The sequence below is a fragment of the Bradyrhizobium sp. Ken51 genome, from assembly GCF_055807435.1.
Genome location: NZ_JBVVPB010000038.1, coordinates 1 through 51,858 on the forward strand (window position 1 = coordinate 1; position 51,858 = coordinate 51,858).

Consider the following 51,858-nt stretch of genomic DNA (forward strand, 5'->3'; position numbering starts at 1 on the left):
AACGCTGCCGCGTCCACCGCAAGCCCGGCTCGCGAACGTGACGACCACAAGATCGCCCCTCAAGGATGAGCCGGGATAGGCGACACATACGCCATTTCCGAATTTCGGTAAAGTGGAATATTTTTGCGCGCGCGGATTGACAGAGGGGCGACACAGGCGCGGTCGCGTAGCTCGCCCGCTAGGGACTCACCCCGTCGGGGTGCCCTGCTTCCACTGGCCGCCGGCGATCTTTGCGGCGGCGATCACGGCTTGGGTCCGGCTTTCGACGCCGAGCTTCTGCAGGATCGCCGAGACATGCGCCTTGATGGTGGCCTCGGAGACGCCGAGCTCGTAGGCGATCTGCTTGTTGAGCAATCCCTCCGACAGCATCATCAGAACCCGGACCTGCTGCGGCGTCAGCGTCACCAGCCGGTCGCGCAGGCGCGTCATGTCGGGGTCCGCGACCGCCGACAGATCAGTGTCGGCGGGAACCCAGACCTCGCCCTCCATCACCTTGAGGATGGCGTCGCGCAGGGTCTCGACGCCGAAGCGCTTCGGAATGAAACCGGAAGCGCCGAAATCCAGCGAACGGCGAATCGTGGCGCTGTCGTCGGAGGCGGAGACGATCACCACCGGGATCGCCGGATATTGCGCGCGCAGATAGATCAGGCCTGAAAAGCCGGAGATCCCGGGCATCGAGAGGTCGAGCAGGATCAGGTCGACGTCGGAGGTCTGTTCCAAAAGCTTGGTCAGATCCTCGAACGATCCAGCCTCGTCGATCCTGGCCGAGCTCAGGACGCCCGCCACCGCCTGCCGCAGCGCGTCGCGGAACAGCGGGTGGTCATCGGCAATGACGAGATGGGTCGAGGGAGCGTTCATCGTTCTCTTGCTGGCAATCGCACCGGGCCAGTAAGCCGGCGCAGGCCCTTGGGTCAATTCTTTCCCGACCAGCCGTGGCATGCAAGTGGACATTATCCCTTTGCTGCAACGGGGTTAATCCACAGGCCGGCACTATGTTGCCGAATGGAACGCCCGCGGCGTCAGGCGAGCGTCAGTGCGAAAGGCCGAAAGTCGTATTGGGGCGGGTTTCACGCCAATGTTACCTTGGGGGTAAGGCTTGGGTTGATCCGGCATGGCCGGGCATCCAGGGCGCGAGGAAACGATTTTTCGGGGAGCGACTCAACATGTCGACAATGGCTGTGTCTCAAGCAGGCGCGGGAGGGATGACGAAGGACGAACGGTTCGTCATTCTCGCCTCCTCGCTCGGTACCGTTTTCGAGTGGTACGATTTCTATCTCTACGGTTCGCTGGCCGGCATCATCGGCGCGCAGTTCTTCTCGGCCTATCCGCCGGCAACCCGCGACATCTTCGCGCTGCTGGCCTTCGCCGCGGGCTTCCTGGTGCGCCCGTTCGGCGCGATCGTGTTCGGCCGTGTCGGCGACATCGTCGGTCGCAAATACACCTTCCTCGTCACCATCCTGATCATGGGTCTGTCGACCTTCATTGTCGGCCTGCTGCCCAACGCTGCGACCATCGGCATCGCGGCCCCGATCATCCTGATCGCGCTGCGTCTCGCCCAGGGCCTGGCGCTCGGCGGTGAGTATGGCGGTGCGGCGACCTACGTCGCGGAGCATGCCCCGAACGGCAAGCGCGGCTACTACACCTCCTTCATCCAGACCACGGCGACGCTCGGCCTGTTCCTGTCGCTGCTGGTGATCCTGTTCACGCGCTCCGCGCTCGGCGAACCCGACTTCGCAGCCTGGGGCTGGCGCATTCCGTTCCTGGTCTCGGTGCTGCTGCTCGGCGTCTCGGTCTGGATCCGGCTTCGCCTCAACGAATCCCCGATCTTCCAGAAGATGAAGGACGAGGGGAAGAGCTCGAAGGCCCCGCTGACGGAAGCCTTCGGCAACTGGCAGAACGGCAAGCTCGTGCTGCTGGCGCTGCTTGGCGGCGTGATGGGCCAGGGCGTGGTCTGGTACACCGGCCAGTTCTACGCGCTGTTCTTCCTGCAATCGATCCTCAAGGTCGACGGCTACACCGCCAACCTGCTGATCGCCTGGTCGCTCCTGCTCGGGACCGGCTTCTTCATCGTGTTCGGCATGCTGTCCGACAAGATCGGCCGCAAGCCGATCATCCTCGGCGGCTGTCTGATCGCGGCGCTGACCTTCTTCCCGATCTTCAAGATGATCACCACCAACGCCAACCCGGCGCTGGAAAAGGCGATCGAGTCGGTCAAGGTCGACGTGGTGGCGGATCCCGCGGGTTGCGGCGACCTGTTCAACCCGGTCGGCACCCGCGTCTTCACGTCGCCTTGCGACACCGCGCGTGCCTACCTGTCGCAGTCGTCGGTCAAGTACTCGACCACGCCGGGTGCGGCGGGCTCCGGCGTGAAGGTGGTGGTCAACGGCAAGGAAGTTCCCTACGCCAACGCCAAGGACGGCAATCCGGCGCTCCTCGCCGCCGCGCAGGCGGCCGGCTATCCGAAGCCCGGCGATGCAGGCATCGTGAAGATGGCGCATCCGTTCGACATCTTCCGTCCGCAGGTCGCTGCGGTTGTCGGGCTGCTATTCGTCCTGGTGCTCTTCGTCACCATGGTCTACGGCCCGATCGCCGCGATGCTGGTCGAACTGTTCCCGACCCGCATCCGCTACACCTCGATGTCGCTGCCCTACCACATCGGTAACGGCTGGTTCGGCGGCCTGCTGCCGGCGACCGCCTTCGCCATCGTGGCCTCGACCGGCGATATCTATGCGGGCCTCTGGTATCCGGTCATCTTCGCATCGATTACCGTCGTGATCGGCTTGTTCTTCCTGCCGGAGACCAAGGACGTCGATATCAAGTCGAACTGATCGACGGCAGATCCGGATCAACACCAACCGGCCGCGGTCTCCGCGGCCGGTTTTGTTTTATCCACCCCGCTCGAAAACGCCCTACTGATTGCCGCCGACGAATTGCAGCACGATTTCGCGCCGGTGCGGGCGCTTGCGGTGCTCGATCAGGTAGATCGCCTGCCAGGTGCCGAGCGCGAGTTTGCCGCTCAGGACCGGCACATGAAGCGAAGTCTGGGTCAGCATGGTCTTGACGTGCGCCGGCATGTCGTCGGGTCCCTCGGCATCATGCGTCCAGCCGGCGTTCTCCGGTGCGAGCCGGGACAGCGCCGTGGTGAGATCCACGAGCACGGAAGGATCGGCGTTCTCCTGAATCGTCAGCGATGCCGAGGTGTGACGAACGAACAACGTCAACGCGCCGTCTCGCGCGCCTGCCTCGGCGACGAACTTCGCAGCTTCGCCGGAGAGATCGGTGAAGCCGCGGCCCGGCGTCTGCACGGTCAGCAGCGACGATGCGATCGTGGTGGCCTGCACTGACGATGGCGCCGAGCGCGTGATGGATTTGCCTGACGTCATGAAAGTCTCGCCTGATCGAAAGCTGCCGTAGGGTGGGCAAAGCGAAGCGTGCCCACCATTCGCCCTGTATAGTTGGAAGATTGGTGGGCACGGCGCGTCGCGCCTTTGCCCACCCTACCGCATCTCGCCATGCGCTAAATCTTCCCCGACACGTCCTTCTGCACGCGGTTCGCCATGTCGATCAGCCGACGCCAGGCCTTTTCCAGGAACGACATCACGCGATCGACGTCCTGGTCGCTCGGCAGCGGGATCTCGATCCTGCGATCACCCTCGGCGGCCTTTGGTTCTCGTGCTTGCGGCTCCGCCTTCTTGAGCGGATCGGTTTTCGGCAGCGCCTCGTCGATCTTGCCTGACACGGTCGGCCCCGCCGCAAGTCGTCCCTTCAGCGTCTCGACTTCGGCCTGGAGCCTGCCGATCTCGGCGTCGAGCGCGGTACGTTCATCGGGCACCGCGTAGCAGGCCCAGCCGGCGCCGCTCCGGGTGCAGGTCGACACCGTGCCGGTGCGGCTGTCGAGCCGCAGCACGCCCTCGGGGATGGGGGTCATGCTGTAGCGGCCGTTTTCGCTGTCAGGCGCGGATTGCGCGGCGAGGCCGCCGGCGCTGACCGCCAGCGCCGCGGCGAACGCCGCCGCGGCAAGCCATGATGCTGTGGATGATGCTGTAGACGAATTCGCTGGTCTCATCGCGTTCTCCGCCACGACGCGCCGGTAGGACTTCCAAACATGGCGCTCATAAAGGTGGCATTTCTCGCAAATTCTACACCCCGGCGAGGCGATCCGCCGCCCAAAACGCGCCTTTGACATGAACGATCGCGGCACCCCCTTTGATCCCGGCAGCCGGGTGAAATGGCGACTGCATCCGCCGATCAAGCGGAGACCTGCTGCGGTGCGGCGTCACGCTGTGTGCAGCGCTGCCGCTCGCGTCGATATTTTCAAATAAATCAGATACATAACGGGAATGGACGCAATCGTGACTTGGCTTGACTTGATTATGGGCCATCAGTATGGTCCGCGCGGCTTTTGAGGGTGGCGGGCGCAATTTCCATTCAGCCGCGGCGTTTCGGGTCTTCGTTGCATGACACAGGGCACGGGACACGGCGAGAATGGAGATCGCGATAGATCGCCCGAGGAAGCTGCGCTTTCCGAACGGCTCGGAAATCTTGATCAGCGGTTGTCCGAATTTCGCGGCCGCCACATCAAGACCGAGCAACCCGCAGGTGACGGTGAAGACAGAGCGGCCAGAGCCTCGGCGATGGCGCTTGGTTTCCGGTTATCCTCCGAGTTGGTCGCCGGGGTCGTTGTCGGAGCGGGGATTGGCTGGGGTTTCGACCGCTTGCTGTCGACGTCGCCTTTCGGATTTATCGTGTTCCTGCTGCTGGGCTTCGTCGCCGGCGTGGTGAATGTGGTGAGAACGGCAGGCGCGGGTCAGAACAGGCGCGGTGGTTCTTAAGCGATCCACTCCAGGAGAGGAATGATCGTGCCGGCTCGCGCCGGTACGGGCCGGGCCCGACCGGCAGACCGAGACCCGCCGGCATCGCCCGGCAGACCAAGAGATGCCGCGCTGATGAAAATCGATCCGATCCACCAGTTCAACATCGAGCCTCTCTTCACCCTGGGCCATATCGGCAACCACACGATCGCCTTCACCAATTCGTCGCTCTACATGCTGGTGGCGGTCGCGATCATCTCGATCCTGATGCTCGCCAGCGGCACGCAGTTGGTTCCCGGACGCCTGCAGTCGGTCGCCGAGATTTCCTACGAGTTCGTGGCCTCGACGATCCGCTCGACGGCCGGCGCGGAAGGCATGAAGTTCTTCCCGCTGATCTTCTCGCTGTTCATGTTCATCTGCGTTTCGAACCTGGTCGGCATCATCCCCTACACCTTCACGATCTCGAGCCATCTGATCGTCACCGCGGCGCTCGCGCTGCTGGTCTTCTTCACGGTGCTGATCTACGGCGTTGCCAAGAACGGCATGAAATTCTTCTCGATCTTCGTGCCCCACGGCGTCCCCGGCTACATCCTGCCGCTGGTGATGTTCATCGAGATTCTGTCGTTCTTCCTGCGGCCGGTCTCCCACAGCGTTCGTCTGTTCGCCAACATGCTGGCCGGCCACATCGCGCTGAAGGTGTTCGCGGGTTTCGTCGCCATGCTCGGCTTCTCGCTCGGCGCCCTCGGCTGGGTCGGCGGCGTGCTGCCGCTGGCGCTCACGGTCGCGCTGTACGCTCTCGAGATTCTGGTCGCGTTCCTGCAAGCCTATGTGTTTGCGATCCTGACCTGCATCTACCTCAACGACGCCATTCATCCGGGACACTGAGCGGTCCGGGGAATTTCCACCCAAAACCCAATCTTTCTTCCAAGGAGTCTAAAATGGATCCGGCAGCAGCAAAACTTATCGGCGCGGGCATCGCATGCATCGGCATGGGCGGCGCGGGCGTCGGCGTCGGCGTGATCTTCGGCAACTACCTCGCCGCAGCCGTTCGCAACCCCTCGGCCGCTCAGGGCCAGTTCGGCAATCTGATCTTCGGCTTCGCCGTGACCGAAGCGCTCGGCATTTTCTCGCTGCTGATCGCGCTGCTGCTGCTGTTCGTTCCGCTCTGAGAACGATTTTTCGCGCCGCTTCGACCGAAGCGACGCGCATGGCTGCAACAGGAGTAATCCATGGCTGAAAGTCATGGCGGGGCGAAAAGTCCGGCGGCGGGCGCCCACACCGGGTCCGAAGGCGGTCACGGTGGCGGTTTTCCGCCGTTCGAGAGCGGCACCTATGCTTCGCAGCTGGTGTCGCTCGCGATCTTCTTCGTCGCGCTTTACGTGATCGTGTCCAAGCTCGCTTTGCCGCGCGTCGGCGGGGCGATCGAGGCGCGCCAGAACAAGATCGAGGGCGACCTCGCCGAAGCGCAGAAGCTGAAGGACCAGTCCGAAGCGGCGCTGAAGGCCTATGAAAGCGAGCTTGCTTCGGCACGCTCGCGTGCGCAGGCCATCGGCAACGAATCCCGCGACAAGGCGAATGCGCAGGCGGACGCCGAGCGCAAGGCGCTGGAAGAGCAACTGGCGGCCAAGCTCGCCGAGGCGGAGAAGACCATCGCCTCGACCCGTGCGACCGCCATGAGCAACGTCCGCGGCATCGCGGCCGATGCGGCAGGCACCATCGTGCAGCAGCTCACCGGCGTGGTTCCGGACGCGGCATTGGTCAATGCCGCCGTTGATGCGTCCTTGAAGGGTTAATCGATATGTTCTTCGATCCTGAAACCTGGGTCGCCATCGCCTTCGTGATCCTGATGGTCGTGTTCGGCTATCTCGGGGTCTTCAAGAAGGCCATGACTGCGCTCGACCATCGCGCCGATCGCATCAAGGCCGAGCTCGACGATGCGACGCGCCTCAAGCAGGAAGCCGCCAAGGTGCTCGCCGACTACAAGGCGCGCACCGCCTCGGCCGAACGCGAGGCCGCCGACATCATCGCCAACGCGAAGAGCGAAGCCGAACGCATCGCAATCGAGGCCAAGGCCAAGGTGGAAGATTTCGTCGCTCGCCGCACCAAGACCGCGGAGGGCAAGATCGCGCTCGCCGAGGCCCAAGCGGTCGCCGATGTTCGCGCCGCAGCCGCCGAAGCCGCCGTCCAGGCCGCCTCCACGATCCTGTCGCAGTCAGTCAGGGGCCAGGTCGCCGACGATCTGCTCGCCAAGGGCATCACCGAGGTTCGGCAGAAGCTGAACTGAGGGGTCTCGCCTTCACCCATCAAAAAGCCGGCGCGATCAGCGCCGGCTTTTTTGTTTGAAAGTTTGCTTTCTCGTCGTCATGGCCGGGCTTGTCCCGGCCATCCACGTTCTATTCAGGCGGAGCGAAGGACGTGGATGCCCGGGACAAGCCCGGGCATGACGGTCACTTGCAAATCATTCGCCTACTTCTTCTTCGCCCGCGACTTCGGCTCGGGTGACAGCGCCTGCGGATCGAAGCCGACATAGAAGATGTAGCTATCGGCGTCCTTGGCCGACGGCATCGGATAGACCAGATCCTCGGCCACGAAGGTGAACGGCACGCTGCCGCCCTCCGACATTCCGACCGTGGTCCGGTAGGCCTTGGAAGCGATCACCTTCTCGCCGACGCCGCCCTGCACCACGGCGACGCGCAGGGGCACCTCGACGGTCGCAGGCGCGCCGGCGGGGCCGGCAATGACGCGGCCCTGGATGCCGATCCGGGCCGTGATATCGCCGCCATTGCGGGCGCATTCGCGCGCCATCTTGGTGATGGTGGCCTGGAAGCGGATCTCATTGCCGACGGCCGGCTTGCCGGTGGCACCGACCGCATAGGTGGAGGCTCCGGCACGCACCGTGACCTGCGGGCAATCAAGATCGTCGTCAGCCGCCGGCTGGCCTGGTGCAGGCGCCGGCTTGGGTTGGGCCGGCTCGTCCGACTTGCCGCCGAACAGGCCCTTGAATCGATCGGTCAGCGACTGCGCCGCGACCGGCGAGACGGAGACGAGCGCAACTGACAACGCCAGCGCGGCCGCTGCCCCCCGCCGCAACGCATTCCGCGATGACCGAAGCTCCTGCACCATCAACACCCATACTCCATGACGACATCACGGCCGATCACCGGCCGGGTTGCGCCGTTATATCGTCAAAACCGGCGAACCCAAGGCAGGCACACAGGAGACTTTGGTCACATGAATGAACGGGCTCAGCCGCGGAAATCCTCGTGCAGCAGGCCGAAGAGCAAATGGTCCTGCCAGACCCCGTTGATGCAGAGATAGCGGCGCGCCAGGCCCTCGCGGGAGAAACCGCACTTCTCCAGCACCCGGATCGACGGCGCATTGGTCGGGATGCAGGCGGCCTCGACCCGGTGCAGATTGAGCTCGCCGAACAGCGTCGGCAGCAGCACCCGCAGCGCGGCCGTCATGTAGCCGCGCTGGGCGTGAGGCTTCCCGACCCAATAGCCGATGGTGCCCGCCTGGACGATGCCGCGACGGACATTGGCGAGCGTGATGCCGCCGACCATGGCGCCGTCGAGCTCCCGGAAGATCAGAAAGGGATAGGACCGATCCGCGGCGATGTCCTCGGAATAGCGGCGCAGGCGACGGCGGAAGCCGGAGCGGGTGAGATCGTCCGACGGCCAGATCGGCTCCCAGGGCGTCAGGTAATCGCGGCTGGACTCGCGCAGATGGGCCCACTGCAGGAAGTCCGACATCTGCGGCGCGCGTAGCAACAGGCCATTGCCGCGCGGCGCGAGAGCGGCGGGTCCACTGGATGGCAGGCGAAAGAGGGCCATGGTGATGCTTCCCGGGGCGGTTCAACCCGTGCGCGGCTCCTAATGCAGCCGCGCCTTGGCGCGTGCCCGGGTCAATCCTTCCGCAAAAGACACCGCCGTGTCCAGACCCCTGCCACTGCCCAATGCGACAACCGCAGGGCGGCTGCGCGAAAGCAGCGCACGCGCCGCATCACGGGTCGATTCGACGCTGACGGCGTCGATCCGGGCCACCAGCTCCTCGGCCGTCTGGGGCCGGCCATAGGCCAGCACGTGGCGGGCGAGCTGCTCGGCGCGGGACGAGCAGCTCTCCAGCGCCATCAGCAGCCCCGCCTTCATCTGCGCCTTGGCCCGCGCGATCTCGACCTCGGTCAGGGTCTCGACCGAATCGTTCATGATGTCGACCACGACCTCCATCATCTCGGGCGCATCGGCCGGATCGGTGCCGGTGTAGAGGCCGAAGAAGCCGGTGTCGGTATAGGGGGCGTGGAACGAGTAGATCGAGTAACAGAGGCCGCGCTTCTCGCGCACCTCCTGGAACAGCCGCGACGACATCCCGCCGCCGAGGATGTTGGTGAAGACCTGGAGCGAGAACAGCGACAGATCGGTCTGCGGCACGCCCTCCAGCGCCAGGGTCAGATGCGCCTGCTCGAGCTCGCGATGCACCACCTTGGTGCCGCCCTTGCCGAACTGCGCGGGTTGCGGCTTGGGACCCGCTGTCCCCTCAAAACTGGCAAAGCGCTGCTCGACCTCGGCGACCACCTGCTTGTGATCGACCGCCCCGGCTGCCGCCACCACCATGTCGGGCCCGCGGTAATGCGTCGACAGATAGTCGCGCAGCGAGTCGCGGCTGAAGGCACGCAAGGTCTTCGCAGTTCCCAGCAGCGAGCGGCCCATCGGCTGGTCGGGATAGCAGAGCTCGTTGAGATGCTCGAACACGACGTCGTCAGGCGTGTCCTGCGCCGCGCCGATCTCCTGCACGATGACGTTCTTCTCACGCTCGAGCTCGTCGGGCTCGAAGGCCGGGTTGGCCAGGATGTCGGCGAGCACGTCGAGCGCGAGCGGCACGTCGGCCTTCAGCACCCGCGCATAATAGGACGTGGTCTCGGTCGAGGTGCCGGCATTGAGGTCGCCGCCGACCGCCTCGATCTCCTCGACGATCTCGCGCGAGGAGCGCTTCGTCGTGCCCTTGAACGCCATATGTTCCAGGAGATGCGAGATCCCGTGCTCGTTGGGCTTCTCGTCGCGCCCGCCGACGCCGGCCCAGACGCCGAGCGCCGCGGTCTCGAGATGGGGCATCTTGTCGGTGACGACAGTCAGGCCGGACGCAAGCTTGGAAATCTCGACGCTCATCCGGCAACTCCCTGTTTCGCGGCGCGGCTGACCGACAGCACGAACCGCTCGACCTCGGCCTGGTCGTTCTTCATCACCTTCATGTGTTCGGATTTGGTCATCAGACCATCGAGCCAGGCCGGCAGTTGCGGCCGCTGGCCGCAGGCCGCTTCGACCGCATCAGGGAATTTGGCCGGATGGGCAGTGGACAGCACGATGCTGGGAACCGTCCTGTCCGTGGTGTCGCGGTCGGCGACCGCAAGCGCGACCGCGGTGTGGGGGTCGACCAGCTCGCCCGCCTCGCGCCAGGCGGCGCGGATCGCAGCCGCAGTCTCGGTCTCGTCGGCCCGGCCTGCGTCGAATCCCTCGCGGATCGCGGCCAGCGTCGCATCGGGCAGCACGAAGCGCCCCGACTGCTTCAGCGAATCCATCAGACGGCGCACGCCGGCGGCATCGCGCCCGCCAGCCTCGAACAGCAGCCGCTCGAAATTCGAGGAGATCTGGATGTCCATCGACGGCGACGCCGTTGCGTGGACCTCGCGCACCTCGTAGATCCCGGTCTTCAGCGTGCGCGCCAGGATGTCGTTGACGTTGGCGGCGATGCCCAGGGTCCGCACCGGAAGACCCATGCGCTTGGCGACATAGCCGGCAAAGATGTCGCCGAAATTGCCGGTCGGCACGACGAAGTCCACCGCGCGCGCGGGTGCGCCGGCGGCAACGGCGGAGGTGAAATAGTAGACCACTTGGGCGACGATGCGCGCCCAATTGATGGAATTGACGCCGGACAGCGACGTCGCATCGCGGAAGCGGTGGTTGTTGAACATCGCCTTCACGATGGCCTGGCAATCGTCGAAATTGCCCTCGACGGCGAGCGCATGGACGTTGGCCGCGCCCGTCGTCGTCATCATCCGCCGCTGCACCTCGGAGATGCGGCCATGCGGGAACAGCACGATGAGATCGACATTTTCGAGCCCTGCGAACGCGTCGACCGCAGCACCGCCGGTGTCGCCCGAGGTCGCGACCACGATGGTGGTGCGCTGGCCGCGCTTGGCGAGAACGTGGTCCATCAGCCGCGAGATCAGCTGCATCGCCACGTCCTTGAAGGCGAGCGTCGGACCGTGGAACAGCTCCAGCACGAACTGATGCGGCGCCATCTGGCGCAGCGGCACCACCGCCGGATGGCGGAAGGTGGCGTAGGCCTCGTTCGCCATGCGGCCGAGCTCGGCGTCCGAGATCTCGCCGGCGACGAAGGGGCGGATCACCTCGACCGCGACCTCCCAATAGGGGCGACCGAAGAAGCCGGCGATGGCGTCAGTCGAGAGTTGCGGCCAGATGGCCGGCACATACAGGCCGCCGTCGCGGGCGAGCCCGGTCAGCATCACGTCGCAGAAGCCGAGTTCGGGGGCCTCGCCCCGGGTCGAGATATAACGAGTCAAACTGCCCTCCAAAGGCCGGCCGAGCCTGAGCTCGATCCGCAAGCCTTTGATTTTACGAAATTACTTGTTAACAGCCAGAAGCTTTGAGCCACCATAAAGTGTTTTGCGGCATCGGGAAACCGCTTCGCAACTGGGGCCATTGAACGAAAAGCACTGCCAACGAAATGCGCTGCCAACGAAAAGGGCTGCGGCAATGCCGCAGCCCTCTCTTGGAAGGTCTGTCGTTGTGTGCAGACCGGTTTTGCCTGTTGGGGTCACCGACCCGCAAAAACTGTTCGCGCAAGCTTTCATCGCCTGTCACGCGATCGTCAAGGTCAAAACTGGATGCGCGAGAAAATGTTCCTATTTTTCCCGACACGTTTCGGCGCTAGCAAACGTTCTTGAGCAGTCTCGCATCACGCATTGCCATTAATTCCCGAACGGCCGGACAGTTCGGGAACGAACGACGGCTCGGCCCATTGTGTCGGCGGATGGTGTCGGCACTTTCCATGCATTGCCCGGCTGCGCCGAGACCGGTCCGCCCGCCGGACCGGCAGCATCCTGGAGCAGCCGGTTCGGCGCCCCGGGGCGTCAGTTCATCCCGATTTCCACCGCGATCCGGATCAGGTCGGAATGGTTCTTGGCACCGAGCTTCTGCTTGAGCAGGGAAGTGGTGTTGGCGACGGTCTTGTAGGAGATACCGAGCGCCTCGGCGACCTCGACGATCTTGTCGCCTCGCCCCAGCAGGCGGAGAATCTCGAGCTCCCGCGGCGTCATCTGCGAGGCGGGATTGGCCTTGATCGCCGCGCCGGAAAACGTCACGGCTTCGGCGAGCTGCGGTGAGATGAAATTGTCGCCCGCAACGACCTTGCGCACCGCCTTGAGCAGGATGCGGGGATCGTCGCCCTTGGAGACGTAGCCTTGCGCCCCGAGCTCGACCGCCCGCACTACGAAGGCCGGATCGTCGTTCATGCTGAACATGATGATCTTGGCGTCGGGATCGTCCTTGCGAATGCGTCGCATTAGTTCAAAGCCAGAGACGTCGGGCAGGCTGATGTCGATCACTGTGACGTCGGGCCGCTTGCTGACATAGGCGCGATGCCCGGATTTGGCGTCGGTCGCCTCGTCGATCCGAATCGAATGGTCGGAGGCGAACAGGGTGCGGCAACCCGACAGCACCACGGGGTGGTCGTCGACAATCAGGACGCGGGTCGCCGGCTTGGCAGTATCTTGCATCGCAGTTCTCTAGTTTTTCGACTCATAAACCGACGGGAACAAATGGAAAGAGCAAATCGGACCGATGCGCGTTAGAATTGACCTAATGTGGCAACGCTTCTCGTTCAGGACCCAACTGTTTCTGCCGCTCGGCATCAGCTTCCTCGCCGCGCTGATCATGGGCGGCGTGCTGCTCCAAACCTTCGCGACCGACCAATTGGCGGACGAGAACGAGCCGGGGCGGCGTTTGATCCAGACCGTTGCCGCCGCGCTCAACAACACCCTGCGCACCTCGAACAATCCGCGGCAGACGCTCGACGCCTTTGTCCATTCTCTGGACACTTCCTCCGATATCCAATTCCGTGCCGTGGAGACGGGTCCCGCGTCCTCAGCGAGGGGCAGCCTGCGCAAGCCGCATGGCGTACCGCAATGGTTTGTCGACCTGCTCACCGTTCCGGTCATGGACGCGACAGCGCCGGTGACGATCGACGGCCAGCGTGTCGGCGATCTCGTCTTCCTGCCGGACCTGTCGGCCGATCTGTTCGAGAAGTGGATCGGCTTTCTCGCGCTGACCATCCTCGTTGCCGCGCTGATGGTGCTCACCGGTACCATTGCCTATGTTTTCGCGGGATCGGCCCTGCGCCCGCTGCAAGATCTCGGCGAAGGGCTCACGCGGATGCGGCGCGGCGACTACGCAACGCCGATCCCGGTCGGAGGACCGCCGGAAATCCGGCAAAGCTGCGAGGAGGCCAACGCGCTGGCCGAAACGCTGGCGCAGTTGAGCCAGGACAATCGCGACCTGCTGCACCGCCTAGTGTCGCTCCAGGACGACGAGCGGCGCGATCTCGCGCGCGAACTGCACGACGAACTCGGTCCGCTGCTGTTCAGCATCCGCGCCGGCACGATCGCATTGGCCGACGCCTCGCCCCCGGCGGGAAATCCCGGCAGTTCGGCGCAGGATGTGTTGCAATCGGTCGAGGCGCTCCAGCAGACCAACCGCCGCATCCTCGACCGGTTGCGACCGCTCTACATCGAGGAATTGGGCCTGGAGACCAGTGTGCAGACGCTGCTCCGGAATTTTCGCAAGCAGGCGCCGTCCATCAACCTGACGGACACCGTTGATCCGGATCTCAACGGGATCAACGGGCCGCTGGCTCAGACCGTCTATCGCGTGATTCAGGAGGCGCTGACCAACGTGTTGCGCCACGCCAGCGCCAGCAATGCCCATGTGCAGGCGACCTTCGCCAGCGAGACGGTCGTCATCGAGGTTTCCGACGACGGCGGCGGCTTTCCCGAAGGCAATGTGTTCGGCCGCGGCCTGACCGGCATGCATGAGCGCGTGCGCGCACTCAGCGGATCGCTGTCACTGCTGCGCGTGGACGATAGAACCTCTGTGCGCTGCCGCCTTCCCGCCGCACCGGCACGCGAGGCGCTCATCGACGATTAGCACGCACAGCCAAGCTGCGCGTTCTGTCGCGCCGGCTCGCACAGCGTGGTGCGGATCTTGCCGTCCAGGCTGAAGCAAAACGAGGCGCGGATGCGCAGCGCGCCGCCGACGGAATATTCGAGATCGACGCCGTGGGGCGCAGGATGGATTTCCTCCAGCCCGAAACCTGCCGACGAGAAAGCGCTGAGCCGCGGCTGCCAATATTCTTCGAGCTCACTCCGGCCGTGATAGCGCTGCGCGCCGTTGCACGTGCATTCGACCTGGGCGTCGTCCGCATAGAGATCGAGGAGCGTCGCAAGGTCGCCCTTCCTGCAGGCATCGACCCAGTCGACGACAATTCCCATCTGGTCGAAATCGCTCACGCTGCAATCCTGTCTGCCGCGGAAAAACGATGGCGGCTTAGGACCACACTCGTGAATGTGCGCTGAATGGTAAACCCCGGGCGATACCGGGTTCCCTGGAGGGATCTAAGTAGCTCAGCCCCGCCGCCGCCCTCTTGCCCACACGGCGAAGGCGATGAGCACGGCGCCTGCAAGCGTGAACCAGGTGATGGCGTATTGCAGGTGATCGTCCTTGAGATGCACGTCGAGCGGCCCCGGCCGCGGAATGCCGTTCTCGGGCGCCGGCTGCTCGAGGTCGACATAGAACGGCGCAACCGCGCCCCAGCCCAGCGCGCTCGCGATCGCCACGTGATCGCGCACGAACCACAGCCGCTTGTCGCGGTTCTCCGCCGGGGTCAGCCAGCCAGGGGCTTCGGGGAAGCGCAGATAGCCGGTGAACGAGACCTCCTGCCCCGTGACGAGCTTCTTGACCGCGCGATCCTCGACGCTGCGATCCTGCATGGTGTTTTCGACGAAGCCCGCATCGATCACCACCGTCTCGCCGCTCGGCAGCCGTGCCGGCAGGAACGCCCAGGTGCCGGGCCCTGACGCGTCCTTGCGCACGGCGGATCCGGGGGAATAGACCATCGCGTCGGGCAATGGCGCATAGGTCGCGGTAAAGCTGACACGGCGGAATTCATCGCGCGCGGGGCTTAGCGCGGCCCATCGTGCCGGCGGCGGCAGAGCGACCGGTGCCTCCGCGAGACGCTCGGTGAGTGCGGCGATCAGCTCGTGCTTGGCGAGGCGGCGCTGCAATTGCCAGACACCGAGCACGACACAGACCGCGGTCAGGAATAGCGTGAACAGCGCGAAGCCGGCCACGCGGGGCTTGCGCGCGGTCTCGTTCATTTCGCGCGGTCGACCAGCCGGCCCGGCGCCGCCTTGTGGTGGAATTGCAGCGCGATCAGCAGCGACTTCATGGCGCGCAACGGCAGCAGGGTGGTTGCGAGAATCAACGGCAGCCACAACACCGCGTGCAGCCAGTACGGCGGCTGGTACTTGACCTCGACGACGAGCGCGCAGCCGACCACGATCGCGCCGGCCAGCATGATGATGAAGATCGCCGGGCCGTCACCGGAATCGATGAAGGCGTAGTCGAGGCCGCAACGGTCGCAGGACGGCGCAAGCGTCAGGAAGCCCGCATAGAGCTTGCCCTGGCCGCAGCGCGGGCATTTGCAGGCAAGCCCGCGCAGCGCGCTCTGCAGGACGGTGGCTTGCGACTCGGACGTGTCGTCGGCTTTGTTCATGATGACAGGGTCTATCACAGTTTCTGCCGAAACCCCTGCGCGCAAAAAAGCAAAAGGGCGGCCCCGGGGCCGCCCTTTCTCGATCCGAAGTCAGCCCGCTCAGTGCGCGCCGTGGGCCATGGTCTCGGCGCCGTGTCCCCAGACATAGATGCAGAGGAACAGGAACAGCCAGACCACGTCGACGAAGTGCCAGTACCAGGCGGCGAACTCGAAGCCGAGATGCTGGGTCGGCGTGAAGTGGCCGGCATAGGCGCGGAACAGGCATACCAGCAGGAAGATGGTGCCGACCAGCACATGGAAGCCGTGGAAGCCGGTCGCCATGAAGAAGGTCGCGCCGTAGACGTTGCCGCCGAAGGAGAATGCCGCGTGGCTGTACTCATAGGCCTGCACGCAGGTGAAGAGCGCGCCGAGCACGACGGTCAGGATCAGGCCATACTTCAGGCCCTGGCGATCGTTCTCGAGCAGCGCATGGTGGGCCCAGGTCACCGTGGTGCCGGAGGTGAGCAGGATCAGCGTGTTCAGGAGCGGCAGATGCCAGGGATCGAAGGTCTCGATGCCGTGCGGCGGCCAGGTGCCCGGCACGGCGCAGGCGCCGGCCGCGGTCCCGAGACCACAGCCGAACACCGCATCGCGGGTGGCGTGGACGGCGTCGGCGGGGAATAGCGCTGCGTTGAAATAGGCCCAGAACCAGGCGACGAAGAACATCACCTCGGAGGCGATGAACAGGATCATGCCGTAGCGGTGATGCAGCTGCACGACGCGGGTGTGGTCGCCCTTGTACTGGGCTTCCCTGATCACGTCGGCCCACCAGCTCGCCATGGTGTAGAGCACACCGACGGTGCCGACACCGAAGATGATCGGCGCGGCCGAGAACATGTGGTGCATCCAGGTGATCGCGCCGACCGCCATGATGAAGGCCGAGATGGAGCCGACGACGGGCCATGGCGAGGGATCGACCAGGTGGTAGTCGTGATGTTTGGTGTGCGCCGTTGCCATATGCGGTCTCGCTCCTCAATCCCGTGCCTGTCCGGCACTTATCCCCTTGTTTCCACCCCCCCGGACGTGAGCCCGGCGGTCAGAGATTTCCCTTGCGTTTGTCGTTCTCACCAGATGCCAGCGGCTTCACCACCGGATCCTTCACCGGATAGAACGTGTAGGACAGCGTGATGGTGTTCAGCCCGTCGTTCTCGTGGTCGTCGGCGATCGACGGATCGACGTAGAACACGACCGGCATCTCGCGCTTCTCGCCGGGCGCCATGGTCTGCTCGGTGAAGCAGAAGCAGTTGATCTTCTGGAAATAGGATCCGACCGTCAGCGGCGCGACATTGTAGGCGGCCTGGCCGGCGGTGGTCCGCGCGGCCTGGTTGGTCACCGTATAAAAGACGGTCACGACCTGGCCGATATTGACCTCGATCTCGCTCTGCTCGGGCTCGAACTTCCAGGGCAGGCCGGGCGCGACGTTGGAATCGAAGCGCACCGCGATCTTCCGTGCGATCGGGCCGCTGGCCGGCGCCGAGGTCGCGACCTGGGTCGTGCCGTTGAAGCCGGTGGCGCGGCAGAACCAGTTGTAGAACGGCACCGCCGCGTAGGAGGCGCCGACCATCAGCGCGACCACGCCGCCGCAGATCGAGGCGACCACCACGTCGCGGCCAAGCCCCTTGGAAGGCCTATGCGCCTTGGTGGCCGTCCGGCTCTGATCCTGCGATATGGTCGGCTTCTGATCCATGTTTCCTACATCGGCCGGACGAGCACGGCCGGCCCCTTGACCATGGTCACGGCGAAGAACAGCACCACGAGCACGCCGAGCGCGAGTGCGATCGCGACCGAGCGCTGACGACGGCTCTTCTTCTGCGCCTCGGTGAGGACGATTCCATCTATCTCGGGTTTGTCGGCCATCCCTGTGATCATGCGCCCCCTACCATCGGCGCAAGCGCCCGGAACACCACCTCGGCCAGCAAGGTCGCAAACAGCGCGAACAGATAAAGGATGGAGAACGCAAACAGCTTGCGGGTCGCCCGCAGCGATTGGCTGCGCTCGCGGCGGACATAGACGTTGACGGCGAACGCCAGCATGCCAGCGCCGAGGATCAGCGAGACGATGCCGTAGATGGCGTCGAAATAGCCGAGCGCCCAGGGCGCAGCTGCGACCGCGATCAGCACGATGGTGTAGAGCAGGATCTGAAGCCGCGTCGCGTCGGGACCGGCGACGTTGGGCAGCATCGGAATGCCGGCGCGGGCGTAATCGTCGGAGCGGAACAGCGCCAGCGCCCAGAAGTGCGGCGGCGTCCAGAAGAAGATGATGGCGAACAGCAGCAGCGGCTCAACGTCGACCGTGCCTGTGACCGCGGCCCAGGCCACCACCGGCGGCAGCGCGCCGGCGGCACCGCCGATCACGATATTCTGCGCGGTCCAGCGCTTCAGGCCGATCGTGTAGATCACGACGTAGAAGAAGATGGTGAAGGCGAGCAGCGCGCCCGCGATCCAGTTGACGAGGATGCCGAGCGTCATCACCGAGAAGAAGGCGAGCGTCATGCCGAAGGTCATCGCCTCGGGGCGGGTGATGCGCCCGCGCGGAATCGGCCGGTTCGCCGTGCGCGACATCTTGGCGTCGATGTCGCCTTCCAGCGCCATGTTGAGCGCGCCGGACGCGCCGGCGCCGACGGCGATGCAGAGCAGCGAGGTGATGGCCAGCACCGGGTGGAAATGCCCGGGCGCCAACGCCATTCCGACCAGCGCGGTGAAGATCACCAGCGACATCACCCGCGGCTTCAGGAGCGCGATGTAATCGCCAACCTCCGCTTCGGAGATACGGGGATTAATGTCGATGGCGTTGTGGTCGAGGACGGACACTAGACTGACTCGCTTCGTTGTCGAGCCGCGGCGCCCGTCACGGGCGCCGCGAGCATTGGCTTACTGCACGCGGGGCAGCACTTCGAACTGGTGGAACGGCGGGGGCGAGGGCAACGTCCATTCCAGCGTGGTCGCACCTGCACCCCACGGATTGTCGCCGGCCGGCACCTTCTTCGCGAAGGCGTCGATCACGCAGTAGAGGAAGATCAGCACGCCGAAGCCGGAGATGTAGGAGCCGACCGACGAGACCAAATTCCAGCCCGCGAACGCGTCGGGATAATCGACATAGCGGCGCGGCATGCCCGACAAGCCGAGGAAGTGCTGCGGGAAGAACACCAGGTTCACGCCGATGAAGGTGACCCAGAAGTGCGCCTTGGCAAGCCCTTCATTGTACATGTAGCCCGACATCTTGGGGAACCAGTAGTACCAGCCGGCGAAGATTCCGAACACCGCACCGAGCGACAGCACGTAGTGGAAGTGCGCGACGACGTAGTAGGTCTCCTGGAGCACGCGGTCGACGCCGGCATTCGCCAGCACCACACCGGTGACGCCGCCGACGGTGAACAGGAAGATGAATCCCACCGCCCAGATCATCGGCGCGCGGAACTCGATCGAGCCGCCCCACATCGTGGCGATCCATGAGAATATCTTCACGCCGGTCGGGACCGCGATGACCATCGTGGCGGCGACGAAATAGGCCTGGGTCGCCGACGACATGCCGACCGTGTACATATGGTGCGCCCAGACCACGAAGCCGATGCCGCCGATCGCGACCATGGCGTAGGCCATGCCGAGATAGCCGAACACGGGCTTGCGCGAGAAGGTCGAGACGATCTGGCTGACCATGCCGAAGGCGGGCAGGATCAGGATGTACACTTCAGGGTGACCGAAGAACCAGAACAGATGCTGGAACAGCACGGGATCGCCGCCGCCTTCCGGATTGAAGAACGTCGTGCCGAAATTGCGGTCGGTGAGCAGCATCGTGATCGCACCGGCGAGCACCGGCAGCGACAACAGCAGCAGGAACACCGTCACCAGGATCGACCACACGAACAGCGGCATCTTGTGCAGGGTCATGCCCGGCGCGCGCATGTTGAAGATGGTGGTGATGAAGTTGATGGCGCCGAGGATCGACGAGGCGCCCGCCAGATGCAGCGACAGGATCGCGAAGTCGACGGCCGGGCCCGGGTGGCCCGAGCTCGACAGCGGCACGTACATGGTCCAGCCGGCACCGACACCGTTGGCGCCCGGCTCGCCCTCGACGAAGGTCGACATCAGCAGCAGCGCGAAGGAGGCCGGCAGCAGCCAGAACGAGATGTTATTCATGCGCGGGAACGCCATGTCGGGCGCGCCGATCATCAGCGGCACGAACCAGTTGCCGAAGCCGCCGATCATCGCGGGCATGACCATGAAGAAGATCATGATCAGGCCGTGGGAGGTCACGAACACATTGTAGGTGTGCGTCTCGTGGAAGATCTGCACGCCCGGATACATCAGCTCGGCACGGATCGCGATCGACATCGCGGCGCCGATGACGCCGGCGATGACCGCGAAGATCAGGTACATCGTGCCGATGTCCTTGTGGTTGGTCGAATAGACGTAGCGCCGCCATCCGGTCGGATGGGCATGCTCGTCATGTCCGTGGTCTTGCGCGTGATCGCCGTGTGTCGCTGCGCTCGTTGCCATTTTCTAATCCTGCCTTGCGTCCCGATCGGACCTCTGGAGGTCCCGCCTTATGTCGCTTTCAGTTTCCTCGAACCCTTCGCCCGGCGCTCACTGCGTCGGGCCGGCCGTGGAGGCGTAGGTGCTGGTGCCGCCGCTCGCGTATTTCTTCTTCGCCGTCTCGACCCAGGAGGCGAACTCCTGATCGTTCACCACGCGGATGGCGATCGGCATGAAGGCGTGGTCCTTGCCGCACAATTCCGAGCACTGGCCGTAGAACATCCCGGTCGTGGTGGCCTTGAACCAGGTCTCGTTCAGGCGGCCCGGAATGGCGTCGATCTTGACGCCAAAGGCCGGCAGCGCAAAGGCATGAATCACGTCGGCGCCGGTCACCTGAACCCGGACCACCTTGTTGACGGGCACCACCATCTCGTTGTCGACGCCGAGCAGGCGGGGCTGCTTGTCCTGGGCCATCAGCGAGTCGAACTCGAACTTGCCGTTATCCGGGTAGGCGTAGGACCAGTACCACTGCTTGCCGGTGGCCTTGATGGTCAGATCCGCCTTCGGCACGTCGAGCTCGAGGAACAGGAGGCGGAACGACGGCACCGAGATTCCGACCAGAATCAGCACCGGAACCAGCGTCCACGCCACCTCGATCAGCGTGTTGTGCGTGGTCCGCGACGGCACCGGGTTGGCCCTCGCGTTGAACTTGACGACCACGATCACGAGCAGCGCCAGAACGAACAGCGTGATCAGCGTGATCAGCACGAACAGGAAATTGTGGAACCAGACGATGTTGTCCATCACCGGGGAAGCGGACTGCTGAAGCGTCCACTCCCACGCAGCCGGTTGCCCGAGCTCGGCAAATGCCGCACCGCCCGTCGCCAGCGTCAGACCCGCCACGGCCAATCCCAGCAAGTGCCGGCCCACCGGGCCCATCGACATCTTCATGCCGTTCGCGCTCCCCTAACGAAATCACCCCAAGTGCATTCCCCTATTTTCGGGAACGCTTTATTCGATCCCCCCGTCTGACAAACCGCCGCGCAAGAATACCTCTAAGAGGAATTGGGGCCAGATCGCTAGAACGCCGAAATCAAGCCTCTCAAACCATAATTCTTGATCTATCGCAATGCAGTCTTGAGCCTCGCCTGTCAGCCATCACCCGCAAGATATTTCCTAGTAACATCAAACAAAAATACCGTTTTCCCGGGATGCTGCGCCTTGACAGCGGAATTGCCCGCGGTAGGCACTGGCGGACAGCCGCACCGGAACCTGATTCGTGCGGGCGACGGCGACCGTGGCGGCGTGGAATTTGCTTGCGAATCGCCTTCAAGACGCCGTCATTCCCGTATCAGTCCGCCGGGTGCGAGCGACCCAGGCGAGCAGAGGGACCGACCCGATGGGGTTTTCGAGATCCATGGCAAGGCGGGCTAGAAGCCAGGCTGGCGGCCTCACGATGCTGGCTGCCCTGCTGGCGGCCCTCGTCGTCCTAGCGCTTCCGGGCCTCGCCCATGCGCAGGGCGCGGTGCGCTCCGTCCATGGCGACTGGCAGATCCGCTGCGACACCCCGCCGGGCGCCCAGTCCGAGCAATGTGCCCTGATCCAGAGCGTGGTGGCCGAAGACCGCTCCAACGCCGGCCTGACCGTGATCGTTCTCAAGACTGCCGACCAGAAGAGCCGCCTGATGCGGGTCGTCGCCCCCCTCGGCGTTCTCCTGCCCTCCGGGCTCGGCCTCAAGCTCGACAACCAGGATGTCGGCCGTGCCGGCTTTGTCCGCTGCCTGCCCAATGGCTGCGTCGCCGAGGTCGTCATGGATGACAAGCTGCTCGGCCAGCTCCGCACCGCCAAGACCGCGACCTTCATCATCTTCGAGACCCCGGAAGAAGGCATCGGCTTCCCGCTCAGCCTGAACGGGCTCGGCGAGGGATATGACAAGCTGCCGTAGGCTATTCCCGGTTTAATAAATCTCAAGGCACGCAGTGCTGTCATCGCTCTCGAAAGATTCAATCGTCCGCGCGTGCCGGCGAAGCAGAGCCGCAATCGTCGCGGTCGTTTGATTGCCAGCCCGAAGCCAAATCACTTTGGGTGGAGAGCCCAACAGGGCCGCCAGCTCGGCAAAATCGACGTCCTGAGTCACAATCGCGAAGCCATTTGCCTTCGCAAATTCCCAAAGCGCACGGTCCGCAGCTTCGGATAGTCCGTGAGACCTGACGTGACTGGAGTCTGGAAACAGGTCGGCGATCATCGGGCAAAGCATGAAACTGAGGTTCTGATCGAACAGCAGCCTCATATCGGTGCGGTTACCAATCGCCTCTCGCGGTCGGCGGCATAGGCCAGGCAAGCGCGGATATCGTCCTCGGTCAGTTCGGGGAAGTCGTCGAGGATTTGGGCGTGGGTCTGGCCAGCGGCCAGCCAGCCGAGCACATCTGCCACAGCGATCCGCATGTGGCGGATGCAGGGCCGCCCGCCACGCTTGCCAGGTTCAATCGAGATGATGTCTCGGTAATTCATGGAGCTAGCATAGCATCGATCGGCTTCCGCGTCAGGGCTCCTTGCTCCCAGCCCTTCCCTATCGTTTCCGTAATGTGACGGCCAAGCCCCTCGCGGAACCGCCGGGAAACCATTATCTTGCCTCACATCCCCCGATAATGGACGGACGCATGACCAACCCTGCCACAACCTCCCTGCTCGACCGCGCCAATCTCGATCGCGACCGGGTTCGCAACGAACTCGCGCGCGGGCTTGCCGGTGCCGACGACGGCGAATTGTTCCTGGAATACAGCCAGACCGAAGCGCTGATGTTCGACAATGGGCGGCTGAAGCAGGCGACCTACGACACCTCACAGGGCTTTGGCCTGCGCGCCGTCAAGGACGACGCGGTCGGCTACGCGCATTCCTCCGACGTGTCGCTGCCGGCGCTGATTCGCGCCGCGGACGCGGTCGCGGCCGTGCGCGGCGGTTATTCCGGCAGCTTCGCGGCGCCTCCGCCGCATACCAATGTACGGCTCTACGCCGACGACAATCCGCTCGATGCCCCCGGCTTCGAGACCAAGGTCAAACTGCTCGCCGAGATCGACGCCCATCTGCGCGACAAGGATCCGCGGGTGCGGCAGGTCAGCGTCAGTCTGGGCGCGACCTGGCAGGTGGTCGAGATCCTGCGGCCCGACGGCGAAAGCTATCGCGACATCCGCCCGCTCGTGCGCGTCAACGTCTCCGTCGTCGCCGGTCAGGGCGACCGCCAGGAGAGCGGCAGCAAGGGCTATGGCGGCCGCGCCGGCTACGCCGAATTCATCGAAAGCAAGAATTGGCGCGACGCCGCCGACGGCGCGCTGCGCGAGGCCCTCGTCAATCTGGAATCGATTCCCGCCCCCGCCGGCGAGATGGACGTGGTGCTCGGGGCCGGCTGGCCTGGCGTAATGCTGCATGAGGCGGTCGGCCATGGGCTCGAAGGTGACTTCAACCGCAAGAAGACGTCGGCATTTGCCGGTCTGATGGGCCAGCAGGTCGCGGCAAAGGGCGTGACCGTAGTCGACGACGGCACCATTGCCTCGCGCCGCGGTTCGCTGTCGATCGACGACGAGGGCACGCCGACCAACCGCACCGTGCTGATCGAGGACGGCGTCCTGGTCGGCTACATGCAGGACCGTCAGAATGCGCGCCTGATGAACATGAAGCCGACCGGCAACGGCCGCCGCCAGGGCTACGCCCATGTGCCGATGCCGCGCATGACCAACACCTACATGCTCGCGGGCGACCGAGATCCGGCCGAGATCCTCGCCTCGGTGAAGAACGGCGTCTTCGCCGCGAACTTCGGCGGCGGCCAGGTCGACATCACCTCGGGCAAATACGTGTTTCAGTGCACCGAGGCCTACAAGATCGAGAACGGCAAGATCGGTGCGCCTCTGAAGGGCGCCATGCTGATCGGCAACGGGCCGACCGACCTGCATCGCATCCGCATGATCGGCAACGACCTCGCGCTCGATACCGGCATCGGTACCTGCGGCAAGAACGGCCAGGGCGTGCCGGTCGGCGTCGGCCAGCCGTCGCTGTTGATGGAACGCATTACGGTGGGTGGAACAGGCGGATGAGCGTCGAGAAGATAACTGTCACCACCAAGCGGAAGAGCAGCGGCTGGGCTGGCCAGCTGATGCAGCTCGCCGGCATCGTCGCGGCGGTGTTCATCGCCAAGGGCGCGCTGGCCGAGCCGTTCTACGTGCCGTCCGGCTCGATGGAGCCGACGCTGTTGATCGGCGACGCATTGATCGCCTCGAAATTCCCCTACGGCTACGGTACCTCGTCGCTGCCGATCCAGATCAACCTGCCCGAGAGCGGCCGCGTCTTCGCGGAGACGCCGAAGCAGGGCGACGTCGTGGTCTTCCGCTGGCCCGGCGACCGCTCGCAGGCCTGGGTCAAACGCGTCGTGGGTCTGCCCGGCGACCGCATCCAGCTGCGCCAGGGCCAGCTCTTCGTCAACGACCGCCCCGCCGAGCTGAAGCCGGACGGCGTTGGCGCCGCCGAGGACGACAATGGCGGCAGCGAACCCGCCTATCGCTATGTCGAGACGCTACCGAACGGCGTCTCGCATCTGATCTTCAAGATGCGCGACAACGGTCCGCTCGACAACACGCAGGAAGTAACGGTGCCTGCAGGCCATCTCTTCGTGCTCGGCGACAACCGCGACAACTCCGCCGACAGCCGCGTGCCGTTGCGCTCCGGCGGCGTCGGCATGTTGCCGATCGACAATCTGGTCGGCCGCGCGGATGCCGTGCTCGGATCCTGGGATCTCGGCATCCGCGGCCAGCCGGTGTGGACCTGGCTGTCCGGATTTCGCATGGCGCGGTTTTTCACCGCCGTGCATTGAACCGATCTCATGACCTTCGACGACGTCAGAAAATTCGCACTGACGTGGCCGGAGGTCGAGGACGGCACCTCCTACGGCACGCCTGCACTGAAGGTGCGGAAGAAGATGCTGGCGCGTCTGAAGGAAGATGGCGACAGCCTGGTGATGCCGGACATCCCGATCGACGAGCGCGCGATGCTGGTCGAGAGCCAGCCGAAAACCTTCTATTTCAGCGATCACTACGCCGATTATCCGATAGTGCTGATCCGCCTGTCCAAGGCAAAGCGCGCGATCGTGGAGCCGCTGCTGCGGCGGCGTTGGCGCACGCTGGCTTCGAAGGCGGCGCGCGCTCGACACGACGCGCGCGAGGGCGAGTGAGTCGGGCGGATTAGCGAAGTTAATCGAGCTCTCTCGCTTCTGAGGCGGGCAAACTCTGGTTGGTTACGCCTTCAACAAACGCACCCGACCAAGCTAGACCGCTATCTCACGACGCCCGACGTGAACCCTGCCTTCCGCCGCGGCGGCTTGATTTCCTTTTTCAGGAAGCAGCGCGCTTCGCGTCCGGTGTAGCCGGGGCGCGCATAGGTGAAGGCGCGGCATTTGTTGTCGGCGGTGCAGGCGGCCTTGCAGGCTTCTTCGCCTTCGCCGTCCTTCATCTCGAAATTGCGCAAATCGCCGCCGGGGCGGTCGATCGAGGTCTCCACGCCTTCGACACGCGGCTCGATCACGCCAGCGCCGCGCACACCGGAGATGCAGCAGCTTCCCGGCACGCGCGCAGGCACCGTGTTCTTCAGCCAGCACACCGCCGAGCCGCCTTCGACGTCCGGATAGCTGAAGCTCCACGAGCGGCAACGGCGGTCGCGCTCGCACAGCAGCGCGCAATCCTCGGGATCGCCCGACGTGACCGGGGTGCTGAAATAGTCTCCGCCAGGCCGGTCGAACGCCGTCTGGGCGCGCGCAGGCCCGCTCGCAAACGCGAGCGAAAGCAGCGCGGCGCAGGCCACGATGCTTGCCAGGACGCGTGCCATGACGGCCAGGCGGCCCTTCCCCATCGGAACAGCTTTCGAGTTATTGACGACGCTCGGGTTTTTCAGCCGGCCATTTGATCGCCGCAAACCTGTACGGGCGATGAACGGCTCGGATCCCGATCGTTAGGCCTTGGGTCTAGAACGCGTATTCCGCGTAGGCCGGTTCCACCGAGCCGTTCCAGGGCCCGTTGAACTTGTCGAGCATCTCCTCGGCCGGCGTGCGGCCGGAATCGATGATGCGATCGAGCGGCTCAAGATGCCTGGTCTCGTCGCGGCCGAGCTGGTCGATCCGGCCGCGCCGGCGCAAGCCGGCATGTGCCAGAACGAGGCACTCCTTTGCGATCTCGAACAGATAGCGGTCCTTGATCCGCGACTTGAAGCCGAAGCGCGGCACGTCGTCGCGCAGGGCCTGACGCTCATGCGCGCTCCAGTGCTTCACAAGGTCCCAGGCGGCATCCAGCGACACATCGTCGTAGAGCAGCCCGGCCCAGAACGCCGATAGCGCCGGCAATCGACCCCACGGTCCACCATCGGAGCCGCGCATCTCGAGATAGCGCTTGAGCCGCACCTCCGGGAAAATCGTCGAAAGATGGTTGGCCCAGTCCGACAGCGTCGGACGTTCGCCGGGCAAATTGTTGTTGCGGGCATCGAAGAAGGCGCGGAACGAGGAGCCGGAGACGTCGATGTAATCCTCGTCGCGTTTGACGAAATACATGGGCACGTCGAGCGCATAGTCGACATAGCGCTCGAAGCCCATGCCGTCCTCGAATGCCCACGGCATCATGCCGGCGCGCGCGTTGTCGGTGTCGCGCCAGATCTCGGACCGGAAGGAGAGGAAGCCGTTCGGCTTGCCCTCGGTAAACGGCGAATTGGCGAACAAGGCGGTTGCGACCGGCTGGAGCGCGAGCGAGACACGCAGCTTCTTGACCATGTCGGCTTCGGAGGAGAAGTCGAGATTGGTCTGTACCGTGCAGGTCCGGTACATCATGTCGAGGCCGTACTGGCCGACCTTCGGCATGTAATTGGTCATGATCTTGTAGCGGCCCTTGGGCATCACCGGGATGTCGGCGCGCGACCAGGACGGGGTCATGCCGAGCCCGAGGAAGCCGATGCCGAGCGGCGTTGCGATCTCGCGCACCTGCGCCAGATGCGCCATCAGCTCGCTCTGGGTCTGGTGCACGTTCTCGACGGGGGCGCCCGAAAGCTCGAACTGCCCGCCGGGCTCGAGCGAGATCGCGCCGCCGCCGGTGACGTCGTAGAGGCCGATGATGTTGCCCTTCTCCATGATCGGCTCCCAGCCGAGCAGGAGCTTCATGCCTTCGAGCAGCGCGCCGATACCGCGCGGGCCTTCGTAGGGCACCGGGCGGTGGCCTTCGAGCGTGAACGGCGTCTTCTCATGCTCGGTGCCCATGCGGAATTCGGACGGGTCCTTGCAGCCTTCCTCGAACCACTTGACGAGCTCGTCGCGCGATTGCAACGGCGTCATATCGATCTGGTCTCGCGCCATATCAAACTCTAATCAAAAGGCGCTTCGACCGAACGCGCGCGGGTGACGGGATGGTCCGCGAACCCATCGGGTGCACGGACGAGCTGGTGTGCCGCGCGCTCATCGCGACGGCGTGGTTTCGTTGGCGTGGACGATGGGCGGCAGTTTCATCTCGCCGCACGAGCAGCCCAGACGGTCGAGCAGACCGCTGAGCTTCACGGCATCTGCATCGGACAGCTTTGAGCCGACATATTTCTCGATCGCGGCCGAATAGGCGCCCCACATCCGCTTCTGCAATTCGCGGCCAGCTTCCGTGATCTCCACGAACTGGCCGCGCTTGTCGATCTTGCATTCACGCCGCGAGGCAAGGCCTTCGTCGACCAGGCGGTCGATCAGCCGCGATGTCGAATATTGCGGGATCAGCATCTGCCGTTCGAGTTCGACCGGCCGGAGTTCGCCCGAAGGCGCCCGTGACAGTTCGAGCAGCGCGTCATACCATGCAAGCGGCGGGAAGCCGGCCTTCTTCATGTCCTGCTCGACACAATTGAGCACGCGGCTCTGCACCCGCATCAAGCGGATCCAGGCGGAAGTCGCCTCGGTCGATGGTTTGCGTTTCATGGTCCCGCTCAAGCTCGTCGCCCGTCTCTTACCCTATTCGATGCACCTGCATCAATCTTGACTATTTCAAGCAGATGCATGTAGTCGTTCTTTCGCCTGAACCAAGCAACAAGAGGAGGAAATTCCATGAAATTGTACTATTCGCCCGGTGCCTGCTCGCTATCCCCCCATATCGCGCTCCTGGAAGCCGGCCTGCCCTATGAACTGGTCAAGGTGGATATCCGGGCCAAGAAGCTCGAAAACGGTGAGGATTATCTGAAGCTGAACCCCAAGGGCCAGGTCCCTGCGCTGGGCCTCGATAGCGGAGAGATCGTGACCGAAGGCCCGGTGATTGTCCAGATGATCGCCGATCAGGCCTCAGCCAAGGCGCTGGCGCCGGCCCATGGCAGCTCCGAGCGCTACAGCTGCTCGAATGGCTGAACTTCCTCACCTCGGAGGTCCACAAGAGCTTCGGCCCGATGTTCGCGCCGGCGCTGAACGACGAGGCCAAGGCCTTCTTCAAGGACCGAGTCATGGGCAAGCTGAAATACATCGACAGCCAGCTCGCCGGCCGCGACTACCTCATGGGCAAGCAGTTCACGGTGGCTGACGGCTATCTCTTCACGATACTGACCTGGGGCGACCGGATGAAGTTCGACCTCTCGGCGATGCCGAATCTTGCCGCCTACAAAACCCGCGTCGCGGCGCGGCCGCAGGTGCAGGAAGCGATGAAGAAGGAAGGACTGATCCAGGCGGCCTGAGGCGCACATGCGAAAGGCCGGATCGAGAATCCGGCCTTTCGTATTTTTCATCCTGGCTACGGTTCAGAGAATCACGCCGCCGCCTTCTTCGGAGCGAAGCGGCCGTAGAAGGTTTCTCCCTTCGCGGCCATCTCCTCGAGGAGTTTCGGCGGGGTGAAGCGCGAGCCGTATTTCGCTTCCAGCTTGTGGCAAAGTTCGACGAACTTCTTGGGGCCCATGAAGTCGATATAGGACAGCGTGCCACCGGTGAACGGCGCAAAGCCGAAGCCGAGGATCGAGCCGACGTCTGCTTCGCGCGGATCGGTGATGACGTGATCCTCCACCGTGCGCGCGGCTTCCACCGCCTGCACCACAAGGAAGCGCTGCTTCAACTCCTCGACGTCGAGCGTATCAGGGTCGAGCTGCTTGGGCTGCAGCGCGGACAAGCCCGGCCACAGGCTCTTCTGACCCTTGCCCTTCTCGGGATAGTCGTAGAAGCCTTTGCTGTTCTTGCGGCCCAGACGGCCCTGCTTCTCGACCATTTCCACCATCAGCTTCTTCTGATCGGGATTGATGGCGTTGGGGCCGAGGTCGGCTTCCGTCGCCTTCATGATCTTGAGCCCGAGGTCGAGCGCGACCTCGTCCGATAGCGAGAGCGGGCCGACCGGCATGCCGGCCATCTTGGCGCAATTCTCGATCATCGCGGGCGGCACGCCTTCGAGGAACATCTCGTTGCCTTCGGCGACGTAGCGGCCGACGCAGCGATTGGCGAAGAAGCCGCGGCTGTCGTTGACGACGATCGGCGTCTTGCCGATCTGCCGGACGTAGTCGAGCGCGGTCGCGATCGCGAGATCGCCGGTGTTCTTGCCCTGAATGATCTCGACCAGCATCATCTTCTCGACCGGCGAGAAGAAGTGGATGCCGACGAACCTGCCCTGGTCCTTGAAGGATTCCGCCAGCGAGGTGATCGGAAGCGTCGAGGTGTTGGACGCGAAGATCACGTCCGGCTTCATATGCTCCTGCGCCTTGGCAAAGGTATCAGCCTTGACCTTGCGGTCCTCGAACACGGCCTCGATGACGAGATCGACGTCCTTCAGCGCTGCATAGTCCGCGGTCGGCGTGATGCGCGCGAGCAGGGCTTCTGCGTCGCCGGGCTTGGCGCGGCCCTTCTTGATCTGCTCCTCGATCACCTTTTGCGCATGCGCCTTGCCCTTGTCGGCGCTCTCCTGGTCGCGATCGATCAGGACGACGTCGAGGCCGGCACGGGCCGAGACATAGCCGACGCTCGCGCCCATGAAGCCGGCGCCGATCACGGCGATCTTCTTCACCTTGGTCGGCGGCACATCCTTTGGACGGCGCGCGCCCTTGTTGAGCTCCTGCATCGACAGGAACAGGCTGCGGATCATTGCGGCCGCTTCCTTCGAGCGCAGCACCGAGGTGAAATAGCGCGACTCGACGCGCAGCGCGGCGTCGATCGGCAGCTGCAGGCCCTCATAGACGCAGCTCATGATCGCGCGTGCGGCCGGATAATTGTCGTAGGTCTCGCGGCGATAGATCGCGTTGCCGGCCGGGAACATCATCATGCCGGCCTTGGAGAACACCGGGCCGCCGGGCAGCTTGAAGCCCTTCTCGTCCCAGGGCGCGACTGCCTTGCCGCCGCCCTTGATCCAGTCCTTTGCCGCCTTGATGAGATCGGTGGGGGGAACGACGGCGTGGATCAGATTCAGCGCCTTGGCTTTCTCGACCGTGACCGGATCGCCCTTGAGCAGGATCGTCATCGCGTCCTGCGGCGGCACCAGGCGCGGCACGCGCTGCGTGCCGCCGGCGCCGGGGAACAGGCCGACCTTGACCTCGGGCAGGCCAAGGCGGGTCTTGGGATTTTCCGCCGCCACGCGATAGTGGCAGCATAGCGTGATCTCGAAACCGCCGCCGAGCGCGAGGCCGTTGATCGCCGCCGCCCACGGCTTGCCGGAGGTCTCGATCGAGCGCAGCACCTGCGAGAAGCGCCGGCTCTGCTCGAACAGCATCTGGTTCGCCGCGGTCTCGCCCTGTTCCTTGAAGACCTTCGCGTAGGCCTGGTTCATGCCTTCGAGCATGGAAAGATCGGCACCCGCGCAGAACGCTTCCTTGGCAGAGGTGATGACGACGCCCTTCACCGCGGCGTCGGCCGTGGTCGCCTTGACGATCGCATCGAGCTCGCTGGTCGAGGTCTCGTCGAGCACGTTCATCGAACGGCCCGGGATGTCCCAAGTGACCAGCGCGATGCCGTCGGAATCGGTCTCAACCTTGAAGTTCTTGTAAGCCATGCTGGTTGCTCCCCTACCCTTAGACACGTTCGATGATGGTCGCGGTGCCCATGCCGCCGCCGATGCACAGCGTCACCAGTGCGGTCGATTTGTTGGTGCGCTCGAGCTCGTCGAGCACGGTGCCGAGGATCATCGCACCGGTCGCGCCAAGAGGATGGCCGAGCGCAATCGCGCCGCCATTGACGTTGATCTTGGCATTGTCGATGTCGAAGGCCTGAATGTAGCGCAGCACGACGGAGGCGAAGGCCTCGTTGAGCTCGAACAGGTCGATGTCCGACTTCTTCATGCCGGAGCGCGCAAACAGCTTTTCGGTGACGTCGACCGGGCCGGTCAGCATCATCGCGGGTTCAGAGCCGATATTGGCGAAGGCGCGGATCTTTGCGCGCGGCTTCAGCCCGTGCTTGCCGCCGGCTTCCTTGCTGCCGAGCAGAACCGCGCCGGCACCGTCGACGATGCCCGACGAATTGCCGGCGTGGTGCACGTAATTGACGCGTTCGATTTCCGGATGCGACTGTACCGCGACGCCATCGAAGCCGCCCATCTGCGCCATCATCGTGAACGCCGGCTGCAACTGTGCCAGCGACTGCATCGTCGTCGACGGACGCATGTGCTCGTCCTTGGCAAGGATGGTGAGGCCGTTGATGTCCTTCACCGGGACGACCGACTTGTCGAAGCGGCCTTCATCCCAGGACTTCGCCGCCCGCTGCTGGCTCTGCACCGCATAGGCGTCGACGTCGTCACGCGAGAAGCCGTATTTGGTCGCGATCAGATCGGCCGAGACACCTTGCGGCATGAAATAGGCCGGCACGGCCATCGACGGGTCCATTGGCCAGGCGCCGCCGGAGGCACCGATGCCGACGCGGCTCATCGATTCGGCGCCGCCGCCGATCACGAGCTCGTGCTGGCCGCTCATCACCTGGGCTGCGGCAAAATTCACGGCATCGAGGCCGGAGGCGCAGAAGCGACTGATCTGCACGCCCGGAACCGCTTCTCCGAGGCCCGCCTTCAGCGCGGCAAAGCGCGCGATGTCGGAGCCGGCTTCGCCGACGGGATCGACCACGCCGAGAATGACGTCATCGACGGAATCTTCCGGCAGGTTATTGCGGTCCTTGAGCGCCTTGAGCGGCACGGTCGCGAGCGCGAGCGCGGTGACTTCGTGCAGCGCGCCGTCCGCCTTGCCGCGGCCGCGCGGGGTGCGGACGTGGTCGTAGATGAATGCCTCAGGCATGACGCCCTCCTGATGTGATGATGTTCTGGTCGTGATCTGGTTTGGACGGGTCGCAGCGAAAGCGGTTTCAGAACGCTTCCGCCGGCAGTTCCATGATGGTGGCGCAGCCGGCCTGGATGCGCGCGAGATTGGCGGCGGTCTCCGGCAGCATCCGCTCCATGAAGAAGCGGCCGGTGACGAGCTTGGTCGAGAGATAAGGCGTCGTCCCGCTCTCGGCAATCTTGGCTTGCGTCACCTTCGCCATCTTCGCCCACATGTAGCCGAGCGCAACGAAACCGAACAGATTCAGGTAATCGGTCGCGGCGGCACCGGCATTGTCGGGCTTCGCCATCGCGTTCTGCATCAGCCACGTCGTGGCCTGCTGGAGATGGCCGAGCGAAGCCGAGAGCGGGGTAATGTAGGGCTTCATCGCCTCGTCGCCGCCGTTGTCCTTGGCAAAGGCCATGACCTCGCCGAAGAACGCCATGATGGCGCGGCCGCCGTCGCGGGGCAGCTTGCGGCCGACGAGGTCGAGCGCCTGGATGCCGTTGGCGCCTTCGTAGATCATGGCGATGCGGGCATCGCGCACGAACTGCTCCATGCCCTGCTCGGCGATGTAGCCGTGGCCGCCATACATCTGCTGGGCCTGCACCGCGTTGGCGAAGCCGTAATCGGTGAGAAAGCCTTTCAGCACGGGCGTCATGAGGCCCATGTGATCGTCGGCGGCCTGGCGATCCTTGGGATCCTCGGAGCGGTGGGCGACGTCGCTCTTCAGCGCAGTCCACATCACGAAGGCGCGGGCGGCCTCGTTGAAGGCACGGATCGACAGCAGCGTGCGGCGCACGTCGGGATGCACGATGATCGGATCGGCCGGCTTATCCGGCGCCTTGGCGCCGGTGAGCGAACGGCCCTGGATGCGATCCCGGGCATAGGCGACCGCGTTCTGATACGCCACTTCCGACTGCGCGAGACCCTGCACGGCGACGCCGAGGCGGGCTTCGTTCATCATCACGAACATGCCCTGCATGCCCTTGTTCTCTTCGCCGATCAGCCAACCGGTGGCGTTGTCGTAGTTCATCACGCAGGTGGAATTGCCGTGGATGCCCATCTTGTGCTCGATCGAGCCGCAGACCACGCCGTTGCGTGCGCCGACCGAACCATCGGCATTGACGAGGAATTTCGGCACCACGAACAGCGACACGCCCTTGATGCCGGCGGGCGCGCCCTCGATGCGGGCCAGCACGAGGTGGATGATGTTGGGCGCGAGGTCATGCTCGCCGGCCGAGATGAAGATCTTGGTGCCCGTGATCTTGAAGCTGCCGTCGGCCTGCCGCACCGCCTTGGTGCGGAGCATGCCGAGATCGGTGCCGCAATGCGGCTCGGTCAGGTTCATGGTGCCGGTCCACTCGCCCGCCACCATCTTCGGCACGTAGGTCTGCTTCTGCTCGGGAGTGCCGTGGACGATCAGCGCCGCGGTCGCGCCCATGGTGAGGCCGCCATACATCGAAAACGCCATATTGGCGGAGATCTGGAATTCGTTGACGGCCTGCGAGAGCGTCACCGGCAGGCCTTGGCCGCCATACTCGGTCGGTGCCGACAGGCCGAGCCAGCCGCCTTCGGCGACCTGCTTGAACGCGTCCTTGAAGCCCTTCGGTGTGGTGACGCTGCCGTCATCGGCGCGCTTGCAGCCTTCGAGATCGCCGACGCGATTGAGCGGCTGGAGCACCTCTTCGGCAAGCTTGGCAGCTTCGCCGAGAATGGCTTCGCGCACGTCGCTCGACGCATCGGAGAAGCCGGCCAGATTGTCGTAGCGGTCGATCTGGAAGACGTCGTTGAGCAGGAAGTTCACGTCTTCGACGGGGGCTTTGTAGATCGGCATGGTGGTCTCCCGGCAGGCCTTGAAGTGATGATGCTGGTTTAGGATTGAGCGGCGGCAAGCTGTTCCGCCATCAGGCGATGCAGCATGTTGATCGCCTTGAGCGGCCGCACCATCACCTTGAAATGCGTGATGCGTCCGTCGCCGTCGAAACTGATGATGTCGACGCCGTTGATCTCGATGCCGTCGATGATGGTCTTGAATTCGAGCACGGCGCCGCTCTCACTCTTCCATTCGCCTACGTAGGTGAAGCCGGGACCGCCGAGCACCTTCTCGGCGCTGGCCAGATATTTGAAGGTGATGTCGCGTCCACGCTGCGGCGAGTGCACGACGGGGCTTTCGAAGATGGCGTCGGGATGGAGCAGGTCCCAGAGCGCTGCCCGGTCATGCGACTTCATGTAGCCGTACCAGGAATCGAGGCCGGTCATTCTCGGGTGCCTCCCTAAAGGCCAGGGGAACTAAAGGCTTCTACAAAAAGCGCGAAAACAACCCCATGCACAGTAGCGACAAGGTTGATTCTACTAGTGTTTTTGGGGCGGTGTTTGCCCTCGTTCTTGAGTCACCTCATATGCACATTGACGCATATGCGCCGATGCGCATAAAGTCAAGCCAATTGGTTAAGGTCGAGAACAGGAGGACCGGTCATGGCCTTGGGCGACGCAATCCTCGCATGCCTGACGGAACGTCCGATGACGGGCTACGAGCTCGCCAAGACATTCGATTCCTCGATCGGCTTCTTTTGGAAGGCCGACCACCAGCAGATCTACCGCGAGCTGTCCAAGCTGCGCGACCGCGGCTACATCCAGGGCCGCGAGGTCGTGCAGTCAGGCAAACCCAATAAGCTGATCTATACGCTCACTCCGGAGGGCCGAACAGCGCTGCGGCACTGGGCCGCGCGGCCGAGCACGCCCCCCTCCATCAAGGACGACCTCCTGGTGCGGCTGCATGCGCTGGACAGCATCGGCCTCGAGCCGATGCGCACCGACCTGATGGCCCGGCTCGAGCACCACCGCGACCGCCACGAGAACTACGAGCGCATCCTGAAGAAGCGCTTTCCGGAAGGGGCGGCGTCGGGCGTTCTCGACCTCGGTAACCTGCTGCTGCTTCAGCTCGGCGCCCGGCACGAGCAGATGGTGGCCGATTTCTGCGAAGAGGCACTCGAGGCCCTGTCGGCGATGAGCGCAAGCGGCACCGTGGTGCCGCTTGAGGAAGGCAAGCGCGAGGGCAAGGGCTGAGGGGGACGAGCCCGACCGTTATGCGTGCTGCTGCCACCCTCGCCGCCGTCATCGCCCGCGCACGCGGGCGATCCAGTACGCCGCGGCGCCTCGCTCCTAGCCGCGCTGCCTCGGAGTACTGGATGCCCCGCCTTCGCGGGGCATGACACCGTTATTTTGGCGAGCGGACGTGCGCCACAACGATCGCCTCCCATTCCCCCCGCCGCCCAACTTTAAGACACCGTCAACGGGTTCCTTAACCCGTTATTTACCGTAACAGACAAAAGTCGGTTTTCGAGGCAGACGACCCGCGCCAAATCCGATTGTCTTTGCAACCGGCACGCGAGGGAAGACTGGAGGCGCCGGGTGGGGCGCCGGAGTCGGAACCGGACAGAGTCATGAATTCGCGCGTATCGTGGAGTGTTGACGGCATCGATCCATCCGTCCGGGAGCGGGCCGAAGCTGCTGCGCGTCGCGCCGGCATGTCACTCAACGATTGGCTGAACTCCACGCTCGGCGAGACCGCCCCGCCGAACTTTCGCGGACTTTACGACCAGCGTCCGCAAGCCCAGCACGTTCCGAGCCAAGTCCCGAGTCACGTCCCGAGTCACGTGCCGAGCCAGGAAAGCCGCGAAGTCGCAGACATCCACCAGCGGCTCGACGCCATCACCCAGCAGATCGAACGAATTTCAAAGCCCGCGCCACGGCAAGATTCTTCGCGACAAGATACTCCGCGGCAAGACGTCTCGCGCGAGCAGGGCGTTGCGCGCCAGCTCAACGACGCGATCTCGCGGCTCGATGCAAGGCTGTCGCAAATTTCGAAGCCGCAGCAGGCTCCGGCACCGCGACAGGCCCCCGTCGAAACGCGCCAGCGCCAAGCCGATGCGGTCGAGCGCGCGGCAGCACAGGTCTATCGCAGCTCACCACCCCTGAGCCCCGCTTCGTTCGACGTCGCAGTCGCCGAGATCACGGCACGGCAGAGCGAGCTCGACGGCTTTACGCCCAGGCAGATGCCGCCGCGCGCCGCGCCGCCGATCGCGCCTGCCGCAGCTCCTTACGCGCCTCCGATGGCGCCGCCCGCGCCTGCCTACGCTCCGCCGCCACCGCAGCCGGGGCCGGATTTCTCTGCGCTCGAGCGCCATCTGCTCAAGATCACGAGTCAGATCGAATCGCTCCAGCGCCCTGACAATACCGAGCAGGCGATCAACACCTTCCGCAGCGAGCTTGCGGAGATCCGCAACGCCATCACCGAGGCGATGCCGCGCCGCGCGATCGAATCGATCGAGAACGAGATCCGCTCGCTGCATCGGCGCATCGACGAGACCCGCTCCAACGGCACCGACGGTCAGGTCCTGTCCGGCATCGAGCACGCGCTGTCCGAAATCAAGCAGGTGCTCCGCACGCTGACGCCGGCCGAGCAGCTCACCGGCTATGACGAGGCGATCCGCAATCTCGGCGCCAAGCTCGATCTGATCCTGCGCGCCAATGACGATCCCTCGACGGTCCGCCAGCTCGAGGGCGCGATCTCGGCGCTACGCGGCATCGTCTCCAACGTCGCCTCCAACGAAGCGCTGGCACGGCTCTCGGACGATGTGCAGCTGCTCTCGTCCAAGGTCGACCAGGTTACCCGTGCGTCCGGCCAAGGCGACAGTTTTGCGGTGCTGGAGCAGCGCATCGCGGCGCTCACCGCGGCTTTGGAGACGCGCGAGCGCCCCCAGCCATCCGAAAGCAGCGAGCATCTCGAAAGCGCGATCCGCGCCCTGTCCGACCGTTTCGATCGCATGCAGGTCGGCAACGACTCGGCTTCGACCTTTGCTCATCTTGAACAGCGGGTCTCGTATCTGCTGGAGCGGCTCGAGGCCGCCTCCGATCCGCGCAACGGCAATTTCAGCCGCGTCGAGGACGGGTTGCACGACATTCTGCGGCACCTGGAGCGGCAGCAGGCGACCTATTCCGCGCTGGCCGAGAGCCGCAACTCCACGCCGCCCGCCGAGTCCGGCATGGTCGATCTCGTCAAGCGCGAGCTCTCCGACATCCGCTTCAGCCAGGCCGAGACCAACCGGACCACCCAGGATTCGCTGGAGGCCGTCCACAACGCACTTGGCCACGTCGTCGATCGTCTCTCGATGATCGAGGGCGATCTTCGCAATGTGCGCACCGCGCCGCCCGCCCCCGCGCCGCAGCCGATGCCGATGCCGATGGCCGCTCCCATGGCTCCCGCGCCGATGGCGCACGAGCCGCGGCCGCAGCAACAGCAGCACCCGAAATACGATCCGAAGCCCGAGCTGCCCAATCCGGCCGCCGCGCAGGCGGCGCAAGCCGCCTTCGCCGCCGCGCCGCGCGAATTCCATGCCGCCGCGCCCGCAGCGCCGCCGCCGATGCCGATGCCGATGGCACCGCCGGTTCCGCCACGCGCGATCAGCGAAATCCTGGAGCCGCATACGGCGTCCACGCGCGCCGCGCTTGCGCCCGAACTGCCGCCGGATCATCCGCTCGAGCCGGGCACAAGGCCGGGTGCACGTATCGCCACGCCGTCCGAGCGCATTGCTGCGTCCGAAAGTGCAATCAGCGAGATCCCGGCAGCGCCCAAGGAGCCGGTGTCGTCGTCGAGCTTCATTGCTGCCGCTCGCCGCGCTGCCCAGGCCGCCGCCGCGCAGCCGCCTGAGAAGCCGGCCCGTGGTGCCAAGGCTGCAATCGCTCGCGCCAAGGACAAGGGCCAGGAAGGTGGCTCGACCATCACCTCGAAGATCCGCTCGCTGCTGGTTGGCGCGAGCGTGGTCGTGATCGTGCTCGGCACCTTCAAAATGGCGATGAACCTGCTCGATGGCAGCAGCGCGCCGCCGGCGCCGCAGGCGATGGAGAATACGTCGAGCGAGCCCGCGCCGCGAGCCCCGCCGCCGGTTGAGAACAAGCCCGCCGCGCCAGAGCAGGTCACGCCCTCGATGACCTCGCCGACGCCGATCGGAAAGCAGTCGCAGAACAATGCCGCGCCGGGGTCCGTGACGAGCCCGAGCGGCACCGCTTCGGTCGAAATCCCGCAAACCGCGGCGCCAACCCCGCCTGCGGCCTCCAGCGACGTCACCGGCGCGCTGTCGGGCACTAGCCGCGCGAAACTCGCGACGATCCAGGTGCCGCCGAGCGAAAAGCTGCCTGACGGCATCGGTGGCCCCGGCTTGCGCTCCGCCGCGATGAAGGGCGATGCGACCGCGGCCTACGAGATCGGTGTGCGCTTTGCCGAGGGCAAGGGCGTGGCCGCGAATTACGACGAAGCCGCCAAATGGTACGACCGCGCGGCGCAGGCCGGTGTGGTGCCCGCGACCTTCCGCCTCGGGACACTCTACGAGAAGGGTCTCGGCGTGAAGAAGGACGCCGATATCGCCCGCCGCTACTACACGCAAGCAGCCGAGCGCGGCAACGCCAAGGCGATGCACAATCTCGCGGTGCTCGACGCCGACGGCGGCGGACGCGGCGCTAACTACAAGAGCGCGGCACTGTGGTTCCGGAAGGCCGCCGATCGCGGCGTCGCCGACAGCCAGTTCAACCTCGGCATCCTCTATGCCCGCGGCATCGGCGTGGAGCAGAACCTCGCCGAGTCCTACAAATGGTTCACCCTCGCCGCCGCCCAAGGCGATGCGGACGCTGCAACCAAGCGCGACGACGTCGCCAAGCGGCTCGACCCGCAATCGCTCGCGGCGGCCAAGCTCGCGATCCAGACCTTCAGCGCCGAGCCGCAGCCCGACGACGCGGTCAACGTTGCGGCCCCGAACGGCGGCTGGGACAGCGCGCCGCAGGCCAACGCGAAGCCTGCGCCGAAGCCGGTTGCCGCCAAGCGCGCGGCGTCGGCGGTGCGCTGAGCGGTTTAGTACGCTTTCTCCTCTTGTCGTCGCCGGCTTGACCGGGCGACCCAGTATTCCAGAGACGCCGGTTGGATACGGAGAAGCTGCGGCGTACTGGATGCCCCGGTCAAGCCGGGGCATGACGGCGGAGAAGGTGGCGGAATGCTCGGCTCGCAGCGAAGCCGTGATCTGATCTCTCTTGCCCATTCACCACACCCGAAATTCCTGATCCCTCCCGCCACCGAATTCCGCTATTGAGGGACGCGGGAATCGTTCTGCCCTCCTGCGAGCATTCCGCGCAATCGATCCGTCTCGCCGGAATCGTGGTCCCTCGATGCAGCTCTATCTCCCGATCGCCGACCTTCCGGTCAACGTCTTCCTCGTGCTGGCGATGGGCGCGGCGGTCGGCTTCGTCTCAGGCATGTTCGGGATCGGCGGCGGCTTCCTGATGACGCCGCTGTTGATCTTCATCGGCATCACGCCGGCGGTCGCGGTCGCCTCGGTCGCGAGCCACATCGCCGCCTCGTCCTTTTCCGGCGCGCTCGCCTATTGGCGGCGACGCGCGATCGACCCGGCGCTGGCGAGCGTGCTATTGTGCGGCGGCGTGACCGGGACGGCGCTGGGCGTGTGGACCTTCACGCAGCTACGCGCGCTCGGTCAGCTCGATCTGATGATCGCACTGTCCTACGTCGTGCTGCTCACCACCGTCGGCAGCCTGATGTTCTCCGAAGGCCTGCGCGCCCTGATGCGAACCCGGCGCGGCGCGGTGCCGCCACGACGTACCCATAACTGGATCCATGGCCTGCCGCTGAAGATGCGGTTCAAGCGTTCGAAGATCTATCTCTCGGTGATTCCGGTCGTGATCGTCGGCATCCTGATCGGCTTCATCGGCGCCATCATGGGCATCGGCGGCGGCTTCATCCTGGTGCCGATCATGATCTATCTGCTGCGGGTGCCGACCTCGACGGTGATCGGCACCTCGATGGTCCTGACGCTGGTCACGATGCTGTTTGCGACCCTGCTGCATGCGGTGACCAATCATTTGGTCGACGCCGTGCTGGCGCTGATCCTGATGGTCGGCGGCGTCACCGGCGCCCAATTCGGCGCACGCGCCGGCCAGAAGATCCGCGGCGAACAGTTGCGACTGCTGCTCGGCCTCTTGATCCTCTCGGTCGGTGTTCGCTTCGCGATCGAGCTGGTGATCAGGCCCGAAGACCTCTTCACCATCCGCGAGCTGGGGGTGAACGGATGATGCGCACAGCTCTCGCGGTCCTGATCGTTGTGCTGCTCGGCTCCGTCGCACGCGCCGAGCGGCTGATCGTGTCGGTCTCCAATCATCGCGTCACGGTGACGCCGAACTATTCCGGCGAGGAGCTGGTGCTGTTCGGCTCGGTCGAGAAGGACGCCTCCACGCCCGTCGACCGCAAGAGCTACGATCTCGTCGTCACCGTGATGGGCCCGCGCGCCGACATGGTGACGCGGCGCAAGGAGCGCACTTTCGGGATCTGGATCAACACCGACTACCGCCAGTTCCTGGAGGTGCCGAGCTATCTCGCGCTGTTCGCCAATCGCTCCTTCGCGGCGATCACCTCGCCCGAGATCGCGCGGCGCCAGCAGATCGGGCTCAACAACGTGCTGCTGACCCAACGCGTCAGCGGCGACTATGCCGACGTGGTCCCGAACGACGCGTTCCGCTCCGCCTTCATCCGCCTGCGCACCCAGCGCGGTCTCTACCGCGAGGATCCGAGCGCGGTGACGTTCCTGACACCGACATTGTTCCGCACCGGCATTCCACTGCCGGCGGAGGTGCCGATCGGCACCTATGAGGTGGAGATCAAGCTGTTTGCCGACGGCGCGTTCATCGGCAAGACCGAGACCGCGTTCGAGATCGTCAAGGTCGGCTTCGAGCAGTTCGTCGCGACGACGGCGCGGCAGAACGGGCTGATCTACGGCCTCGTCACCGCCGCGATGGCGCTGATGACGGGCTGGATGGCCTCGATCGTGTTTCGGAAGGATTGAGGGGGCAACGCTCTCTCCTCTCGTCGTCGCCCGGCTTGACCGGGCGACCCAGTATTCCAGAGGCCTGCATTAGCGACTCGCTCTCACAATTAACGCCGCGGCGTACTGGATGCCCCGGTCAAGCCGGGGCATGACAGTTGAGGCTACGGCGCCTGCACCACCGTCGGCACGCCGGGCTCCAGCAATCGCAACCGGGTCCCGAAGCCGAGCACATCAAATGTCTTGCGCAGGTCCTCGCTGTTCTGGCGGAAATGTGCCCAACCTTCCGTATGCACCGGCACGATCATCGCATCGGGGAAGGCGCGTGCGGTCTCGATGGTGTCGTTGGTGTCCATGGTGAGATGGAACGGCCCGCGCGTTTGCGCGGCGCCGGCGAACGGCATCACCACGCCGCATTTGAAGCGGCGCGCGACCTCGGCGACGCCGTCGAACCAGGTGGTGTCGCCGCTGATATAGACCGAGGTTGTATCCTTACGGCTCGACGACACCACGAAGCCGATGACGTCGCCTGACAGCGGCTCGATGCCGGCCGGGCCGTGACGCGCGGGCGTGGCGGTGATCGTCAGCGAGTTGCCGTCACGATCTTTCAGATGCGCCGTGCCCCAGGGTGCAAGGCCCTCGACGTGGCCGCCCAGGCGCTTGGCGCCGGCCTCAGTCGTCAGCGCGCGCTTCGCTTTGAGCAGATAGTCGCGGCCGGAATTGTCGAGATTGTCCGAATGCTGGTCATGGCTGAGCAGGACCGCATCGATCGGGCCGATCGCATCGGCCTTCAGCGCGGGTCCAATCGTCTTCTCCAGCTTTACGTGCGGCAGTTGATAGGCGCCCGGCGCATCGAAGGTCGGGTCGGTGAGCAGGCGAAAGCCATCGATCTCGATCAGCGCAGTGGGACCGCCGATCAGGGTGATGGAAATGGGCATGATGGACTCCTGTTACGAGACGGATTTGGCGGGCCGCGTCACCAGATAGATGCCGAGTGCGACCGGGATGATGCCGAGTAGATCGCGCGCCTCGACATGCTCGCCGAGCACGAGGTACGCGAACAGCATGCCGAGCGGCGGCATCAGAAAATGATAGGCACTGGCAGCCGTCGCGCCACACACTTTCAGGAGATGAAACCAGAGCCAGTACGCCATGATCGAGCCGCCGAGCACGAGGAAGGCGAAGGCGCCGACCAGGCCCGGCGTGAAGTCGATGGCATGAAAATCGGCGAAGGTCAGCGCCACAGGCGTCAGCACGATGCCGGCGGCGAGATTCTGCACGCCATTGCCGATCCACAGCGAGCCTTTCGGGGCGAGCAACTTGAACAAAATGGTGCCGGCGACGAGGGAGGCGAGCGAGACCAGCGTGAACACGATACCGTGCAGCGAGTCGGTGCCGACCGACAGCCGGTGCCAGACGATCAAGGTCACGCCGATGATGCCGAGCAGGAGGCCGCTCGCCTTGCGCCACGTCATGCCTTCGCCGAGCAGCAGCGCGGCGAGGCCCGCCGTGAACACCGGATTGGCCGATACGATCAGGCCGCCGAGGCCGGCGGAGACCGATTGCAGACCGGTGTAGCCAAGCCCGAGATAGAGCGCGTTGTTGGCGACGCCGAGCATGGCGAAGATCGCGGCATCGCGCCACGACAGCGACCAGTCGTCACCGCGGACCAGCGTGGCACCGAGGATCAAGATGCCGGCGAGCGAGAAGCGCGCGGCGAGCAGGATCAGCGGCGGGCAATGGGTCACGCCGATCTTGCCGGCGACGAAGGCGTAGCTCCAGAGCAGGCAGAACAGGCCGATCGCAAGCGGAAGCGTGTTGAAGCGGCTGCGCGGAACGGCAAGCGAGGGGGCGAGCGACATGAGGGCATTCTCCTGAGCCCTCGATCTAGGGAGCCGGCTTGTCATTTGGAAATTAAATGATTAACTTCTAATCAGTGGATTTTCGAATGGAGAAGCCCATGCTCGATCTGGAGCTCCTGCGCAGCTTCGTCTCGGTGGTCGATGCCGGCGGCTTCACCCGCGCGGGCGAGCGCGTCCATCGCACCCAATCGACCGTCAGCCAGCAGATCAAGCGGCTGGAGGAGGATGTCGGCCAGGTGCTGCTGCATCGCGACGGCAAGGATGTTCGCCCGACCGAAGCCGGCGAGCGGCTGCTGTCCTATGCGCGGCGGCTGTTGTCGCTCGCGGAGGAGGCGCGCGACGTGCTGCGCCAGCCCGACGGCGAAGGCGCGATCCGGCTCGGCATCCCCGAGGACTTTGCGGCCTATCGGCTGGCGAAACTGCTCGGCGCGTTCTCGCGCTCGCATCCGGCCCTGCGGCTCGATGTGCGCGCCGACCAGAGCAAGCATCTCGCCCGCGACCTCGATCGCGGCGAGCTCGACCTCGCATTGTTCAAGCGCGCGGCCGGTGAGAAGGGCGCGATTGCGGTGTGGCCGGAGCAGGTGCACTGGGTCACCAGCAAGAGCCACCCGATCCAAGCCGATGTCGCTTCCGTGCCGTTGATCGGCTTTCCGCTCGGTTGCCTATACCGCGCCGGCGCCATCCACGCGCTGGAAAGTGCGGGCCGGCCTTGGCACATGTCCTATACCTCATCGAGCCTGGCCGGCATCCAGGCCGCGGTCGCCGCCGGCATGGGCTTGAGCATCCTGTCGGAGATGGCGATCCAGGCCGATCACCGCGTGCTGACCGCGAAGGACGGCTTTGCGCCGATCAACCGGACCGAGGTGGCATTGATGGCCGCGCCGGGCGCAAGTCCCGCGACGCTGCGGCTCGCCGATCGGCTGGCAGAGTTCTGCGACGACGTGCAGGCGAAGGCGGCATGATCTTGCCGGATGCGTAGGGTGGATTAGCCGAAGGCGTAATCCACCGCTTCTGCCTTAGCGGAAATTAAAGAGGTGGGTTACGCTTCGCTAACCCACCCTACGAAGCGTGAGCCCTAATAACACCGCGACGCGGCAATTGCATGGACGCGGCGGTCGCCGAGCAGGTGCGCTACAAAACCGTTCTTTGGAAATATTTTCGCAAACGCCGCGTCGCGGATGCTGAGGCCGCCGGCGTAGGCGCCGAAGGCGGGCATCACGGCGCGATCGCCGTCACAGGCGAAACAGCGGCGCTCCATCGAACGGCCGCGCGCGGAGACGCGGGCCTTGGGATGGAGATGGCCAGCGATCTCGCCGCTCGCGCCGGTCGGCTCATGGCGGAAGGTGATCGGGCCGATCGCGACTTCGTCGGCGACGGTGCCGCCGAGATCACGCGGCAGCGCCGGATCGTGATTGCCTGAGATCCAGATCCAGTCGCGGCCGGCCTGCAAGGCGGCGACCGCGTCGCGATCCTCCGCCGACAAACGTCCATGCGCGGTGCGATCGTGAAAACTGTCGCCGAGCGCGATGACAATCCGGGGATTATGGCGGGAGATGACAGCAGCGAGACGACCGAGCGTCGCGATGGTGTCGTAAGGCGGCAGCAGCACACCGCGCATGGCGAAGCTGGAACCTTTTTCCAGATGCAGATCGGAGACGACGAGCAGGCGCTGCTCTTCCCAGAACAGCGCGCCGGAAAGATCGGCCGCGAACGTCACGCTGCTGATGCTGACATTCGAAACGCGCATGTCCTCGATATCCTCTGAAACCAGCGCGCCTGCCGTCACGTCAAAACCTGCTGTTATCCCATCGCCTCTTTGACGAGCTCGTCGGCGGCCTCCGCCAACAGCTCGTCTCCCGCTTCGCCATAGACTGACTCGCGGCCGATTTCCAGCATCACGGGGACCGCGAGCGGCGAGACGCGGTCGAGTTCCCGATGCGTGATGCGGCCTTGGATGCGGGTGAGCATGTCGCTGAGACGGCGCAGATCGAGCAGGCCGGTGGCGGCATCGGCCCGCGCTGCACGCAACAGCACGTGATCGGCCTGGTGTTTTCGCAGGACGTCGTAGACCAGATCGGTCGAGAACAGCACCTGGCGGCGGCTCTTCTCCTCGCCGGTGTGCCGGCGCGCGATCAGGCCGGAGATGATCGCGCAATTGCGGAACGTGCGCTTCATCAGAGCGGATTCGGCAAGCCAGGCCTCGAGATCGTCGCCGAGCATGTCGGGATCGAACAGCGTGTCGAGGTCGATCCTGCCATCCCGGATCATGAAGGACAGGTCGCCGAGCGCCCAGACCGCGATCGCATATTCGTTGGCGACGAAGCCGAGCGGCCGGGCGCGGGCACGCTCCAGCCGGCGCGTCAACAGCATGCCGAGCGTCTGATGCGCGAGGCGACCTTCGAAGGGATAGCAGACGATGTAATGCTTGTTGGCCCGCGGAAAACTCTCGACCAGCAGCTCGCGCACGGCCGGCACGCGCGAGACGTCCTTTTGCAGCGACAGCCAGTCGCGCACCTGCTCCGGGAGGGCGACCCACGCGCGCCCGTCATCGAGCAGGCGGCGGACCCGTTCGGCAAGATAGGTCGAGAGCGGAAACTTGCCGCCCATATAGGACGGCACTTTCGGGTCCTTGTCGTTGGCGCGCGAGACGTAGACCTGGTCCTCGACCAGGGTCTCGTAGCGCACCACCTCGCCTGAGAACACGAAGGTGTCGCCGGGCGAGAGGCCCTCGATGAAGGCTTCCTCGATCTCGCCGAGCAGCCGGCCACCGCGCGCGATCACGCCTGTCGACCCCGCACCTCCGCCGCGCGATCGCACCAGCCGCACCTTCAGCATGTCGTCCTCGACGATGGTGCCGACATTCATCCGGTAGCTCTGCCGCACCTTGGGATTGGCGACGCGCCAACGCCCCTCCTTGTCCTGCTTGATGCGCGCGAAGCGCTCGTAGGTCTTCAGCGCGTAACCGCCGGAGGCGACGAAATCGACCACGTCGTCGAAATCCTGCCGCGTGAGATCGGCGTAGGGTGCGGCGGTGCGCACCTCGTCGTAGAGTTCGTCGGAGAAAAACGGCTCGCCGCAGGCACAGCCGAGCACGTGCTGGGCCAGCACGTCGAGTGCACCGATCCGCAGCGGCGGCGTGTCCTGCGCATTCTCCGCGATGGCGTCGATCGCGACGCGGCACTCCAGCACCTCGAAGCGGTTCGCCGGCACCAGCACCGCGCGCGAGGCTTCGTCGAGCCGGTGATTGGCGCGGCCGATGCGCTGCATCAGGCGCGAGGAACCCTTGGGCGCGCCGATATTGACGACGAGATCGACATCGCCCCAGTCGACGCCGAGATCGAGCGAGGAGGTGCAGACCACGCCGCGCAGTTTGCCCGCCGACATCGCGTCCTCGACCTTGCGGCGCTGGGCGACGTCGAGCGAACCGTGATGCAGCGCGATGGCAAGGTTGTCGTCGTTCATGCTCCAGAGATTCTGGAACAGCATCTCGGCCTGGCTGCGGGTGTTGACGAACACCAGCGTGGTCTTGTTCGCCTTGATCAGCTCGTAGATCTCGGGAAGCGCATGGCGCGCACTGTGGCCGGCCCAGGGCAGGCGCTCGCGCGTGTCCATCATCTCGACCAGCGGCGGCGCGGCACCGCCGGCAATGACGATGTCGGCCGCCGCTTCCTTGCCGCCGGGCTGCGGCACCAGGAAGCGCGCCAGCGATTCAGGCTCGGCCACGGTCGCCGACAGGCCGATGGCGCGCAGCTGCGGCGCCAATCGCCACAGCCGCGCGAGCCCAAGGGAGAGAAGATCGCCGCGCTTGGACGTCACCAGCGCATGCAGCTCGTCGAGCACGATGCGCTTCAGCGACGAGAACAGGAACGGCGCGTCGTCGGAGGACAGCAGCAGCGCGAGTTGTTCGGGCGTCGTCAGCAAAATGTCCGGCGGATAACGCCGCTGCCGCTGCCGCCGCGATGTTGGTGTATCGCCGGTGCGGGTCTCGATCTTGATCGGCAGCGCCATCTCGACGACGGGACGCTCGAGGTTGCGCGCGATATCGACCGCGAGCGCCTTGAGCGGCGAGATGTAGAGGGTGTGCAGGCCACCGGTGCGTTGCAGGCTGCGGCCGGTGGAGATCACGGATTTCGCCGAAGCTTTGGGCGCAGAACTCAGCTCCACCAGCGTCGGCAGAAATCCCGCCAGCGTCTTGCCGGCGCCGGTGGGCGCGATCAGCAATGCGGAACGGTCCTCGCGCGCTTTCTCCAGCAGCGCCAATTGATGCGCGCGCGGCGACCAGCCGCGGGCCGCGAACCACGCCTGGAAGTGGTCGGGCAGCAGCGCGGCAGGCTCGGCCGGGATTTTGCGGATGCGGGGCGGCACGGCATCACAGGTAAGCCGTGGGGGTGGGTTCGTCGAGGGGGTTACGCGAACGATGAGCGAGATACCGCCGTTCCCTCTCCCCTTGTGGGAGAGGGTGGATCGCCGCGAAGCGGCGAGACGGGTGAGGGGTATCTCTCCGCGAAAGAGCATCGTTCGAGTACGCGGAGAAGGACCCCTCATCCGGCGCTTCGCGCCACCTTCTCCCACAAGGGGAGAAGGACGAAAGCGCGCCTACTCCGACATCGGCTTGTCGGAGATGTCCCAGTCCTTGCCGGTGAAGGTGGAGATGAAGAGCGTCTTCATCGGCGTGTAGTCGTCCGGCGTGTAGTCGTATGTGACGCCGTCCAGGAAATAGGGCGAGTGGAAGCCTTTGAGGTTGGAGGCCTGCTTCAGCACGTTGGCGCGGGTGAGCTCGTCGCCGCAGCGGCGCAGGATCTCGCCCATGGTGACGGCCTGGCCGTAGCCGGCGAAGGCGATGGTGTTGTCCTGATCGATCGCCGGCGTGTACTTCTTGCGCAGCTCCTCGAACGCCATCACGTCGGGGTCCTTCTCCCATTTGGGCAGGCCGACCTCCTTGTTGTAACGGATGGCGACGATGCCGGCGGCGTTCTCGAGGCCCGCGGCATTGAGGATAGAGCGGCCGGTCGAGCCGGCCGACAACAGCTGCAGCGGCTTCCAGCCGAGCTCGGCCACTTTCCGGATCGACTGCGACGACGCCTTGCCGGTGGAGATGTTGTAGAAGACGTCCGCACCCGACTTCGAGAGGTTGATGAGCTGGGAATCGACCGTCGGATCGGTCAGATCGTAGGTCTGCTCCATGATCACCTTTGCGGTGCCGCCGGCGTCTTCCAGAACCTTCTTGAAGGGGCCGAGGAAGTCGCGGCCGAAATCGTCGTTCTGGTAGAGGATGCCGACCTTCGCGTTCGGCTTCACGCTGACGACGTGCCGCGCCAGGATGCGCGCCTCGGTCGGATAGAGCGGCAGGCCCGCCATCGTCCATTTGAACTCTTTCGGGTTATTCCACTTCGACGCGCCGGTGTTGAGCAGCAGCTGCGGCACGCCCTTGGAGTTCAGGTATTTGTGCACGGCGGTCTGCGGCGCGGTGCCGAGCGAGCCATAGAGCGCGAGCACTTCCTCCTGCTCGACCAGGCGCCGCGTCGCCTCGACGCATTTCGGCGCGCTGTAGGCATCGTCCATGGTGAGGAATTTGACCTTGCGTCCGTTGATGCCGCCCTTTTCGTTCAGCATCTGGAAATAGGCTTCGCCGACGCGCCCGAGCACGCCGTAGAGCGAGCCGGGGCCGGAATGCGGCACGGTCTGCCCGATCTTGATCTCGGTGTCGCTGGCGCCGGCATCGTATTTCTTCTCCGCGGCCCAGACGGAGGGCGCGGGCAAGGTGGATGCCGCGATGGTCGCGAGCGCGGCGGCGCTGAAATCGCGCCGCGATGGATTCCTGGTCATTGTTTGTTTCTCCCTAGCCAGGACATTGTGCTGGCATCGCGGCACGTGTCGCAAGTGGGAAGTCGCCGCTTTGCGACGCAATGACGCTTAATGCGCCGCGTATAGCGCCTAAACTCAAGTTTTCTCGGCGACAACGACGAGGCCGCGCACCGGCTCGTTGTTCTCGATGCGTGGCGAGGCCTGCTCCAACGTGAGGAGCTTGAGGCCGGCCTGTGCCATCGCATCGCGCACATATTCCGCCGAATGGGCATAGCGCAGGCCTTCGCCGAGAACGATGCCGCTGCCGTCATGGGTCTCCAGCGTGAACGCAAGCACGCCACCGGGCGCGAGCACGCGCGCGGCTTCGCCGAGCACCGGGGCGAGATCGGGGAGATAGACGAACGCATCGGCAGCGACGACGAGGTTCGCGCTCGCCTCGCTCCTGCTGCGCAGGCCTTCGATCATGTCGGCGACTTCGAGCTCGGCATAGAGGCCGGTTGCGCGCGCCTCCTTGACCATGCCGGGCGACAGATCGATGCCGATGAACTGGTCGACCTGTTTTGCGAAGGCGGCCGCCGCCAGCCCCGTACCGCAGCCGAGATCGATGGCGCGCTTAAACAGGGCGGGCTTCTTCGCGGCGACGCGGGCAGCCACGACCGCCTTGAAGATCAGCGACGGCGCGCGATAGCCGAGATCGTTGATCAGCACGTGCTCGAAGCGCGGCGCGTATTGATCGAACAAGGCCTGCACATAGGCCTTCGGCATCTCGGACAATTGCGCGTCGCCGAGGCGTATCAGATGCAAATGGGCGCCATGCTGATCGCTCGGGTCGGCCTCGCGCGATTTGCGAAAGGCCGCAATGGCCTTGTCGCGCTCGCCGAGTTGCGCGCGGATTTCGCCGAGCGTGAACCAGGCCGAGGTGAAATTCGGCGCAAGCTCGATCGTCTGCTCCAGCAGGTCGGCGGCGGCCGCGAGATCGCCCTTGAGCTGGAGGTCGCGCGCGAACTCGAAGCGGCGGTCGGCCATGAGATCGCCGGAGGTCAGGAACAGGCGCAGGGGCATTGGGGAACCAGGGAACGAAGCGGTGATGACTCGAAGATGCGGGGTCGCAACCTATATAACAGGCATGCGTCCGCAAGACATCCTGCTGCCAGTTGCCGCCGGCCTATGCTGCAAGCCGGGCGGCTTCCATATCGACCCTGTCCGCCCGGTCGAGCGGGCCGTGATCACCCACGGCCATTCCGACCATGCCCGCGCCGGCCACGGCACGGTGCTGGCGACGCAGGAAACGCTGGACATGATGCGGCTGCGCTATGGCGAGAATTTTGCCGGCTCGACGCAGGCGATCCGCTATGGCGAGGAGATCCGGCTCGGCGACGTCAGCGTGAAGTTTCATCCGGCCGGTCATGTGCTCGGTTCGGCGCAGGTCGCGGTGAGCTGCAAGGACACCTGCATCGTCGCCTCCGGCGACTACAAGGACGCGCCCGACCCGACCTGCACGCCGTTCGAGCTCGTGCCCTGCGACGTCTTCATCACCGAGGCGACGTTCGGCCTGCCGGTGTTTCGCCATGGCGATGCGGCCGACGAGGTCAAGAAGCTGCTGGCGTCGGTGGCGCTGTTTCCGGAGCGCGCGCATCTCGTCGGGGCCTATTCGCTCGGCAAGGCGCAGCGCGTGATCGCGCTGCTGCGCCAAGCCGGTTACGACGCGCCGATCTATCTGCATGGCGCGATGGAGAAGATCACGCATTACTATCAGAGCCGCGGAATCGAGCTCGGCGAACTCAGGCCGGTGAAGGGCGTCAAGAAGGCGGCACTTGCCGGCACCATCACGCTGGCGCCGCCCTCTGCGACGTCCGATCTCTGGACCCGGCGGTTTCCCGATCCCGTCACGGCCTTCGCCTCCGGCTGGATGCGGGTGCGCGCCCGCGCGCGCCAACGCGGCATCGAGCTGCCGCTGGTGATCTCGGATCACGCCGATTGGGACGGCCTCACCGCCACGATCGCAGCGACCGGCGCCGGCGAGATTTGGGTCACCCACGGCCAGGAAGACGCGCTGGTGCACTGGTGCCAAAGCAAGGGTTTGCGGGCCCGGCCGCTCGATCTGGTCGGCTATGGCGACGAGGAGGAGACCGAGACGCCGCTCGCTGATGAGGCCGAGGCATGAACCGCTTCGCCGAACTTCTCGACCGCCTCGCCTACGAGCCCGGCCGCAACAACAAGCTGCGGCTGATCACCAGCTATTTTCGCGAGGTCGCCGATCCCGACCGCGGCTACGCGCTGGCCGCGCTTACCGGCGCGCTCAGCTTCAAGCACGCCAAGCCCGCGCTGATCCGCGACCTCATCGCCTCGCGCACCGATCCGGTGCTGTTCGGGCTGTCGTACGACTATGTTGGCGATCTCTCGGAGACGGTGGCGCTGATGTGGCCGAAGCGGAGCGCAAGCAACGACGAGTCTTTTCCGAGCCACCCCTCTCCCCCGCCCTCCCCCACAAGGGGGGAGGGAGCCCAGTTGCGCGCGCCGCTGTCAGTGAGCGCGACAACTGACAGCCATTTCCAAAGTGATGGACGCACGGCTCTCTCCGTTCCCTCCCCCCTTGTGGGGGAGGGTCAGGGAGGGGGGTACCGCGGGCGAGATGCCAGCGATGCTCTCCATCCGAGCAACCACAACAACCCACCGCCCCCGATACTCACCGAGGTCGTCACCACGCTACGCACGCTTGGCAAGACCGAGCTACCAAAACAGCTCGAGCGCTGGCTCGACGAGTTGGACGAGACCGGCCGCTGGGCGCTGTTGAAGCTCGTCACCGGCGCGTTGCGCATCGGCATCTCCGCGCGCCTGGCCAAGACCGCCGCCGCGGCACTCGGCGACAAAGATCCGCATGAGGTGGAGCTGATCT

Annotated in this window: 50 protein-coding genes and 2 pseudogenes; 19 read left to right on the plus strand and 33 right to left on the minus strand. The window is 64.9% G+C overall.

Features of this window, described 5'->3' with window-relative positions; all coding sequences use genetic code 11:
- Positions 1-186: 186 nt before the first annotated feature.
- Positions 187-858 (minus strand): response regulator, encoded by a 672-nt coding sequence (locus tag AC0L27_RS35755; protein ID WP_275174502.1) that lies wholly within the window; start codon positions 856-858, stop codon positions 187-189.
- Positions 859-1,202: 344 nt separating this feature from the next.
- Between AC0L27_RS35755 and AC0L27_RS35760 the strand changes: the two genes are divergently transcribed.
- Entirely contained in the window at positions 1,203-2,828 is a 1,626-nt protein-coding gene (locus tag AC0L27_RS35760) for an MFS transporter (protein ID WP_275174503.1), read from the plus strand.
- 81 nt (positions 2,829-2,909) lie between these two features.
- On the opposite strand, the gene AC0L27_RS35765 is transcribed toward AC0L27_RS35760, so the two are convergent.
- From AC0L27_RS35765 to AC0L27_RS35775, 3 genes are all read right to left on the minus strand, one after another.
- Entirely contained in the window at positions 2,910-3,383 is a 474-nt protein-coding gene (locus AC0L27_RS35765) for a secondary thiamine-phosphate synthase enzyme YjbQ (protein WP_354207624.1), read from the minus strand.
- 134 nt (positions 3,384-3,517) lie between these two features.
- Positions 3,518-4,066 (minus strand): hypothetical protein, encoded by a 549-nt coding sequence (locus AC0L27_RS35770; RefSeq protein WP_354255963.1) that lies wholly within the window; start codon positions 4,064-4,066, stop codon positions 3,518-3,520.
- Between the two features lie 73 nt (positions 4,067-4,139).
- Entirely contained in the window at positions 4,140-4,382 is a 243-nt protein-coding gene (locus AC0L27_RS35775) for a hypothetical protein (RefSeq protein ID WP_275174506.1), read from the minus strand.
- Between the two features lie 75 nt (positions 4,383-4,457).
- Here AC0L27_RS35775 and AC0L27_RS35780 point away from each other — a divergent pair, with 75 nt between their 5' ends.
- The 5 genes from AC0L27_RS35780 (at position 4,458) to AC0L27_RS35800 (ending at position 7,095) form a co-directional block, all read left to right on the plus strand.
- Positions 4,458-4,832, plus strand: coding sequence for an AtpZ/AtpI family protein (locus AC0L27_RS35780; protein WP_211395574.1), 375 nt, complete (start codon positions 4,458-4,460; stop codon positions 4,830-4,832).
- A gap of 114 nt (positions 4,833-4,946) precedes the next feature.
- Complete coding sequence (locus AC0L27_RS35785; protein WP_354207619.1) at positions 4,947-5,696, plus strand: F0F1 ATP synthase subunit A; 750 nt, start codon at positions 4,947-4,949, stop codon at positions 5,694-5,696.
- Between the two features lie 53 nt (positions 5,697-5,749).
- Complete coding sequence (locus tag AC0L27_RS35790; RefSeq protein ID WP_007599451.1) at positions 5,750-5,980, plus strand: F0F1 ATP synthase subunit C; 231 nt, start codon at positions 5,750-5,752, stop codon at positions 5,978-5,980.
- 60 nt (positions 5,981-6,040) lie between these two features.
- The gene (locus AC0L27_RS35795; protein ID WP_275174508.1) at positions 6,041-6,604 is read left to right on the plus strand and encodes a F0F1 ATP synthase subunit B family protein; all 564 of its coding nucleotides are present in this window, start codon (positions 6,041-6,043) and stop codon (positions 6,602-6,604) included.
- Positions 6,605-6,609: 5 nt separating this feature from the next.
- On the plus strand, positions 6,610-7,095 hold the full coding sequence (locus AC0L27_RS35800; RefSeq protein ID WP_027570043.1) for a F0F1 ATP synthase subunit B family protein: 486 nt from the start codon (positions 6,610-6,612) through the stop codon (positions 7,093-7,095).
- A gap of 182 nt (positions 7,096-7,277) precedes the next feature.
- Here AC0L27_RS35800 and AC0L27_RS35805 read toward each other — a convergent pair whose 3' ends face one another.
- From AC0L27_RS35805 to AC0L27_RS35825, 5 genes are all read right to left on the minus strand, one after another.
- A complete protein-coding gene (locus AC0L27_RS35805; RefSeq protein ID WP_354207930.1) occupies positions 7,278-7,934 on the minus strand; it encodes a hypothetical protein in 657 nt (218 codons plus the stop codon).
- A 122-nt stretch (positions 7,935-8,056) separates the two neighbouring features.
- Positions 8,057-8,644, minus strand: coding sequence for a GNAT family N-acetyltransferase (locus tag AC0L27_RS35810; RefSeq protein WP_007599447.1), 588 nt, complete (start codon positions 8,642-8,644; stop codon positions 8,057-8,059).
- 39 nt (positions 8,645-8,683) lie between these two features.
- Positions 8,684-9,973, minus strand: coding sequence for a M16 family metallopeptidase (locus tag AC0L27_RS35815; protein ID WP_007599446.1), 1,290 nt, complete (start codon positions 9,971-9,973; stop codon positions 8,684-8,686).
- Positions 9,970-11,388, minus strand: a complete 1,419-nt coding sequence (gene thrC / locus AC0L27_RS35820; protein WP_354207616.1) for a threonine synthase — start codon at positions 11,386-11,388, stop codon at positions 9,970-9,972. The genes AC0L27_RS35815 and thrC overlap by 4 nt, the downstream gene beginning before the upstream one ends.
- A gap of 570 nt (positions 11,389-11,958) precedes the next feature.
- Positions 11,959-12,603, minus strand: a complete 645-nt coding sequence (locus tag AC0L27_RS35825; RefSeq protein ID WP_008541266.1) for a response regulator transcription factor — start codon at positions 12,601-12,603, stop codon at positions 11,959-11,961.
- Positions 12,604-12,688: 85 nt separating this feature from the next.
- Between AC0L27_RS35825 and AC0L27_RS35830 the strand changes: the two genes are divergently transcribed.
- The gene (locus AC0L27_RS35830; RefSeq protein WP_354207614.1) at positions 12,689-14,029 is read left to right on the plus strand and encodes a histidine kinase; all 1,341 of its coding nucleotides are present in this window, start codon (positions 12,689-12,691) and stop codon (positions 14,027-14,029) included.
- Here AC0L27_RS35830 and AC0L27_RS35835 read toward each other — a convergent pair.
- The 9 genes from AC0L27_RS35835 to coxB all read right to left on the minus strand — a co-directional run bounded on the left by AC0L27_RS35835 (position 14,026) and on the right by coxB (position 21,118).
- On the minus strand, positions 14,026-14,391 hold the full coding sequence (locus AC0L27_RS35835) for a nuclear transport factor 2 family protein (RefSeq protein ID WP_354207612.1): 366 nt from the start codon (positions 14,389-14,391) through the stop codon (positions 14,026-14,028). The genes AC0L27_RS35830 and AC0L27_RS35835 overlap by 4 nt on opposite strands.
- A gap of 114 nt (positions 14,392-14,505) precedes the next feature.
- Complete coding sequence (locus AC0L27_RS35840; protein WP_354207610.1) at positions 14,506-15,258, minus strand: SURF1 family protein; 753 nt, start codon at positions 15,256-15,258, stop codon at positions 14,506-14,508.
- Positions 15,255-15,656 (minus strand): DUF983 domain-containing protein, encoded by a 402-nt coding sequence (locus AC0L27_RS35845; protein WP_354207608.1) that lies wholly within the window; start codon positions 15,654-15,656, stop codon positions 15,255-15,257. The genes AC0L27_RS35840 and AC0L27_RS35845 overlap by 4 nt, the downstream gene beginning before the upstream one ends.
- A 99-nt stretch (positions 15,657-15,755) precedes the next feature.
- On the minus strand, positions 15,756-16,652 hold the full coding sequence (locus AC0L27_RS35850) for a cytochrome c oxidase subunit 3 (protein WP_275174514.1): 897 nt from the start codon (positions 16,650-16,652) through the stop codon (positions 15,756-15,758).
- Positions 16,653-16,731: 79 nt separating this feature from the next.
- Positions 16,732-17,382, minus strand: coding sequence for a cytochrome c oxidase assembly protein (locus AC0L27_RS35855; protein ID WP_354207605.1), 651 nt, complete (start codon positions 17,380-17,382; stop codon positions 16,732-16,734).
- A 5-nt stretch (positions 17,383-17,387) separates the two neighbouring features.
- A complete protein-coding gene (locus tag AC0L27_RS35860; RefSeq protein WP_275174516.1) occupies positions 17,388-17,564 on the minus strand; it encodes a CoxF protein in 177 nt (58 codons plus the stop codon).
- Entirely contained in the window at positions 17,561-18,505 is a 945-nt protein-coding gene (locus AC0L27_RS35865) for a heme o synthase (protein WP_275174517.1), read from the minus strand. The genes AC0L27_RS35860 and AC0L27_RS35865 overlap by 4 nt, the downstream gene beginning before the upstream one ends.
- A 60-nt stretch (positions 18,506-18,565) precedes the next feature.
- Positions 18,566-20,191, minus strand: coding sequence for a cytochrome c oxidase subunit I (ctaD, locus tag AC0L27_RS35870; protein ID WP_354063595.1), 1,626 nt, complete (start codon positions 20,189-20,191; stop codon positions 18,566-18,568).
- Positions 20,192-20,278: 87 nt separating this feature from the next.
- Complete coding sequence (gene coxB / locus AC0L27_RS35875; protein ID WP_275174519.1) at positions 20,279-21,118, minus strand: cytochrome c oxidase subunit II; 840 nt, start codon at positions 21,116-21,118, stop codon at positions 20,279-20,281.
- Between the two features lie 448 nt (positions 21,119-21,566).
- Between coxB and AC0L27_RS35880 the strand changes: the two genes are divergently transcribed.
- On the plus strand, positions 21,567-22,112 hold the full coding sequence (locus AC0L27_RS35880) for an invasion associated locus B family protein (protein ID WP_275174520.1): 546 nt from the start codon (positions 21,567-21,569) through the stop codon (positions 22,110-22,112).
- Positions 22,113-22,124: 12 nt separating this feature from the next.
- Here the strand turns inward: AC0L27_RS35880 and AC0L27_RS35885 are convergent, their stop codons facing one another.
- Both AC0L27_RS35885 and AC0L27_RS35890 read right to left on the minus strand, forming a co-directional pair.
- Positions 22,125-22,457, minus strand: a complete 333-nt coding sequence (locus tag AC0L27_RS35885) for a DUF5615 family PIN-like protein (protein WP_354207601.1) — start codon at positions 22,455-22,457, stop codon at positions 22,125-22,127.
- Positions 22,454-22,678: a DUF433 domain-containing protein gene (locus AC0L27_RS35890; RefSeq protein WP_007599426.1), complete on the minus strand. Its 225-nt coding sequence runs from the start codon at positions 22,676-22,678 to the stop codon at positions 22,454-22,456. Before AC0L27_RS35890 ends, AC0L27_RS35885 begins: the two co-directional genes overlap by 4 nt.
- Positions 22,679-22,827: 149 nt before the next feature.
- On the opposite strand from AC0L27_RS35890, the gene tldD reads away from it, so the two are divergent.
- Genes tldD through AC0L27_RS35905 form a run of 3 tightly spaced genes read left to right on the plus strand, consistent with a single transcriptional unit; the run spans position 22,828 to position 25,385 of the window.
- Entirely contained in the window at positions 22,828-24,255 is a 1,428-nt protein-coding gene (gene tldD, locus AC0L27_RS35895) for a metalloprotease TldD (protein WP_473322478.1), read from the plus strand.
- On the plus strand, positions 24,252-25,028 hold the full coding sequence (lepB, locus tag AC0L27_RS35900) for a signal peptidase I (RefSeq protein ID WP_354063590.1): 777 nt from the start codon (positions 24,252-24,254) through the stop codon (positions 25,026-25,028). The genes tldD and lepB overlap by 4 nt, the downstream gene beginning before the upstream one ends.
- 9 nt (positions 25,029-25,037) lie before the next feature.
- Positions 25,038-25,385, plus strand: coding sequence for an MmcQ/YjbR family DNA-binding protein (locus tag AC0L27_RS35905; RefSeq protein ID WP_354207597.1), 348 nt, complete (start codon positions 25,038-25,040; stop codon positions 25,383-25,385).
- Between the two features lie 101 nt (positions 25,386-25,486).
- Here AC0L27_RS35905 and AC0L27_RS35910 read toward each other — a convergent pair whose 3' ends face one another.
- The 3 genes from AC0L27_RS35910 to AC0L27_RS35920 all read right to left on the minus strand — a co-directional run bounded on the left by AC0L27_RS35910 (position 25,487) and on the right by AC0L27_RS35920 (position 28,139).
- Positions 25,487-26,059, minus strand: a complete 573-nt coding sequence (locus tag AC0L27_RS35910) for a PAN domain-containing protein (RefSeq protein WP_275174525.1) — start codon at positions 26,057-26,059, stop codon at positions 25,487-25,489.
- A 112-nt stretch (positions 26,060-26,171) separates the two neighbouring features.
- A complete protein-coding gene (locus tag AC0L27_RS35915) occupies positions 26,172-27,542 on the minus strand; it encodes a glutamate--cysteine ligase (RefSeq protein ID WP_354207594.1) in 1,371 nt (456 codons plus the stop codon).
- 99 nt (positions 27,543-27,641) lie between these two features.
- Entirely contained in the window at positions 27,642-28,139 is a 498-nt protein-coding gene (locus AC0L27_RS35920; protein ID WP_473322482.1) for a MarR family winged helix-turn-helix transcriptional regulator, read from the minus strand.
- A gap of 126 nt (positions 28,140-28,265) precedes the next feature.
- On the opposite strand from AC0L27_RS35920, the pseudogene gstA reads away from it, so the two are divergent.
- Positions 28,266-28,879 (plus strand): annotated as a pseudogene (gene gstA, locus AC0L27_RS35925) (glutathione transferase GstA).
- Positions 28,880-28,950: 71 nt separating this feature from the next.
- On the opposite strand, the gene AC0L27_RS35930 reads toward gstA, so the two are convergent.
- From AC0L27_RS35930 to AC0L27_RS35945, 4 genes are all read right to left on the minus strand, one after another.
- On the minus strand, positions 28,951-31,164 hold the full coding sequence (locus tag AC0L27_RS35930; protein ID WP_354207592.1) for an FAD-dependent oxidoreductase: 2,214 nt from the start codon (positions 31,162-31,164) through the stop codon (positions 28,951-28,953).
- A 19-nt stretch (positions 31,165-31,183) separates the two neighbouring features.
- The gene (locus AC0L27_RS35935) at positions 31,184-32,392 is read right to left on the minus strand and encodes an acetyl-CoA C-acetyltransferase (RefSeq protein WP_354207590.1); all 1,209 of its coding nucleotides are present in this window, start codon (positions 32,390-32,392) and stop codon (positions 31,184-31,186) included.
- Positions 32,393-32,459: 67 nt separating this feature from the next.
- Positions 32,460-34,250 carry an acyl-CoA dehydrogenase C-terminal domain-containing protein gene (locus AC0L27_RS35940; RefSeq protein WP_354207588.1) on the minus strand — a complete coding sequence of 597 codons (1,791 nt, stop codon included), beginning with the start codon at positions 34,248-34,250 and terminating at the stop codon, positions 32,460-32,462.
- 38 nt (positions 34,251-34,288) lie between these two features.
- Positions 34,289-34,675, minus strand: coding sequence for a nuclear transport factor 2 family protein (locus AC0L27_RS35945; protein ID WP_354063570.1), 387 nt, complete (start codon positions 34,673-34,675; stop codon positions 34,289-34,291).
- 216 nt (positions 34,676-34,891) lie between these two features.
- Between AC0L27_RS35945 and AC0L27_RS35950 the strand changes: the two genes are divergently transcribed.
- The 4 genes from AC0L27_RS35950 (at position 34,892) to AC0L27_RS35965 (ending at position 41,316) form a co-directional block, all read left to right on the plus strand.
- Positions 34,892-35,482, plus strand: coding sequence for a PadR family transcriptional regulator (locus AC0L27_RS35950; RefSeq protein WP_354207586.1), 591 nt, complete (start codon positions 34,892-34,894; stop codon positions 35,480-35,482).
- A gap of 377 nt (positions 35,483-35,859) precedes the next feature.
- Positions 35,860-39,315 (plus strand): hypothetical protein, encoded by a 3,456-nt coding sequence (locus tag AC0L27_RS35955; RefSeq protein ID WP_354255974.1) that lies wholly within the window; start codon positions 35,860-35,862, stop codon positions 39,313-39,315.
- Positions 39,316-39,631: 316 nt separating this feature from the next.
- Complete coding sequence (locus tag AC0L27_RS35960; protein ID WP_275174587.1) at positions 39,632-40,549, plus strand: sulfite exporter TauE/SafE family protein; 918 nt, start codon at positions 39,632-39,634, stop codon at positions 40,547-40,549.
- Entirely contained in the window at positions 40,546-41,316 is a 771-nt protein-coding gene (locus tag AC0L27_RS35965) for a TIGR02186 family protein (RefSeq protein ID WP_354207582.1), read from the plus strand. The genes AC0L27_RS35960 and AC0L27_RS35965 overlap by 4 nt, the downstream gene beginning before the upstream one ends.
- 143 nt (positions 41,317-41,459) lie before the next feature.
- Here AC0L27_RS35965 and AC0L27_RS35970 read toward each other — a convergent pair whose 3' ends face one another.
- On the minus strand, positions 41,460-42,233 hold the full coding sequence (locus tag AC0L27_RS35970) for an MBL fold metallo-hydrolase (RefSeq protein WP_354207580.1): 774 nt from the start codon (positions 42,231-42,233) through the stop codon (positions 41,460-41,462).
- Positions 42,234-42,245: 12 nt separating this feature from the next.
- Positions 42,246-43,157, minus strand: a complete 912-nt coding sequence (locus tag AC0L27_RS35975; protein ID WP_354063560.1) for a DMT family transporter — start codon at positions 43,155-43,157, stop codon at positions 42,246-42,248.
- Positions 43,158-43,255: 98 nt separating this feature from the next.
- On the opposite strand from AC0L27_RS35975, the gene AC0L27_RS35980 reads away from it, so the two are divergent.
- Positions 43,256-44,119: a LysR substrate-binding domain-containing protein gene (locus tag AC0L27_RS35980; protein ID WP_275174604.1), complete on the plus strand. Its 864-nt coding sequence runs from the start codon at positions 43,256-43,258 to the stop codon at positions 44,117-44,119.
- Between the two features lie 113 nt (positions 44,120-44,232).
- Here the strand turns inward: AC0L27_RS35980 and pdeM are convergent, their stop codons facing one another.
- From pdeM to AC0L27_RS36000, 4 genes are all read right to left on the minus strand, one after another.
- Complete coding sequence (gene pdeM / locus AC0L27_RS35985) at positions 44,233-44,904, minus strand: ligase-associated DNA damage response endonuclease PdeM (RefSeq protein ID WP_354207577.1); 672 nt, start codon at positions 44,902-44,904, stop codon at positions 44,233-44,235.
- Positions 44,905-44,957: 53 nt separating this feature from the next.
- Positions 44,958-47,522, minus strand: coding sequence for a ligase-associated DNA damage response DEXH box helicase (locus AC0L27_RS35990; RefSeq protein ID WP_354207575.1), 2,565 nt, complete (start codon positions 47,520-47,522; stop codon positions 44,958-44,960).
- Between the two features lie 231 nt (positions 47,523-47,753).
- Positions 47,754-48,983: an ABC transporter substrate-binding protein gene (locus AC0L27_RS35995; RefSeq protein WP_275174593.1), complete on the minus strand. Its 1,230-nt coding sequence runs from the start codon at positions 48,981-48,983 to the stop codon at positions 47,754-47,756.
- A 114-nt stretch (positions 48,984-49,097) separates the two neighbouring features.
- Positions 49,098-50,024 (minus strand): methyltransferase domain-containing protein, encoded by a 927-nt coding sequence (locus tag AC0L27_RS36000; RefSeq protein WP_354207573.1) that lies wholly within the window; start codon positions 50,022-50,024, stop codon positions 49,098-49,100.
- Between the two features lie 64 nt (positions 50,025-50,088).
- Between AC0L27_RS36000 and AC0L27_RS36005 the strand changes: the two genes are divergently transcribed.
- Positions 50,089-51,126, plus strand: coding sequence for a ligase-associated DNA damage response exonuclease (locus AC0L27_RS36005; protein WP_354207571.1), 1,038 nt, complete (start codon positions 50,089-50,091; stop codon positions 51,124-51,126).
- Positions 51,123-51,858 (plus strand): annotated as a pseudogene (locus tag AC0L27_RS36010) (ATP-dependent DNA ligase); the annotation flags it as partial. The gene AC0L27_RS36005 and the pseudogene AC0L27_RS36010, both read left to right, overlap by 4 nt.

Coding starts and splice junctions, on each gene's coding strand:
- AC0L27_RS35815 (WP_007599446.1), bottom strand. CDS start 9,973: ATGAGCGTCGAGATTTCCAAGCTTGCGTCCGGCCTGACTGTCGTCACC.
- AC0L27_RS35940 (WP_354207588.1), bottom strand. CDS start 34,250: ATGCCGATCTACAAAGCCCCCGTCGAAGACGTGAACTTCCTGCTCAAC.
- pdeM (WP_354207577.1), bottom strand. CDS start 44,904: ATGCGCGTTTCGAATGTCAGCATCAGCAGCGTGACGTTCGCGGCCGAT.
- AC0L27_RS35945 (WP_354063570.1), bottom strand. CDS start 34,675: ATGACCGGCCTCGATTCCTGGTACGGCTACATGAAGTCGCATGACCGG.
- AC0L27_RS35915 (WP_354207594.1), bottom strand. CDS start 27,542: ATGGCGCGAGACCAGATCGATATGACGCCGTTGCAATCGCGCGACGAG.
- AC0L27_RS35905 (WP_354207597.1), top strand. CDS start 25,038: ATGACCTTCGACGACGTCAGAAAATTCGCACTGACGTGGCCGGAGGTC.
- AC0L27_RS35850 (WP_275174514.1), bottom strand. CDS start 16,652: ATGGCAACGGCGCACACCAAACATCACGACTACCACCTGGTCGATCCC.
- AC0L27_RS35780 (WP_211395574.1), top strand. CDS start 4,458: ATGACACAGGGCACGGGACACGGCGAGAATGGAGATCGCGATAGATCG.
- AC0L27_RS35845 (WP_354207608.1), bottom strand. CDS start 15,656: ATGAACAAAGCCGACGACACGTCCGAGTCGCAAGCCACCGTCCTGCAG.
- AC0L27_RS35880 (WP_275174520.1), top strand. CDS start 21,567: ATGGGGTTTTCGAGATCCATGGCAAGGCGGGCTAGAAGCCAGGCTGGC.
- ctaD (WP_354063595.1), bottom strand. CDS start 20,191: ATGGCAACGAGCGCAGCGACACACGGCGATCACGCGCAAGACCACGGA.
- AC0L27_RS35995 (WP_275174593.1), bottom strand. CDS start 48,983: ATGACCAGGAATCCATCGCGGCGCGATTTCAGCGCCGCCGCGCTCGCG.
- AC0L27_RS35955 (WP_354255974.1), top strand. CDS start 35,860: ATGAATTCGCGCGTATCGTGGAGTGTTGACGGCATCGATCCATCCGTC.
- AC0L27_RS35765 (WP_354207624.1), bottom strand. CDS start 3,383: ATGACGTCAGGCAAATCCATCACGCGCTCGGCGCCATCGTCAGTGCAG.
- AC0L27_RS35800 (WP_027570043.1), top strand. CDS start 6,610: ATGTTCTTCGATCCTGAAACCTGGGTCGCCATCGCCTTCGTGATCCTG.
- AC0L27_RS35795 (WP_275174508.1), top strand. CDS start 6,041: ATGGCTGAAAGTCATGGCGGGGCGAAAAGTCCGGCGGCGGGCGCCCAC.
- AC0L27_RS35810 (WP_007599447.1), bottom strand. CDS start 8,644: ATGGCCCTCTTTCGCCTGCCATCCAGTGGACCCGCCGCTCTCGCGCCG.
- AC0L27_RS35970 (WP_354207580.1), bottom strand. CDS start 42,233: ATGCCCATTTCCATCACCCTGATCGGCGGTCCCACTGCGCTGATCGAG.
- AC0L27_RS36005 (WP_354207571.1), top strand. CDS start 50,089: ATGCGTCCGCAAGACATCCTGCTGCCAGTTGCCGCCGGCCTATGCTGC.
- AC0L27_RS35775 (WP_275174506.1), bottom strand. CDS start 4,382: ATGGCCCATAATCAAGTCAAGCCAAGTCACGATTGCGTCCATTCCCGT.
- AC0L27_RS35930 (WP_354207592.1), bottom strand. CDS start 31,164: ATGGCTTACAAGAACTTCAAGGTTGAGACCGATTCCGACGGCATCGCG.
- AC0L27_RS35910 (WP_275174525.1), bottom strand. CDS start 26,059: ATGGGGAAGGGCCGCCTGGCCGTCATGGCACGCGTCCTGGCAAGCATC.
- tldD (WP_473322478.1), top strand. CDS start 22,828: ATGACCAACCCTGCCACAACCTCCCTGCTCGACCGCGCCAATCTCGAT.
- AC0L27_RS35950 (WP_354207586.1), top strand. CDS start 34,892: ATGGCCTTGGGCGACGCAATCCTCGCATGCCTGACGGAACGTCCGATG.
- AC0L27_RS35790 (WP_007599451.1), top strand. CDS start 5,750: ATGGATCCGGCAGCAGCAAAACTTATCGGCGCGGGCATCGCATGCATC.
- AC0L27_RS35890 (WP_007599426.1), bottom strand. CDS start 22,678: ATGAATTACCGAGACATCATCTCGATTGAACCTGGCAAGCGTGGCGGG.
- AC0L27_RS35935 (WP_354207590.1), bottom strand. CDS start 32,392: ATGCCTGAGGCATTCATCTACGACCACGTCCGCACCCCGCGCGGCCGC.
- AC0L27_RS35825 (WP_008541266.1), bottom strand. CDS start 12,603: ATGCAAGATACTGCCAAGCCGGCGACCCGCGTCCTGATTGTCGACGAC.
- AC0L27_RS35860 (WP_275174516.1), bottom strand. CDS start 17,564: ATGATCACAGGGATGGCCGACAAACCCGAGATAGATGGAATCGTCCTC.
- AC0L27_RS35830 (WP_354207614.1), top strand. CDS start 12,689: ATGTGGCAACGCTTCTCGTTCAGGACCCAACTGTTTCTGCCGCTCGGC.
- AC0L27_RS35760 (WP_275174503.1), top strand. CDS start 1,203: ATGACGAAGGACGAACGGTTCGTCATTCTCGCCTCCTCGCTCGGTACC.
- AC0L27_RS35770 (WP_354255963.1), bottom strand. CDS start 4,066: ATGAGACCAGCGAATTCGTCTACAGCATCATCCACAGCATCATGGCTT.
- AC0L27_RS35960 (WP_275174587.1), top strand. CDS start 39,632: ATGCAGCTCTATCTCCCGATCGCCGACCTTCCGGTCAACGTCTTCCTC.
- AC0L27_RS35980 (WP_275174604.1), top strand. CDS start 43,256: ATGCTCGATCTGGAGCTCCTGCGCAGCTTCGTCTCGGTGGTCGATGCC.
- AC0L27_RS36000 (WP_354207573.1), bottom strand. CDS start 50,024: ATGCCCCTGCGCCTGTTCCTGACCTCCGGCGATCTCATGGCCGACCGC.
- coxB (WP_275174519.1), bottom strand. CDS start 21,118: ATGAAGATGTCGATGGGCCCGGTGGGCCGGCACTTGCTGGGATTGGCC.
- AC0L27_RS35885 (WP_354207601.1), bottom strand. CDS start 22,457: ATGAGGCTGCTGTTCGATCAGAACCTCAGTTTCATGCTTTGCCCGATG.
- AC0L27_RS35920 (WP_473322482.1), bottom strand. CDS start 28,139: ATGAAACGCAAACCATCGACCGAGGCGACTTCCGCCTGGATCCGCTTG.
- AC0L27_RS35805 (WP_354207930.1), bottom strand. CDS start 7,934: ATGGTGCAGGAGCTTCGGTCATCGCGGAATGCGTTGCGGCGGGGGGCA.
- AC0L27_RS35965 (WP_354207582.1), top strand. CDS start 40,546: ATGATGCGCACAGCTCTCGCGGTCCTGATCGTTGTGCTGCTCGGCTCC.
- AC0L27_RS35785 (WP_354207619.1), top strand. CDS start 4,947: ATGAAAATCGATCCGATCCACCAGTTCAACATCGAGCCTCTCTTCACC.
- AC0L27_RS35975 (WP_354063560.1), bottom strand. CDS start 43,157: ATGTCGCTCGCCCCCTCGCTTGCCGTTCCGCGCAGCCGCTTCAACACG.
- AC0L27_RS35840 (WP_354207610.1), bottom strand. CDS start 15,258: ATGAACGAGACCGCGCGCAAGCCCCGCGTGGCCGGCTTCGCGCTGTTC.
- AC0L27_RS35755 (WP_275174502.1), bottom strand. CDS start 858: ATGAACGCTCCCTCGACCCATCTCGTCATTGCCGATGACCACCCGCTG.
- lepB (WP_354063590.1), top strand. CDS start 24,252: ATGAGCGTCGAGAAGATAACTGTCACCACCAAGCGGAAGAGCAGCGGC.
- AC0L27_RS35855 (WP_354207605.1), bottom strand. CDS start 17,382: ATGGATCAGAAGCCGACCATATCGCAGGATCAGAGCCGGACGGCCACC.